Genomic DNA, 57,269 nt, shown 5'->3' with positions numbered 1-57,269 from the left:
CTGGACGTCGGCCATGGCAATGCTCGGGATGGTGCCCATCAGCAGCGCCGTCGGCACAGCGGCTATCGCCACCGCCCTGCCCCGCAGGCGGCTGCGCACCTTGACCCGAGGCGCAGCGTGCCGGGGCCCGGCCACCCGGGCAACCGCCCCTTCGTCCCGGTCGCTCACCGCTGCTCCCCGGGATCGGCCTTCTCCACGGACACCGCAGGCTGACCGGGCTCGGCAGCGCCGTTCTCCGCCGCACCTGCCAACTCGTCCGTCAGGACGGCCGGTTGCTTCAGCGGGGCCCAGGAGCACAGCAGCCCTCCGGCGACCAGCCCGAGCAGCAGGCCCACGCCGAAGCCGCCAAGGTTGGAGACCGGAACGGAGACCAGGGACAGAATGGTGACGGCCACACCGCAGAAGATCCGCACCAGCGGCTGGAACCAGGCCGTCACGCCCAGGGTCATCATCAGCAGCCCGATGAGCAGCGAACCGGCACCGGCAGTGGTGGCCATCGTGACGGTCAGCTGCCCCAACTGCAGGTTGGCATAGGGGAGGTAGAGGATCGGGACGCCGGCGATCACGGCCAGCAGCCCGCCCCAGAACGGGCGGGAACGGCGCCAGGCCCGAAATCGCAGTCGGAGCCGACCGAAGCCGCTAGCCCCTTCGGGCCACTCGATGGCAGTTGCGCTGGACACGATGCGAGCTCCTCGATTGCGGTAACGAGGGACGAACAGTTGGTACGACAGGGACGGCGGCACCGCCACCGCCCCTGCCACAGTGGCCTGTTGGCCGACGGCGGAGCACCGTCGGCCGTCAGTGGCCTAGAAGCACTCGACGCTCGGGCCGTCGCCCTGGGCCAGGCCCAGCTTCAGGCCGTTGAGCGAGAAGCTGCTGGCCGAGGTCGACCAGGCGGTCTGCTTCACGTTGGTCAGGTGGGCGTGCGTCGCGGCCTGGCCGAACAGTCCGGGCATGCCCTTGGCCGGGCTCGGCAGGGTCGAGGCGTCCTGACCGATGTTGATGTTGTCGAACTGGGCGTCCGCCTCAAGACTGTTGAGGCCGATCACCAGGTTGTCGGCCTGGACCCACTGGTCCTTGTTGTCCCCACCGGCGTGCAGCTGGAGGGTCCACTTGCCGAGCCCGAAGGGGAGGTCGGTGGACACCGACTGGCACAGGTGCTTGATGGTCGCGTGGCTGAAGGTCGAGACGGCAACGGCCTCGTGAGCCTTCGGGTTCTGGTCCTGGGCGTTGGTGTGGTGGAGGACATCGCCGTACTGGGCGAAGTTGTCGCCCTGGAGATCGTCCGCCTGGACCTTGAACTTCTGGCCGGAGATGCTGAACGACGCGGCCAGCGCGTTGTTCGCCAGGCCCACGCCGATCGCCGCGGTGGCCGCGATACTGGGGACCATCACGAGTGCAAAGCGCTTCCAGCGGGTCTTGCCGAATGTCTGGGACATGCGTGTCCTCCTTCTAGGACGTACATCTCCGACCGCGCCCGGTGCGCCCCGCACCGACCTGGGCCTGGGATGGGAGAGAGCTACGTCCTCGGTAGCGGAGAGCGCCGTGGGCATCGGCGGACCCGGGCTCGGCCGCAACCACGGCACTCCCGTTCCCGGCACCCACTGTCTTCGCGACAGCGGGTACGACCGATGACACCGGCGACCACCCCCGAGCGACAACCAGCGACCGCGCGGGGATGCGCGGCCGTGCGAAGGACAGGAACCGCATGTGGGATCTGCGGATACCCCCCTGCCCTCAAGCCTCAGGACCGAGCCGTCGGCTGCCCGGTGGGGATCCCCTCGTAGGGGACCGGGCGTGGCTGATCGTGCTTGAATCCCGGCCCGAACACAAGGGGTTCATTACTGACGGGTAATCCAACAGCGACTGTCGCCGATCATGAAATCGGACGAAACGGCACGCAGAGTGACAATCGAGCAGATGTACGTCACCGAAATTCGGCGGAAACACGGACGAAACAGCTCCGGCGGTCACCAGAGGTGACCGCCGGAGGGCATTGTCAAGATTTGATAAAGGTCGGAATTTTTGACCGCTTTGTCGTCAAATCCCCAGCGACACCGCAGGTCACCCGCCGTGCCACCAGGGCCCGGCAGGTCGCACGCGGACCGGCCGCCCGCGTCAGAACAGCACCCGGGCCAGCGCGGTGCGGGCCTTCGCCACCCGGGGGTCCTCCGCACCGATCACCTCGAAGAGCTCCAGCAGCCGGAGCCGGGCGGTATCCCGGTCCTCGCCGAAGGTCCTGCCGACCGTGTCGACCAGTCGGCCGAAGGCATCCTCGACGTGGCCGCCGACCAAGTCCAGGTCTGCGGCCTCCAGCTGGGCGGCGACGTTCTTCGGATCGGCGGCGGCCGCCGCACGGACGGCCTGCGGGTCCAGCGCCTCGACCCGGCGCAGCAGCTGCGCCTGGGCCAGGCCCAGCTTGGCCTCGGTGTTGCCGGGCTGGTCGACCAGCACGTTCTGGTACGCCTGGATGGCACCGCCCAGGTCACCGCGGTCGAGCGCGTCGTGCGCGGCGGACAGCGCCGGGTCCTCCGGTACGCGGGGGGCTGCCGGACTCTCGCCCTCCGGGGCGACACCGCCACCGACGATGCCGAAGCGCTGCTCGGCGACCGCGATCAACTGATCCAGGATCTTGCGGACGTTGGCCTCGTTCTCGGCGCCCTGGAAGAGCGGGACGAGCTGACCGGCGACCACGGCCATCACGGCCGGGATGCCCTGGATGCCGAACTGCTGGGCGATCAGCTGATTGGCGTCCACATCAATCTTGGCGAGCACGATCCGCCCGTCGTACTCCTCGGCGAGCCGCTCGAGGATCGGGCTGAGCTGCTTGCACGGGCCGCACCACTCGGCCCAGAAGTCGACGACCACCGGCACCTCGGCCGAGCGCTGCACGACCTCGGTCTCGAAGGTTTCCTCGGTGACATCGATGACGAGCTCGTACGGCGCCCCCGGCGGGGCCACCCCGGCCGCCTCAGCGGCGGCGTTCTGACGAGCTCGTTCCACCCTGGCCTGCTCGGCCTTCTGGGCGGCGTCACCGGCCGCCTTCACTGCGGCGAGGTCCACCGCACCACGCAGGGCGGCACTGTTCAGACGCGAATTCCGTGGCTGCATGGCTCTATCCTCCCCCGTCCGCACGGGTGACGTGCGCCAACCGCCGGAATGGGTCGCACCGAACCGACTTCTCCGCCCCCGTCGGGAGCCCTGCTCCCATGGTTCAAGCGTTGCAGAGCCGACGCGGATCCCCACCCGCGCCGCGCGCCCGCCCGATCCCTTGGGCCGGAACGCGAGGTTGCCGCTCTTTCGCTACGAGTCGTAGCGTAACTGCACCCGGGGTCGGTCCCGCAAGACCCCCCGGGCATTGCGGGACGTGACCTGTCCCACTTTCCCGCACGCCCGGCTGCCGCCGGGGGGACAAATCGTTACGGTTACCAGACCCACCCACGTTACTCACCGGTAGATCGCACGCAAGTGCATCGCACCGGCCCAAGCAAGGAGGCTCGGTGGCCCCCACCACCCAGCAGCCCGCTGCCCACGACCAAGCCGTGTCGCCGCCGCGCGGCAAGGGCCGCCCCCGCAGCGCAGCCGCCGACCGGGCGATCCTCGACGCCACCCGCGAGGCCCTCGCCGAACTCGGCTGGGGCGGGCTGACCATGGGCCACGTCGCCGCCCGGGCCGGCGTCGCCAAGACAACTCTTTACCGACGCTGGCCGTCCAAGAACGAACTGGTGGTCGATGCCGTCGCCAGCCTCTTCGACGAGCTGGAGATGGCCGACCTGGGCAGCCTGCGGGCCGACATCGAAGCCGTGGTCGCCCAGTTCGCCGTGCTGCTGGCCCGCCCGGAGAGCCAGGCCGCGCTGCTCGCCCTCTTCGCCGAGGGCTCCCGCGACCCGCAGCTGCGCCGACGCGTCCGCGAACGGATCGTCGAACCCCAGAAGTGCCTCGTCCAACAGGGCCGCGCCCAGGCCCAACTGCGCGGCGAACTGAGCCCCGACCGCGACGAGGCCACCGCCTCCGAGGAGATCGACATCATCTTCGACACCATCGCGGGCACCGTCGAACACCGCCTGCTGGTCAGCGGCCGACCCATCACCCCCGACTGGATCAGCCGCTTCACCACCCTGCTGCTCAACCCCCTCCCCGGCCTGACCTCCACGAGGGCCGACCAGGACCAGGGCTGACACCGCCGTCGAGCCCTGCCGAGGCGGCGTGGCGTCAGCCGGCCGTCGGGGCACCGCCGAGGGCGGCGGTGGCGATGCGCTGGACGTAGCGGGACTCGGTGCCGTTGAGGTTGGTGGGGTTGAGGGAGTAGACGATGCGGCGGCTCAGGTCGCGGGTGGCGAAGACACCGCTGATGTAGCCGGGGCGGGAGCCGGTCTTGCCCCAGACGACGATGCCGTTGGCGGACTTGACGCGCATCAGCCCCATGCTCAGGCAGGCCCTTCCGGGTCCTGCCGGGGTCTGGCAGTGGCTGTTGTCGAAGTTGGGGACGTCGGGGACGGTGAAGAGCTCGGCCTCCTGGGCGGGGGGCAGCAGACGGCCGCGGAAGAGCGCACCTATGAAGTGGTCGAGATCCCCGGCGGTGGAGATCATGCCGCCCTCGGCCCAGGGCCAGGGGCTCTGCTGCGAGACGTCGACCGGGTGCGTGCTGCCGTCAGGGGCCTTGACGGTCAGATAGCCGTGGGAGTGCGGTCCCGGCAGACGCGGGTCCTTGGCGTCCGGGACGTAGGTGTCCTTCAGGCCGAGGGGGCGAGCGATCCGGGACTGGACCTCCTGGGCGAAGCTGCGCCCGGTGATCTTCTCGACGAGCAGCCCGGCGACGAAGGTGTTCATGCCGTTGTACTGCTGCGCGGTGCCGGGCGCGAACTGCATCGGCTGGCCGGCCAGCGCGGCGACCACCTGCCGCGGCGTCCAGCTGTCGAGGCGGTGGGCGGCGAACCACTCGGGGCTGCCGTCGCCGAAGCCGGAGCTGTCGCCGCGCGGCAGACCGCTGGTGTGGTCGAGCAGTTGGCCGACCTTGATCGGCGGGAGGTCGGCGGGAAGGACGCCCGGCAGGTACTGCTGGACGGTGCCGTCGAGGTCGATGCGCCTTTCGGCGGCGAGCTGGAGCACCACCGTGGCGGTGAAGACCTTGGAGATGCTGCCGATCCGGAAGTGGCCGTCCTGTGGCACGGGCTGGCGCGTCGTCAGATCTCCCACGCCCGACGTACCGGACCAGTCGCCCGCGCTGCCGGTGACGCGCACCAGCGCGCCGGTGACGTCCGCGTTCGGCAGCCCGTCGATGGCCTGGCGGAGGGCTGCCGGATCGAGCGGGGGAAGCGGCGCGGCGACGGCGCCGGCTCCCGGCGCGGCGACGGGGGCCGCCGAGGCGGGCGCGGCCGCACCGGTGACCAGGGCGACCAGCAGGGCACCTGCGGCGGCCACGGTCGTCCAACGGGTACGGCTCGCGCGGGTGCGGCTCGCGATGGGGTTCACGGTAGGGCTCCGGAATGGTCGTGGTCGGACCGGCGGTCCACCGGCCCGACCACGAGTGTGTTCCGCGCGAGTACGGCCGATCATCAGGGACTGTCCCTGAGCACACCCTGAGCGCACCCCGAGGACGACGTCCGAGCTGACCCGGAGTCAGGACGGGGAGTCAGACCTGGTAACGGCCCGGGGCGAAGGCACCCAGGTTGGCGGCGACCCAATCGGAGGTCAGGCGCAGCCCCTCGTCGAGGGAGATCCGCGGCTGCCAGCCGGTCAGGGTACGGGCCTTGGTGTTGTCCGAGAGCAGGCGTTCGACCTCGCTGCCGCTCGGGCGCAGCCGGCCCGGGTCGACCACGACCTCGGCGTCCTTGCCGGAGGCGGCGATCAGCGAGCGGGCGAGGTCACCGATGGAGATCTCGGTGCCGGTGCCGAGATTGAGGACCTCGCCGAGCGCGCGGTCGGCGGTGGCAGCGGCCAGGAAGCCCTCGGCGGTGTCGGTGGCGTAGGTGAAGTCCCGGGTCGGGGTGAGCGAGCCGAGCCTGATCTCCTGCGCACCGGAGTGGAGTTGGGCCAGGATGGTCGGGATGACGGCGCGCGCGGACTGCCGCGGCCCGTAGGTGTTGAACGGCCGGACCACCGTGACCGGCAGCTCGAAGGAGTGCCAGTACGAGAGCGCCGCCATGTCGGCGCCGATCTTCGAGGCGGAGTACGGCGACTGCGGCTGGAGCGGGTGCTCCTCGCTGATCGGCGCGGTGATGGCGGTGCCGTACACCTCGCTGGTGGAGGTGTGGACCAGCCGTGCGCCGTGCCGCAGACAGGCGGCGGCGACGTTCTGGGTGCCGACCACATTGGTCTGCACATACGCCTCCGGCGACTGGTAGCTGTACGGGATGCCGATCAGTGCGGCCAGGTGGAAGACCGTCTCGCAGCCGTCCACGGCGTCCAGCACCCGCCCGGCGTCACGGACGTCCCCGGCCGACATCTCCACCTCGCCACTCGCCAAGTACGGTGCGAGGTAGCCGCGTTCGGCGTACGGCTTGTAGTGCACCAGCGCCCGCACCCGGGCACCGCGCTGCACCAGCAGGTCCACCAGCGTGCTGCCGATGAAGCCTTCGGCGCCGGTGACGAGCACGCGCTTGCCGTTCCAGTCGTTCATGCATAGCTCCTGATGAGAGGGGAGGTCCGTCCGATGGTGCGGAGCACCTTGGCGGCGAGGAGGTCGGCGGCGCGGGCGTGGGTGCCGGGGTCGGCGGCGCGGCCCATCGCGGCCAGGCGCAGCGGGTCGGCCAGCAGCGGTTCGGTGATCGCGGCCAGCCGGTCGGCGGTGCACTCGCCGTCGGGCAGCAGGACGCCCGCACCCGCGTCCGAGAGCACCCGCGCGTTGTGGGTCTGGTGGTCGTGCGGCGCGTGCGGGTACGGGACCAGGACGGCGGGCAGGCCGATGCTGGCCAGTTCGGCGACGGTCGACGAGCCGGCCCGGCAGACCACCAGGTCGGTGGCGGCGTACGCGAGGTCCATCCGGTCCAGGTAGGGCACCGCCCGGGCGGTCGGGGAGGATCCGAGCCTCGCCCGCACCTCGTCCAGCGCGGCGGGCCCGGTCTTGATCAGCAGCCGGACGTCCGACCGCCCGCGCCAGCGTTCGGCGAGGCCGACCGCCGCTTCGGTGAGCCGGGCCGCGCCGAGGCTGCCGCCGTTGAACAGCACCAGCCGTGCGCCCGGTGGCACACCGAGCCGCGCCCTTGCCTCGGCCCGCAGCGCTGCCCGGTCGAGCCCGGCGACCGCGCCGACCAGCGGCATCCCGACCGTCTCGGCCCGGGCGCCGGGCGGCAGGTGCTCCCTGGTCCGGTCGAAGGCCAGCGCGAGGTGCGGGGTGAGCCGGGCCGCGAAGCGGTTGGCCCGGCCGGGTACGGCGTTGGACTCGTGCACCACGCTGGGCAGCCCGGCCATCCGGGCCCCGACGATGACCGGCGCGCTCGGGTAACCGCCCATCCCGACCGCGACCTGCGCGCCCTGCTCCCGCAGGATCTCCCGGCACTGAGCGCCGGACTTCAGCAGCGCGGCGGGCAGCAGATAGCGCTTCAGGCCGAGCGAGGCGTCGAAGGGGATCATGTCCACGGTGTGCAGCCGGTAGCCGGCTTCCGGGATGAGTCTGGTCTCCAGGCCGCGTTCGGTGCCGACGAAGGAGATCTCCGCGCCCGGGTCGGCCCGGCGCAGCGCCTCGGCGAGGGCGAGGCCCGGGTAGATATGGCCGCCGGTACCGCCTGCGCCGATGACGACCGACAAGTGTGATGTCCGCATGACACCGACGGTCGCGAGTCGGCCTAAGAGAGTTCTAATAGCCTGGTTTGAGAGGCTTGTCTCCATGAGCAGCGCCCCCATGAGCAGCGTGCCCGCGAGCAGCAACCCACCCAAGGTCCTGGTGGTGGACGACGACCCCGAGGTGCGCGCCGCCGTCGAGGACGGTCTGGCCGTCGCCGGCTATGCCGTCCGAGGGGCCGCCGACGGCCTCGCCGGGCTGACCGAGCTGTCGGCCTGGCAGCCGGACGCCCTGGTACTGGACCTGATGATGCCCGTCCTGGACGGCCTCGCGGTCTGCCGTCGCCTGCGGGCGCTCGGCGACCGCACCCCGATCCTGGTGCTCACCGCCCGGGACTCGGTCAGCGACCGGGTGGACGGCCTGGACGCGGGCGCCGACGACTACCTGGTGAAGCCCTTCGCGCTGGACGAGCTGACCGCCCGGCTGCGCGCCCTGCTGCGCCGGGCCGCACCCGTCGAGTCGGACCACCGGTACGTCCTGGGCGATCTGACGGTGGACCCGGTCACCAGAACCGGCAGCCGGGCGGGCCGGGCGCTGGAGTTCTCCCGCACCGAGTTCGCACTGCTCGAACTGCTGCTGCAGAACCCGGGGCAGGTACTGCCGCGCGAGCTGATCATGGCGCGGGTCTGGGGCGCGGACTTCGGCCCCGACTCCAACTCCCTTGCCGTGTACATCGGTTACCTGCGCCGCAAGCTGGAGGCCGCCGGCGAGCCACGACTGGTGCACACCGTACACGGCGTCGGCTACCGGCTGGACGCGCCATGAGGGCCCAGCACGCCCGCTGGCGCCGCCGCAGACCGCTGCGCACCCGGCTGGCGCTGGCCACCTCGGCTGCGGTCGCACTGGTCACGCTGGGGGTCTGCACGGCCGGATTCACCATCATGCGCTACGAGTTGGTGCACCAGCTGGATCTCCAGCTCACCCAGCACGCCACCCTGGTCCAGCAGCAGAACCGGGGCGAGGGCCCGCAGGTGCTCTACGCGGAGTGCGGATACCTGGCGGCGCCCGCCTGCACCCAGATCGTGTCGGCCGACCCGGCCAGGGATCCGGCCACGCCGTACCTGCTGCCCGTCGCCCCGGCCACCCGGGCGGTCGCGGCGGGGCAGCGCGGCGGCTACTACAGCGGCATCACGGTGAGCGGGCACCCCGCCCGGATGCTGACCGCCCACTTCGCCCCCGGCAAGGCGGTGCAGGTGGCACTGCGCTCGGACGCCGTACAGCAAGGGGTACGCCAGGCCGGGGAGTTGATGGCGGCGGTCGCCGGGGCCGGGGTACTGCTCGCCGGGGTGCTCGGCTACGCGGTCGCCCGCACCGGCCTGGCGCCGGTCGCCCGGCTGACGGCGACGGCCGAGCGGATCGCGGCCACCCGGGACGCGACGGTCCGGATCGACCTCCCCGAGGGCCGCAGCGAGGACGAAGTCACCCGGCTGGCAGGGGCGTTCAACGCGATGCTGGGCGAGCTGGAGCAGTCGGTGGCCGCCCAGCGCCGACTGGTCGCGGACGCCTCGCACGAGCTGCGCACCCCGCTCACCGCACTGCGCACCAACGCCGAACTGCTCGCCAAGGCCGAACAGTTGACACCCGAGCAGCGCGGCAGGGCGACGGCCGGGCTGCAGCGGCAGCTGCGCGAGGTGACCGGTCTGGTGAACGACCTGATCGAACTGGCCAGGGACGAGGAGCCGCAGGCACTGGTGGAGCTGGTCCGGCTCGGCCCCCTGGTGGCCCACTGCGTGGAGACCGCCCGGGGCCACTGGCCCGCCATCGCCTTCGAGTACGCGTCGCAGGGTGACCCGACACTGCCCGGGGTGCCGGCCCGGCTGGTGCGGCTGGTGGGCAACCTGCTGGACAACGCGGCGAAGTTCAGCCCGCCGGGCGGCCCGGTGGAGGTGACGCTCACGGCCGGTGAACTGACCGTCCGCGACCACGGCCCCGGCATCGCCCCGGAGGACCTCCCGTACGTCTTCGACCGCTTCTACCGGGCCTCGGCGGCCCGCGCCCTCCCCGGCTCGGGCCTCGGCCTGGCCATGGCCCGCCAGATCGCCCGCGCCCACGGCTCCGAGCTCACGGCACACTCGGCCCCGGGCGGCGGCGCGCTGTTCCGCCTGGCGCTGCCCCCGACTGCGTGAACCCTCACGGACAAGGGGCAACCCCTCAGCGGCAAGGGGCAACTTCCAAGGGGCGCGGGGCTCTGCCTGGTCGCCCCTCAGCGCTGAGGGGTTGGTGTCAGAACGATGCGGTCTCGCGGTAGATGCCCCACTCGGCGCGCAGTGCGTTGCAGATCTCGCCGAGAGTGGCCTCCGCGCGGACGGCGTCGAGCATCGGCGGGATCATGTTCTCGCCGGAGCGGGCGGCGGCGAGCATCGCGTCCAGGCCGGCCTTGACGGCGGCCTCGTCGCGGGCGGCCTTGCGGGCACCGAGGACCCGCACCTGCTCGCGCTCGACCTCGTGGCTGACCCGGAGAATCTCCAGTTCGGGGGTGACGCTGCGCGGATGGCAGTTGACGCCGACCACGCGCTTCTCGCCCTTCTCCAAGGCCTGCTGGTACTGGAACGCGGCCTCGGCGATCTCGCCGGTGAACCAGCCCTCCTCGATCCCGCGCAGGATGCCGGAGGTCATCGGCCCGATCGGGTGGTCGGCGCTGCCCTTGTCGAGGATGCGCTGGAAGATCTCCTCGGCCTGGGCCTCGATCCGGTCGGTGAGCGCCTCGACGTACCAGGAGCCGCCGAGCGGGTCCGCGACGTTGGCGACGCCGGTCTCCTCCATCAGCACCTGCTGGGTGCGCAGCGCGATCTCCGCGGCCTGCTCGGACGGCAGCGCGAGGGTCTCGTCCAGGGCGTTGGTGTGCAGGGAGTTGGTGCCGCCGAGGACGGCGGAGAGCGCCTCGACGGCGGTGCGCACCACGTTGTTGTACGGCTGCTGGGCGGTGAGCGAGACACCGGCGGTCTGGGTGTGGAAGCGCAGCCACTGGGCCTTGTCGGTCTTGGCGCCGTAGCGCTCTCTCATCCAGCGGGCCCAGATCCGGCGGGCGGCGCGGAACTTGGCGATCTCCTCGAAGAAGTCGAGGTGGGCGTCGAAGAAGAAGGAGAGGCCGGGGGCGAAGACGTCCACGTCCAGGCCGCGCGACAGGCCCAGCTCGACGTAGCCGAAGCCGTCCGCCAGGGTGTAGGCGAGTTCCTGCGCAGCCGTCGCCCCGGCCTCGCGGATGTGGTAGCCGGAGACCGAGAGCGGCTTGTACGCCGGGATGTTGGCGGCGCAGTGCTCCATCAGGTCGCCGATCAGGCGCAGGTGCGGCTCGGGGGCGAAGAGCCACTCCTTCTGCGCGATGTACTCCTTGAAGATGTCGGTCTGCAGGGTGCCGTTGAGCACGCCGGGATCGACGCCCTGGCGCTCGGCGGCGACCAGGTACATGCAGAAGATCGGGACGGCCGGGCCGCTGATCGTCATCGAGGTGGTGACCTCGCCGAGCGGGATGCCGTTGAAGAGCACCTCCATGTCGGCGGCGGAGTCTATGGCGACGCCGCAGTGGCCGACCTCACCGAGCGACTTGGCGTCGTCGGAGTCGTACCCCATCAGGGTGGGCATGTCGAAGGCGACGGAGAGGCCGCCACCGCCCGCCTCCAGGATCATCCGGTAGCGCTCGTTGGTCTGCTCGGCGTTTCCGAAGCCCGCGAACTGGCGGATGGTCCAGGTGCGGCCCCGGTAGCCGGTCGGGTGCAGGCCGCGGGTGTACGGGTACTCGCCCGGCCAGCCGATCCGCTCGAAGCCCTCGTACGGCTGCCCGGCGGGCGGGCCGTAGACCGGGGCGACGTCGTCACCGCTCAGGGTGGTGAAGTCCGCGTCGCGCTTGCGGGCCTTGTCGTAGCGCTGCTGCCAGCGCTGCCGGCCGGCCTCGATCTCCTCGGCGTCCATCGACTCCGAACTCCACTCCGTACGGCCGCCACCGCGAGGGGACGACACAGCTACTAGGACGTCCTACCAATTTACTCGGACGTCCTAGTATCTGTCGATGGCCGACCCGGCCGAGCAGCGGCACACAACGCCGAAGGGCGCCCTCCCCGACTGCGGGAGAGGGCGCCCTTCGGCGTTGTGTGCAGGTCAGGCGTTGACCGGCTCCGGGCCGGCGACCAGGGGCGCCACCTCGCGGGAGACCCTGCGCTCGACGAAGAAGGCGGCGGTCGGGATCGTCCCGGCCAGCAGCACCCAGGCGAGCTTGCCGAGCGGCCACTTCGCCTTGCTGCCGAGGTCGAAGGCGAGGACCAGGTAGACGACGTACAGCCAGCCGTGCGCGATACCGACGGCGGTGGTGAAGCCGGCCGCACCCGAGATGCCGAGCACGTACTTGGCGATCACACCGAGGGTCAGCAGGATCAGGAGGACACCCGTGACGTAGGCCATCGTCCGGTATCGGGTCAGCACACTCTGCTTCATGCCATCGAGAGTAACCGTCCGCTTCGGGTGCCTTTGCCCGACCCCTACTCTGCGGACGCGTCCTGCGGGGCGGAGAAGTCCCCGGCTGCCACCCGCAGCGGCCTGAGCAGCTCGAAGACCTGCTCGCACTGCTCCTCGTCGTAGCCCTCCAGGCCGAAGTCCATCGCCATCAGCGCCCTGGTGGCCTCCTCGACCACGCTCCGGCCGCGCTCGGTGATGGCCGCGAGCACGCCGCGGCCGTCCAGCGGGTTGGGGCGGCGCGAGACCAGATCGGCCCGCTCCAGGCGGTCGATGGTGTTGGTGACGCTGGTCGGATGGACCATCAGCCGCTCGCCGATCTTGGAGAGGGAGAGCTCCCCGGTCCGGCTGAAGGTGAGCAGCACCAGAGCCTCGTACCGGGCGAAGGTCAGCCCGAAGGGCTTGACCACCGCGTCCACCCGGGAGAGCAGGATCTGGTGCGCGCGCATCACCGAGGTGATCGCCGCCATGGCGGGGACATTTCCCCAGCGGCGCGTCCAGAGTTGGTCGGCGCGGGCGATCGGGTCGAAGTCGAGAGCGAGGGGCTTGGCCACCTCCCCACCGTACCGGCGCTCCCGGAAGCAGGTGCCCGGTGTCCACGATGGTGGACGGCGGCGGCACGGGCCGACCTGCCAATGCCGCAAACCAGGACATAAAGCCGGCACAAATTCGCGCCAATGTTGCGACGGGCAGTCGAAGTTAGTCGAATTTAACGGCCATAAGGTCTCGATTTGTTCAAATACCGCCCGGCAGTGGCGACGATATGCCCGATTCCTCCGCTAACCTGACGCTCTTTCAGCAGCGTGGAGCGCCAATGACGTGGCGCGATTCTGCCAAGTCCTGCTAAATATTTGTCACTCCATCAGCATGGTCGCCATGCTTCTGGCCGGCCCCGTACGGCATAGGCCGCCCCACCCTCCGGCCGCTGCCGCCCGACCGCACGGAGCAGCACACGTCAGCGCCCGTTTCGCCCCAGTCGGCACCAATCCCTGGCGCCCCGGAACGAGGCACAACCGCGCAAAAGCGGTTGAAATGGAAGGAATCCATAGTTGAAGCGAAAGCTTAGGGTTGGCGCCGTTCTCTCCGCCTCGGCGATTCTCGCCGGTGCGATCCAGGTCGGCACCGGAACCGCGCAGGCTCTGTCCGCTCCCGCCGGTGACGCAGTGGCCACCCAGCAGCCCGCCGAGCTGATCGCTCTCGCCGACACCCAGGCCTCGGCCGCCGCCAAGGCGCTCGGCCTGGGCAGCCAGGAGAAGCTGGTCGCCAAGGACGCCGTGGTCGACGCCGACGGCACCCGCCACCTGCGCTACGAGCGCACCCTCGGCGGGCTCCCGGTGATCGGCGGCGACCTGGTCGTGCACCAGGACGCCAAGGGCAACATCACCTCGGTGGACCGCGCCCTCGACGGCAAGCTCGCGCTGGCCAGCCTGACCCCGAAGCTCTCCGCCGGCCAGTCCGCCGCCAAGGCGACCGGCGCGGTGAAGGCCACCGTCGGCATAGCCGAGGACGAGGACAGTGCCGCCCTCAAGGAGATCGGCTCGACCGGCTCCCCGGCGCTGGTCGTGTGGGCCACCTCCGGCACCCCGCGCCTGGCGTACCGGACGACCGTCGAGGGCGTGCGCACCGACGGCACCCCGAGCCGCCAGCAGCTGGTGACCGACGCCACCACCGGCGAGGTGCTCTCCACCCACGAGGAGATCCAGACCGCGGGTGCGGCCGGCACCGGCCGGGGCATATCCGACGGCACCGTCCGGCTGACCACCACGCCGTACAAGACGTGGTTCCAGCTGAAGGACCCGACGCGCGGCAACCAGTACACCACCACGCTGAAGAACGGCACCTCGGGCAAGGGCACGCTGTTCATCGACACCGACAACCGCTGGGGCACCGGGCAGGTCAGCAACAGCCAGTCCGCCGCCGTGGACGCCCAGTACGGTGCGGCGGCCACCTGGGACTTCTACAAGAAGACCTTCGGCCGCAGCGGCATCCGCAACGACGGTGTCGGCGCCTTCAGCCGCGTCCACTACGGCCAGAACTACATCAACGCGTTCTGGGACGACAGCTGCTTCTGCATGACGTACGGCGACGGTGCCGGCAACACCCACCCGCTGACCGCGCTGGACGTGGCCGGCCACGAGATGACCCACGGCGTGACCTCGCACACCGCGGGCCTCAACTACTCGGGTGAGTCCGGCGGTCTGAACGAGGCCACCTCGGACATCATGGGCACCGGCGTCGAGTGGTTCGCCAACCTGCCCGCCAACCCGCCGAACTACCTCATCGGCGAGAAGATCAACATCTTCGGCAACGGCGCCCCGCTCCGTTACCTGGACAAGCCCTCCAAGGACGGCCGCTCCGCCGACTACTGGTCCCCCTCGGTCGGCAACCTGGACGTCCACTACTCCTCGGGCGTCGCCAACCACTTCTTCTACCTGCTGTCCGAGGGCAGCGGCGCCAAGACCATCAACGGGGTCAGCTACAACAGCCCCACCTACAACGGCGCCGCCGTCGCGGGCATCGGCCGCGACAAGGCCCTGAAGATCTGGTACCGCGCGCTGACCACCTACTTCACCTCGACCACCGACTACAAGGCCGCGCGCGTCGCGACCCTGAAGGCGGCCGCCGATCTGTACGGCGGCACCGGCTCCACCGAGTACAAGCAGGTAGCCGCGGTCTGGACGGCCGTCAACGTCGGCTGACGACTCGTCGTATCACCGCAGCAGCCGGGCTCCCGTCAACGGGAGCCCGGCTGCTGTGCGTTGCCGGCCAGGACACGGCTAGCAGCCAGGTCATGGGCAGGACAAGGGAACATCTTGGCGAAGTCCCGCCAACCTCTGTTTCCGGTACATACCAGGACATCAAATGTTCACAATGTTACGGCAATGCACATACCAGGGAGGCCGGTTACTCGATTTCGGCCGTCGTTCCGGCTCCGTTCGAACAGGAACCCTCTGCCCCGCCCCGGCGTTTTGCCCGATTGGTCCGCTTGTCTGACGCTCCATCACCAGCGTTGTAGGGCTGCGCGTTGGCGGGAGTTTGCCAATCGTTGCCGTAGACCTGTCATTTCATCAGCGCGATTGTCATGCTTCTGGCCAGCCCCGTACGGCACTCGGCCGCCCCACCTCTCCGGCCGATGCCACCAGACCGCACGGAGCAGCACGTCAGCGCCCGCTTCCGCCCCAGAAGGCACTAACCCTGTGCCCCGGAGCGCGGCGCGACCGCGCAGAAGCGGTAGAACCGGAAGGAACCGAAAGTGAAGCGAAAGCTGACAGTCGGAGCCGTTCTCTCCGCCTCGGTGATCCTCGCCGGAGCGATCCAGGTCAGTGCCGGCACGGCTCAGGCCAGCCCTTCTCCGATCGCCGGGACCTTCACCGGCCAGCAGCACGCCGAGCTGATCACTCTCGCCGACTCCGCGGCCCCCACCGCGGTCAAGGCGCTGGGCCTGGGCAGCCAGGAGAAGCTGGTCGCCAAGGACGTCGTCGTGGACGCCGACGGCACCAAGCACCTGCGCTACGAGCGCACCCTCGGCGGGCTCCCGGTGATCGGCGGCGACCTGGTCGTGCACCAGGACGCCAAGGGCAACATCACTTCGGTGGACCGCGCCGTCGAGGGCAAGCTCGCCGTCGCCAGCCTGACCCCGAAGCTCTCCGCCCAGCAGGCGGCTGCCAACGCGGCCGGCTCGGTGCAGGCCACCATCGGCGCCCGGGGCGACTCCGACGAGGCGTCGCTGTCCTCGGTCGGCAAGACCGGCCAGGCCACCCTGGTCGTGTGGGCCACCTCCGGCACCCCGCGCCTGGCGTACCGGACGACCGTCGAGGGCGTGCGCGCCGACGGCACCCCGAGCCGCCAGCAGCTGGTGACCGACGCCACCACCGGGGAGGTGCTCTCCACCCACGAGGAGATCCAGACCGCCAATGCGAGCGGCACCGGCAAGGGCGTCTTCGTCGGCACCGTACCGCTGACCACCAACCCCAGCGGCAGCACGTACCAGCTGAAGGACGCCACTCGCGGCGGCCAGTACACCACCAACCTGTCCGGCAGGACCTCCGGCACCGGGACGCTCTACACCAACTCGACCAACACCTGGGGCAACGGGCTGGCCTCCAACACCCAGTCCGCCGCCGTGGACGCCCAGTACGGCGCGGCCGCCACCTGGGACTTCTACAAGAACACCTTCGGCCGCAGCGGCATCCGCAACGACGGTGTCGGCGCCTACAGCCGCGTCCACTACGGCAAGAACTACGTCAACGCGTTCTGGGATGACAGCTGCTTCTGCATGACGTACGGCGACGGCGTCAGCAACACCCACCCGCTGACCGCCCTCGACGTGTCCGGCCACGAGATGAGCCACGGTGTCACCGCCGCCACCGCGGGCCTCAACTACTCGGGTGAGTCCGGCGGTCTGAACGAGGCCACCTCGGACATCATGGGCACCGGCGTCGAGTGGTACGCCAACCTGCCCGCCAACCCGCCGAACTACCTCATCGGCGAGCTGATCAACATCAACGGCGACGGCACGCCGCTCCGCTACATGGACAAGCCCTCCAAGGACGGGGCCTCGGCCGACTCCTGGTCGTCCTCGGTCGGCGGCCTGGACGTCCACTACTCCTCGGGCGTCGCCAACCACTTCTTCTACCTGCTGTCCGAGGGCAGCGGCGCCAAGACCATCAACGGCTTCAGCTACAACAGCCCGACCTCCAACGGCTCCACCGTCACCGGCATCGGCCGCGACAAGGCCCTCAAGGTCTGGTACCGCGCGCTGACCACCTACTTCACCTCCACCACCGACTACAAGGCCGCCCGCACCGGCACCCTGAAGGCGGCCGCCGACCTGTACGGCGGCACCGGCTCCACCGAGTACAAGCAGGTAGCCGCGGCCTGGTCCGCCGTGAACGTCAACTGACCCGACGCCTCCGGTGAACGCAGCGGCCGGGTGCCTCTCCACGGAGAGGCACCCGGCCGCTGGTCGCGTCGACCGTCAGGCGGTGGCAGGCACGGCCGTCTCGCCGCGCTCCTCCTTGGCCAGCATCCGCTCGGCGAAGAAGCCACCCGTCGGGAGCACCGACAGGACGAGGAGCACTGTGCCGCGCTTGGCATCCCAGCGCTGCTGCTGCCAGGCGAGCACCAGGAAGACCACGTAGAGGATGAAGAGCACGCCATGGACCATGCCCATCACGGGCACGGCGTCGAAGCTGGTGGTCCGCTTCAGCACCGAGCAGATCAGCAGCAGGATGAAGGAGAGGCCCTCGGGGCCGGAGACAAGGCGCAGGCGGTGGACGGCGCTGCTCTTCACGGTGACTACCTCATGAATCGGGGGTCGGCGAGCAGGCTTGTGAACCGACGCACAAGCCACCAGCCCATTATCACCGACCTGACATACCGCCCCGGGGCAGGGGTGCGGAAGCCTCCGGGGAAAGGGGTAGCCCGCGCCCCGGAGGGGTTCGCCTCCGCTGTGAGGTCCTATCCTGCTGCGGCACGACCTGACGGTCAGGTCGGCCATGATCACGAGGATCACGGGGGAAGTACCGTTGTTCAGCATCGACTGGAACCGCCGCACCTGCTCACGGCGCGGCCACACCACCTACGCACCCGACGAGAACGAACTGCGGACGCGCCTGCACGCACAGACCGCACTCGGCGAGGCGTGGCGCTGCCTGCGCTGCGGGGACTTCGCACTCGGCGCCCCGCACGCCTCCGGCCCGGCCGAGGACGCCCCACTGGTGCCGCGCGGCAAGGCGCTGCGCGACCTGTTCATCCTCCGCTTCCTGGCGATCGAACGGCTGCTGCGCGGTGTGCTGATCATCCTCGTCGCCTGGGCGGTGTGGAAGTTCTCCAACAGCCAGGATGCGGTCAAGGACCTGTTCAACCAGAACCTGACCGTCTTCAAGCCGGTCACCGACCACTTCCACTGGGACCTTGAGCACTCCCCCATCGTGGACACCATCCGCAAGACCTTCGACTACAGGCGCAGCACCCTGCTGACCGTCGCGGGGGCGCTGCTGGCGTACGCGCTGATCGAGATCGTCGAGGCGTTCGGGCTCTGGCTGGGCCGCCGCTGGGCCGAGTACCTCACCGTGGTGGCCACCGCGGCGTTCCTGCCGCTGGAGGGGTACGAACTGTCGCACCACGTCACCGTGTTCAAGGTCTGCACGCTGCTGCTGAACATCGCTGCGGTGGTGTGGATCCTGCTCTCCAAGCGGCTGTTCGGGCTGCGCGGCGGAGTGGTGGCCTTCGAGGCGGAGCGGCACTCGGCCTCGCTGCTGGAGGTGGAGCACTCGGCCGGGGCCGTGCCCGCCGCGGTCTGAACCGGCGCCGCACCGCGCCCGCATTGTCCCAGCTGCGTACCAGTTCACGGCCGGTGGATGCCCCGGGGCCGCCACGACCGCTACATTCGGCCGGTGGCACAGTTTCGACTCCAGGGCTCCAGGGTGCTCGCCGTAGACATGGCGGGCGACTCGGTGAAGGCCCGCAACGGCTCGATGGTCGCGTACACCGGCCAGATGAACTTCAAGAAGCTCACCGGCGGCGGTGACGGCCTGCGCGGCATGGTCGCCCGCCGCCTGACGGGCGAGCAGATGACGGTCATGGAGGCGAAGGGGCAGGGCACCTGCTACTTCGCCGACCAGGCCACCGAGGTCAATCTGGTGCGCCTGAACGGCGAGGCGCTGTACGTCGAGGCGGACAACCTGCTCTGCACCGAGGCCACCCTGCACACCGGGACCAGCTTCACCGGTCTCAACGGGATGGCCTCGGGCAACGGCCTGTTCACCACCAAGGTCGAGGGCACCGGCTGGGCGGCCCTCACCTCCAACGGCCCGGCGATCATCCTGCGGGTCACCCAGGGCACCCCGCTGCGGGTGGACCCGGGCGCGTACGTCGCGCACACCGGGAACCTCAGCCGGCACCTGAAGTCGGGCGCGGGCTGGACCACACTGATCGGCGAGGGCGGCGGCGAGGCGATGCAGGTCGAGTTCACCGGCGAGGGCCTGGTCTACGTCCAGCCTTCCGAGAAGGCGACCTTCGGAGGGGACGTCTGATGCCCTTCACCAGGATCAACGGCAAGATGGTCGAGGCCGCCGTCTTCCCCGGCCAGCAGCTCTTCAGCCAGCGCGGCGCGATGATCGCCTACACCGGGGACGTCACCTTCAAGCCCAACCTGATGGGCGGCCAGGGCGGAGTGATGTCGATGATCGGACGCCGGGTGGCCAACGAGGACACCCCGCTGATGACCGTCGAGGGCCGGGGCAGCGTGCTGTTCGGCCACGGCGGCCACCACGTCCACCTGATCGACCTGGCCGGCGACACCCTCTATGTGGAGGCCGACCGGCTGCTCGCCTTCGAGGGCTCGCTCCAGCAGTCCACCATGTTCATGGGTGCGCAGGGCGGTGTGATGGGCATCGTGCGCGGCCAGGTCACCGGCCAGGGCCTGTTCACCACCAAGCTGACCGGTCACGGCTCGGTCGCGGTGATGGCCCACGGCGGCGTCATCGAACTGCCGATCGCCCAGGGCCAGCCGGTGCATGTGGACCCGCAGGCGTACGTCGCACATCGGGGTGACGTACGCAACAAGCTGTCCACCGCGCTGGGTTGGCGCGACATGATCGGGCGCGGCTCCGGTGAGGCGTTCCAGCTGGAGCTGTCCGGCCAGGGCACGGTGTACGTGCAGGCGAGCGAGGAGAAGCTCTGATGTCCTACCCTCCCCAGCAGCCTTATGGTCAGTCGCCGTACGGACAGCAGCCTCCCCACCCTCAGCAGCCGTACTCGGCGCAGCAGTACCAGCAGTCCTACCAGCCCACCCAGCCCGGCATTCCGATGCCGCCGATGCCGCCCGCGCCGCCGACCGCTCCGACGCCGCAGCCCGGCGGCAACGGCCCGGTGGTGTACGACGCGCACAGCCTGCCCGTCAACGACAACGTCAATCCGTACGCCTTCTCGGTGGACCTCAACGGCCCGTACTACCTGCAGAAGGGCAAGATGATCGCCTACTACGGCGACATCCGGTTCTCGGGCATCGGCCGGGGTGCGATCGACCGGCTGCTGGAGCAGAACTTCAACTCCCCGCTGCACGCCGCCGACTGGGTGGTGGCCGAGGGCCGGGGCAGGCTGCTGCTGGCCGACCGGGCCTTCGATCTGAACTCCTACGACCTGGAGAACGGCAACCTGACGGTCCGCTCGGGCAATCTGCTGGCCTTCGAGCCCACGCTGGCACTCAAGCAGTCGATCATCCCGGGCTTTCTCACCCTGATCGGCACCGGCAAGTTCGTGGCCGCCTCCAACGGTCCGGTGCACTTCGTGGAGCCGCCGATCCGGGTGGACCCGCAGGCACTGGTGGGGTGGGCGGACTGCCCGGCGCCCTGCCACCACTACGACCACAGCTACCTGCACGGTGTGATCGGCGGGATCCGGCACCTGACCGGACTCGGCGGGGCCTCCGGCGAGGAGCACCAGTTCGAGTTCATCGGGGCCGGGCAGGTGCTGCTGCAGTCCAGCGAGAAGCTGATGGCGGAGCGCTCGGTGGGCCAGGTGGACGCCGAGGAGGGCGTGCCGGGCGGCGGCGTACCGCAGCAGCCGGGGCACGGCGGGCAGCAGCTGCCCAACATCCCCGGTCTGGGCAACCTCGGTGACCTGGGCCGACGATTCGGGCTCTGATTTACCGCACTCATCATATTGTACAACATTTAACAACCTCGGTTATGCTGTTCCCATGGACATGCACAGCACCGAAACGGCGGTCTCCTCCTCCCACCCGCGCGGGGAGGAGGAGACCCCCTGGCTCTCCGCCAGGGAGCAGCAGTTCTGGCGTGCCCACCTGGAGGTCAGCCGACTCCTCGACTACCAGTTGGGCCGTGAACTCCAGCCGCACAACCTGGCGAGCAACGACTACGAAATCCTGGTCGTCCTCTCCGAGTCACCCGACCGCCGGATGCGGATGACCGACCTCGCCACCGCCACGCTCCAGTCCAAGAGCCGGCTCTCGCACCAGATCACCCGGATGGAGAACGCCGGTCTGGTCCTGCGCCAGGACTGTCCCGGCGACCGGCGCGGCCTCTACGCGCACCTGACCGAACAGGGCTGGGAGACCATGCAGAAGGTCGCCCCCGACCACGTCCGCAGCGTGCGCCACCACTTCATCGACCGCTTCACCCCCGAGCAGATCGACGCGATGTACGCAGCACTCGCCCCCGTCGCCGAGCACCTGCGCGCACTGCGCGGCCGGGCCTGACCAAAAGCCCTTCAGGGCAAGGGTGAGGTTTTCAGGGGCGCGGGGCTCTGCTTGATCAACTGCGTGCGCGAACCGGAAGACCCGTGCCGCACCGACCTCCGGTGGTTAACCTGCACCGCCCCACCGGAAGGTCACGAGGTGCAACTGGCCCAGCGGGCCCGGCTGAACGCAGTCACCTTCCGATTTCGCGCAGTTCCTCGCGCCCCTGTTGGTTCATCCGCGCCCCTGAAAGGCTTCCCTGCGCCCCGCCGGGGTGGGGCCTATGTGGTGGTCAGGCCGGAGACCAGTTCGTCGGCCGCGCCGTACGGGTCCAGGGTGCCTGCGGCGACGCGTTCGGCGAGGGCGTCCAGGTGGCGGTCGCCGTGGAGGGAGCCGATGCGGGCGCGGAGGCCTGCCAGGGCGATCGCCTCGATCTCGTCCGCGGCCCTGCGGCGGCGGCGGACGGCGAGTTCACCGGTCTCGGCCAGCCAGGCGCGGTGCTTCTCCAGGGCCTCGACCAGCTCGTCCAGGCCCTCGCCGCGGGCCGCGACGGTCTTGACGATGGGCGGCCGCCAGTCGCCCGGCTCGCGGGCCTCACCGAGGCCGAGCATGTGGTTGAGCTCGCGGGCGGTGGCGTCCGCACCGTCCCGGTCGGCCTTGTTGACCACGAAGACGTCGCCGATCTCCAGGATTCCGGCCTTGGCCGCCTGGATGCCGTCGCCCATGCCGGGGGCCAGCAGGACGACCGAGGTGTCCGCCTGTGCGGCGATCTCCACCTCGGACTGGCCGACCCCGACGGTCTCCACCAGGATGACCTCGCAGCCGGCCCCGTCCAGCACCCGCAGCGCCTGCGGAGCGGCCCAGGAGAGCCCGCCGAGGTGGCCCCGGGTGGCCATCGAGCGGATGAACACGTCCGGGTCGGTGGCGTGCTCCTGCATCCGGACCCGGTCGCCGAGCAGTGCCCCGCCGGAGAACGGCGAGGAGGGGTCGACGGCCAGTACCCCGACCCGCTTCCCGAGCCGCCGGTAGGCCGAGACCAGCGCGGAGGTGGAGGTGGACTTGCCGACCCCGGGCGAGCCGGTCAGGCCGACGGTGTACGCCTGCCCGGTGTACGGGGCGAGCGCGGCCATCGCCTCGCGCAACTGGGGAGCGGCGTTCTCCACCAGCGTGATCAGCCGGGCGACCGCCCGCGGCCTGCCCTGGCGGGCCTGCTCGACCAGCGTCGGCACATCGACCATCAGAGTTGCTCCTCGATCACGACCTCGACCACGACCACGAGTCCGCCACAGGCGGATGGGGCTGCCGGCCGCTACCGGCCGCCGACAGCCCCGACGCTATGTCAGACGATCAGCTCTGCGGAACCCTCACGATCAGGGCATCGCCCTGGCCGCCACCGCCGCACAGCGCCGCCGCACCCACGCCGCCGCCACGGCGCTGCAGTTCGAGCGCCAGGTGCAGGACGACCCGGGCACCGGACATGCCGATCGGGTGGCCGAGCGCGATCGCACCGCCGTTGACGTTGACCTTCTCCTCGGTGACGCCCAGGTCCTTCATCGACTGGTGGGCGACGGCCGCGAACGCCTCGTTGATCTCGATCAGGTCGAGGTCCTCGACCGTGATGCCCTCCTTGGCGACCGCGTGCTTGATCGCGTTGGACGGCTGCGACTGGAGCGAGTTGTCCGGGCCGGCCACGTTGCCGTGCGCGCCGATCTCGGCCAGCCAGGTCAGGCCCAGCTCCTCGGCCTTGGCCTTGCTCATCACGACCACGGCGGCGGCGCCGTCGGAGATCTGGGAGGAGGTGCCGGCGGTGATCGTCCCGTCCTTGCTGAAGGCCGGGCGAAGCTTGGCCAGGCCCTCCGCCGTGGTCTCGGCGCGAATGCCCTCGTCCTGGCTGAAGAGGACCGGCTCGCCCTTGCGCTGCGGGATCTCGACGGGGACGATCTCCGCCTCGAAGAGGCCGTTCTTCTGCGCGGCGGCGGCCCGCTGGTGGGAGAGCGCGGCGATCTTGTCCTGCACCTCGCGGCCGATGCCGAGGCGGGTGTTGTGCTTCTCGGTGGACTCGCCCATCGGGATGTTCTCGTACGCGTCGGTGAGGCCGTCGTAGGCCATCGCGTCGAGCAGCTCGATCGAGCCGTACTTGTAGCCCTCGCGGGACTTGGGCAGCAGGTGCGGGGCGTTGGTCATGGACTCCTGGCCGCCGGCCACCACGATGTCGAACTCGCCCGCGCGGATCAGCTGGTCGGCGAGGGCGATCGCGTCCAGTCCGGAGAGGCACACCTTGTTGATGGTGAGGGCCGGCACGTTCATCGGAATGCCGGCCTTGACAGCGGCCTGCCGGGCCGGGATCTGGCCGGCGCCGGCCTGCAGCACCTGACCCATGATCACGTACTGGACCTGCTCGGCGGCGATGCCCGCCCGCTCCACGGCGGCCTTGATGGCGAATCCGCCCAGATCAGCGCCGGAGAAGCCCTTGAGCGAGCCGAGCAGCCGGCCCATCGGGGTACGGGCACCAGCGACGATCACTGAAGTAGTCATAGGACGAGCCCCTTCGCGCGTCAAGGCCAGGAGGGTGTGGGGACGCCGCTCAATGTACTGACCCGTAACCCGTGCGTCACCGCAGCGAAGGTGTGATCAGGAGCACTGGCACTCTCCAGTCAACACCGTGTCAGTGCGGCCTGGGTGAATATTGTGAGCAGGCTCGCACGGTGTGCTCTGGCGCGGCTTCGGCGCGATGCGCTGCACTGTTGGCACCCTTACCGCGACTGCCCTCGGAGGCCCCGCCGTGCTGACCCGCATCGACCACATCGGCATCGCCTGCTTCGATCTGGACAAGACCGTCGAGTTCTACCGCAACACCTACGGCTTCGAGGTGTTCCACAGCGAGGTCAACGAGGAGCAGGGGGTGCGCGAGGCGATGCTGAAGATCAACGACACCGGCGACGGCGGCGCCTCCTACCTCCAGCTGCTGGAGCCCACCCGCGAGGACTCCACCGTCGCCAAGTGGCTGGCCAAGAACGGCGAGGGCGTGCACCACATCGCCTTCGGCACCGCGGACGTCGACGGTGACGCCGCGGACATCAGGTCCAAGGGCGTCCGGGTGCTCTACCAGGAGCCGCGCCGGGGCTCGATGGACTCGCGGATCACCTTTCTGCACCCCAAGGACTGCGGCGGTGTACTGACCGAACTGGTCACCTCGGCAAGCGCGTCGGAGCACGCGGAGCACTGAACGACTCGTCAGTAACCTTGGAAAGGACCCACGCCCCCGTTCCCCCCGGAGCCGCGCACACTACAATGCCCAGGTGCACTAAGGCTCCGGGGAGGACCGGTCCGGTGGGCACGGCCAAGGGCGGGAAAAGCCGAGTATCCGACGGCTGGTCCTGTTGTAGGGGAATCCCTTACACGGGCACGGGCTGAACAGTCGCAGTTCGGATCTGTCACCATTCTCCACTAGGCAAGAGTTCGCTCAGGAGTCCACCCGGACGGCGGAGCGCGGAAATCCGCGTACCCACCTGCCGAGTGCTCCGACCGCGGCACCCGCCGCGGCTGCAAGGACCAGTCGGTCCGGCCCCCAGCAGTACGGGGTCCGGGCAGGCCGGGTCGAGGACGCGACCAGGGGATGGATGGGACCGCGGAGTGCGGGGCAACGACCGCTACGAGGGTGACGATCACCTCTCCCAGTTCGAGGCCGAGATGGAGCGGACTCGCAAGGAGCGGGACAAGTCCATCGAGCATGCCGAGGACCTCGCCTACCAGGTGGAGGTGCTCCGGGCCAAGCTGCACGAATGCCGACGGCAGCTCGCCCAGCCACGCGCCTTCGACGCCGTTTCCGGGCAGGCCGAGCAGATACTGCGCACCGCGGAGATGCAGGCGCAGGCGCTGCGCGCCGACGCCGAGCGGCAGCTGCGCGAGTCGCAGGCGGCCACCCAGCGCCTGATGGCCGAGGCCGCCGACCGCACGGCCCGTCTTGAGGCCGAGCTCGCCGCCCGCCGCCGCCAGCTCGACGAGGAACTCGCCGATCTCCGCCGCAGCGCCGAACGGCACGTCAACGAGAACGTCAGCTGGGCCGAACAGACCCGGGCCGGCACCGAGCAGGAGGCCAAGCGCCTCCTGCAGGACGCCCGGGCCGAGTCCGAGCGCATGGTCGCCGCCGCCCGCGCCGAGGCCGCCGCCCTCGCCGACCAGGCCCGCGCCCAGACCGCGGCCGACGTGGACGCCGCCCGCGGCGAGGCCCAGGCCGCCGCCGAGGCCGCCCTGCTGCGCGCCCAGACCGACGCCGAACGACTGCTGCGCGCCGCCTCCGAGCAGGCGCAGCAGGCCAGCGCCCAGGCCGAGGAGCTCCGCGACAGCGCCGCCAGCGAGGCCGGCCAGCAGCTGGCCGTCGCCCGCGCCGAGATCGAGCAGCTCAAGCGGCAGGCCGTCGCCGACCAGGAGCGTGCCGAGGCCGCCCTGACCCAGGCCCAGGCCGAGATAGAGCGGCTGCGCGCCGAGGCCCTGGCCGAGGCCGAACGGGCCCGCCAGGAAGCCGCCGAACTGCACGCCCAGGCCGAGGCCGCCGCGACACGCCTGCACGCGGAGGCCGTCGCCGCCGTCGAGCAGAAGGTCGCCGACGGCGAGGCCGCCAACGAGCAGCGCTCCCAGACCGCCAGGGCCGAGATCGCCCGCATGGTGGCCGCCGCCACCCGCGAAGCCGAGCTGATCAAGGCCGACGCCGCCAATGCCAAGGCCGAGGCCGACGCCGCCAAGGCGGCCGCCGCCGAGGAGAGTGAGCGCCTGCGCGGCGCCGCCGGGTCCGTCGCCACCCAGCTCCGCTCCGAGGCCGAGGCCGCCATCGCCGAGCTGCGCGCCGAGGCCGAACGCGAACTCGCCGCGCTGCGGGCCGAGGCCCAGGCCGCCGCCGAGGCACTGCGCACCGAGGCGCAGGAACAGGGCCGCGCCGAGGCCGCCAAGGACGCCACCATCCAGCTGTCCAAGGCCGCCAAGCAGGCCGAGGAGGTGCTCTCCCGCGCCTCCCAGGACGCCGAGACCACCGTCGCCGCCGCAGCCGCCGAGGCCGAGCGGATCCGCACCGAGGCGGCCACCGAGGTCGACCTGCTCCGCGAGCAGGCCCAGGCCGCCGTCGAGCAGGCCCAGAACGCCGCCCTGGACGACGCCGCCGGCATCCGCGAGCAGATGGAGCGGATGCACGACGAGGCCGCCCGGCTGCGCGCCGAGGCCGAGGAGCTCCGCGCCCACGCCGCCGCCGAGGCCGAACGCGTCCGCAGCGAAGCCCGCCGTCAGGCCGTCGTCCAGATCGAGGAGTCCGCCAAGCAGGCCGAGGAACTCCTCACCAAGGCCAAGTCCGACGCGGACGAGCTGCGCGGCACAGCCGCCAGCGAGGTCGAGAAGATCCGCGACCAGGCCAAGGCCCAGGCCGTGGAGATGCAGGGCCGCGCCGAGCAGACCCTCGCCCGTGCCCGCTCCGAGGCCGAGAAGCTCGCCGCCACCGCCGAACAGCAGCGCCAGGAGGCCCTTGCCGCGGCGAAGGCCGCCGCCGCCGAGAACCGCGCCGCCGCCGAGCGGGAGACCGCCGAACTGCGCCGCGAGGCCGCCGAGTACGACCAGCGGGTGCGCGCCGAGGCCGCGAGCGCGGCAGAGGCCGTACGGGCGGAGGCCGCGAGCGCGGCCGAGTCCCTGCGGGCCGAGGCGGCCGACTGGGCGCAGGCCCAGCGCTCCGAAGCCGAGAACTGGGCCCAGGACCGGCGCTCCGAGGCCGCGAACGCGGCCGAGCTCGTCCGGACCGACGCCGCCGACTGGGCCCAGGCCCAGCGCTCCGAGGCCGAGGACTGGGCCCAGGGTCACCGCACGGAGGCCGAGAGTTGGGCCCTGCGGGAGCGTGGCGAGGCCGAGGCCGCCGCCAACGCGCTGCGGGAGGAGAGCCGCCGCGCCTACGACGAGGCGGCCGCCGGACTCCAGCGCGAGCGCGAGGAGACCGCCGAGCAGCTCGCCGCCGCGGAGGCTGCCCGGGAGGGCGCCGAAGCCCAGGCGGCCGAACTGACGGAGCGTACGACCGCCGAGACCACCGCGCTGCGGGAGGCCGCCGAGCAGGCCGCCGCCGAACTGCGCGCCGAGGCCGAGCAGACCCTGGAGGCCGCCCGGACGGACGCCGCCGAGCAGCTGGCCGAGGCCGAGAGCGCCGCGCAGACCCTGCGCGAGAAGGCCGGGAAGGCGGCCGAGTCCCTGCGCGAGGAGGGTGCCCAGGAGCTGGCCGACGCCCAGGAGCACGCCGCCGAACTGCGCCGCGAGGCCGAGGAGTTGCACGAGCGGACCACGGCCGAGGCAGCCGGGCTGCGCGAGCGGACCGCCGCCGAGGTGGCGGAGCTGCGGACCCGTGCCCTTACCGAGGCGGAGGAGGTGGCCGCCGCGGCCGCCGCCGAGGCCGAGCAGGTGACCACCGCCGCCGAGCGCCGCGCCGCCGAACTGGTCGGCGCCGCCGAGGACGAGGCCGCCGAGACCCGTCAGTCCGTCGCGGGTCTCCACGAGGCCGCATCCCAGCAGATCGCCGAACTGCGGGCCCAGGCCGAGCAGGAGACGGCGGAACTCCGTGCCCTGGCCGACCGCGAGACCGCCGAACAGCGCGAACAGGCCGAGGCGTACGACCGCGAACTCCGCGCCCAGGCCGAGCAGGAGACCACCGAGCTGCGGGAGCGGACGGCACAGGAGCTGGACGCCGACCGGGAGCTCGCCGCTGCGGAGATCGCGCAGCAGCGGGCCGAGGCGCAGGCGTACGACGAGCAGTTGCGCGCCGATGCGGAGGCCGAGCGGCAGAACGCCCACGACTACGCCGAGCAGCACCGCGCGGAGGCGGAGGCCCAGGGCCGGCAGACCGTCGCCGAGGCGGAGGACCGGGCGGCGGCCGTCATCGCGGAGAGCGAGGAGTTCGCGGCCGCCCTGCGTACCGAGGCCGAGGAGTACGCCCTGGCCACCCGTACCCTCGCCGAGGAGTACGAGGCGGCGACCCGGGGCCGGGCCGACGCGTACGACGCGGAGACCCGCGAAGCCGCCGAGCAGTACGACAAGGCGACCCGCGATCAGGCCAGCTCGGTGCTGGAGAAGGCGTTCGCGGATGCCGAGGCGCTGGCCGAGGACGCCCAGACGGCTGCCCTCGCCACCACCGCCGCCGCCGAGGAACAGGCGGACGCCATGGTCGCAGCCGCCCGCAAGGAGGCCGAGCGGCTGGTCGCGGCGGGCGAGACCGCGGGTCAGGCCGAGGTGGAGAAGGCGCGTTCGGACGCCGATGCGCTGCTCTCCGAGGCCCGCCGGGACTCCACCGCGATCCGCGAGCGCGCCGAGGAGCTGCGCGAGCGTACGGACGCCGAGATCGAAGCGCTGCACGAGCGGGCCCGCAAGGAGAACGCACAGGCCATGAAGTCGGCCGGCGAGCGGGTGGATGCGCTGGTGACGGCGGCGCAGGAGCAGCTGACCGAGGCCGAGGACCAGGCGGTCGCGACCGTGGCCGAGGCCGAGGACCGGGCCACCGCCCTGGTCGCGGCGGCGGAGGATCGGGCGTCCGAGCTCACCTCGGAGGCTTCGGCGGAGGCCAGCAAGGTCCGGATCGCCGCCGTGCGCAAGGCCGAGGGCCTGCTCAAGGAGGCGGAGCAGAAGCTCGCCGACTCGACGTCCAAGGCCGAGCAGCTGCGCGGCGAGGCCGAGGACCGGCTCAAGGCCGCGCAGGACGAGGCGGAGGAGCAGATCGAGGCGGCGTCCGCGGAAGCGGAGAAGCGGCTTCGCCGGGCGGACGAGAGCGCCGACGAACAACTGCGTCTGGCCAAGGAGGAGGCGGAGCGGCTGCTCGACGAGGCCAAGACCGAGGCTCAGCGCGTGACCGATCAGGGTCGCCGGGAGTTGGAGGAACTGGTCCGCCGGCGTAAGGACATCAACACCGAGATCTCCAGGGTTCAGGACGTCCTGTCAGCTCTGGAAGCGTTTGAGGCACCGTCACCTGCTGCTCAGGAGACGGCCAACGGGGGATCGAACAGTAAGAAGCCCGGGTCGGGCGGCCGCGACGGCGGTTCGAAGACACGGGCCGGAGTGGGCGCCCCTCGATCGGGTGGCAATCGCTCCGGAAGCGCACCACCCGATTGAGCGGACATTGTCCGCGAAGCATCGGCATTTCGCTGATGACACTCCGGTAACGTGTCAGGATTCCCTCAACTCCCTCAGCGGTCCGACGACAGGAAGACCAAAGTCCCATGAGCGACAGTCACTCCCCTCACGGCTTCGACCTGGTACGCCGTGGGTACGAGCGCGCCCAGGTCGACGAGCGGATCACCAAGCTGGTGGCCGACCGTGACAGTGCATTGGCCCGGATCAACGCCCTCGAGAAGCGCATCGAGGAGCTGCACCTGGAGACGCAGACCGCCCAGGCGGCGGTGACCGATGCCGAGCCCTCGTACGCCGGTCTCGGTGCCCGGGTGGAGAAGATCCTCCGTCTTGCCGAGGAGGAGGCCAAGGACCTGCGCGACGAGGCGCACCGCGCCGCCGAGCAGCACCGCGAGCTCGCCGAGGCGGCCGCCCAGCAGGTGCGCGCCGAGGCGGAGAACTACGCCAAGGACCGCAAGGCCAAGGCTGAGGACGAGGGCCTGCGGATCGTCGACAAGGCCAAGGGCGACTCGGCCCAGCTGCGCGCCGAGGCCAACAAGGACGCACAGAACAAGCGCGAGGAGGCGGACGCCCTCTTCGAGGAGACCCGCACCAAGGCCGCCCAGGCCGCGCTGGAGTTCGAGACCAACCTGGCCAAGCGCCGCGAGCAGTCCGAGCGCGACCTGGCGGCCCGTCAGGCCAAGGCCGAGAAGCGCCTCGCCGAGATCGAGCACCGCGCGGAGCAGCTCCGCCTGGAGGCCGAGAAGCTGCGGACGGACGCCGAGCGCCGCGCCCGCCAGACGGTGGAGACGGCCCAGCGTCAGTCCGAGGACATCGTGGCCGACGCCAATGCCAAGGCCGACCGGATCCGCAGCGAATCCGAGCGCGAGCTGGCGGCGCTCACCAACCGTCGCGACTCCATCAACGCTCAGCTGACCAACGTGCGCGAGATGCTCGCGACGCTGACCGGCGCGGCCGTCGCAGCCGCCTCCCTGCCGACCGACGACACCCTGGGCGTCCCCGCTCAGCAGTCACGCTGACCCAACCCCCAGTGGCCCCCGTCCTCCACCCCGGACGGGGGCCACTGCCATACCCAGCCCTGCGGCACGCGAAGCCGCACGCATTTCTTTGGGGGCGCGAGGAACTGCGCGGGCGCGCCGAGGGGCGCGAGGCCGTGCGGGCTTTTTTGGGGGCGCGAGGAACTGCGGGTTGCCCCTTGCGTCTAGCGAATCCGTCCGATCCTGCGGAGCAGGCCCCGTACGGCCGCATTGAAGGTCTCGGGGGCCTCCAGTGAGCTGAAGTGGCCCACGCTCGGGATGACCGTCAGCTGTGCGTCCGGGAGGGCCTCGGCCATCAGCCGGGCCTCGGCGAGCGGGGTGAGGGCGTCCTGTTCGCCGACGATCACCGCGGCGGGGACGGTCACCCCGGCAAGGACGTCCAGCGAGTCCTGGCGGCCGGCCATCGCGCGCTGCGCCCACGCGACGGCCTGCGGGGACGCCTCGGCGATCATCTCCCGTACCCGCGCGGTCAGTTCGGGTGCGGTCGCGGGGCCGAGCACACTCTCCTCGAACCTGTCGTCCACGAGCAGCTGCACGCTGTTGCGGGCCAGCACGGCCTGCGCCATCCGCTCCCGGTTGGCGCGGGCCTGGGCGGTGTCGGCGGTGGCCTTGGTGTCGGCGAGCAGCAGCCCGGCGAGGCGTCCGGGGTGGCGGCGGGCGAAGGCCATCGCGGTGTAACCGCCCATCGAGAGACCGCCGATCACCGCCCGGTCGATTCCGGCGACGTCCAGCAGGCGGGCGACGTCGTCGGCGACCAGGTCCAGCGAGGGGGCGTCCTGGCCCAACTCGACTGCTCCGAAGCCACGCTGGTCGGGAGCGAGCACCCGGGCCTGCTCCCCGGTCGGGCCGGGGAGCAGCTCCAGTTGGGCCTCCCACATCCGGGCGGAGAGCGGGAAGGCGTGCAGGAGGACGAGCGGGATACCGGTGCCGTTCTCACGGACTGCCGGAGTGCTGGGGAGCGTCATGCAGCCACCGTAAAGCGGCGCGCCGAGCGGCCACAGCCAACGCACCCTTATGTCCGATTTGTCATATCCTGCACGGAGAGTGAGGGAGCACACCATGATCGAGTTGCACGAGCTGAGCAAGCGCTACGGCGACACCCTGGCCGTGGACGGGCTGAGCTTCCAGGTACCCCGGGGCGTGGTCACCGGTTTCCTGGGGCCGAACGGTGCGGGCAAGTCCACCACGATGCGGATGATCCTCGATCTCGACCGGCCGACCAGCGGCCGGGTGACCATCGACGGCAAGCGCTACGGCCAACTCAGCGAGCCGCTCAAGTACATCGGCGCACTGCTGGAGGCCAAGGCCGTCCACCCCGGCCGCACTGCCTACGACCACCTTCTCTGGCTCGCCCAGAGCAACCGCATCCCCGCCCGCCGGGTGAACGAGGTGCTCGACCTCGTCGGCCTTGGCTCGGTGGCCCGGAAGCGTTCACGAGGCTTCTCGCTCGGCATGGGCCAGCGCCTGGGCATCGCCTCCGCACTGCTCGGCGACCCGGAGATCGTGATGTTCGACGAGCCGGTCAACGGTCTCGACCCCGAGGGCATCCTGTGGATCCGCAATCTGATGAAGGGCCTGGCCTCCGAAGGCCGTACCGTCTTCGTCTCCTCGCATCTGATGAGCGAGATGGCGCTGACCGCCGACCACCTGGTGGTGATCGGCCGGGGCCGGCTGCTGGCCGACCTGCCGATGCCCGAGTTCATCAGGCAGAACTCCCGCTCGGCCGTACGGATCCGCACCCCGCACGTGGAGCAGCTGCACACCGCCCTGGCCGGCGCCGGGCTGCGCGCCGAGACCGGCCCCGAGGGCAGCTACGAGGTCGTGGACGGCAGCCTGGCCGGGATCGGCGAACTGGCCGCCGCCCACGGCGTCGTCCTGCACGAGCTGAGCCCGCAACAGGCGTCACTGGAGGAGGCGTTCATGCAGATGACGGCGGACTCGGTGGAATACCACGCCGGTGACGGCGAGGGCCGCGACGCGGCAGGCGCCTGGGGTGCCGCGTGGCACCCCAGGAACGGCCGGCAGGCGGCGAATTGAGATGACGCCCTTCCCCGCGATCCTGCAGTCCGAGTGGACGAAGATCCGCAGTGTCCGCTCCACGGTCTGGACCCTGGCGCTGACCTTCGTGGTCACCATCGGCCTCGGCGCGCTGCTGTCCTTCCTCACCGGCAGCAACTTCCAGCAGTTCGGCGAGAACGGCCGCTCCCCCTTCGACCCCACCGGCACCGCCTTCTCCGGGATCATGCTGGGCGAGCTGGCCATCATCGTCTTCGGCGTGCTGGCGGTCGGCAACGAGTACAGCACCGGCATGATCCGCCTCACCCTGGCCGCCGTCCCGCAGCGCGGCACACTGCTCACCGGGAAGGCGGTGGTGCTGGGCGCACTCGCCCTGGCGGTCTCGCTGGTGACGGCCTTCCTGACCTTCTTCGTCGGCCAGTCGCTGCTGGGCGACCACTCCACCGCCCTGGGCGCACCGAACGTGCTGCGCGCGGTCCTCGGGGCGGCGTTCTACCTGACCATGCTCTGCCTGTTCGCGGCCGGCGTCACCGCGATGCTGCACAACCAGACGATGGCGCTGGGCGTCCTGGTGCCGTTCTTCTTCCTGCTCTCGCCGATCCTCTCGGCCGTGCCGAAGGTCAAGACCCTGGCCCACTACTTCCCCGACTACGCGGGCCAGCGGATGCTGCTGGTGTACGAGCAGCACGGCCAGCCCTACGGGCCGTGGACGGGCTTCTTCATCTGCCTGGCCTGGACGCTGGCGGCCCTGGTCGGCGGCGCGCTGGTGCTCAGGAAGCGCGACGCCTGACCGGCCTTCAGTAGCGAGGGGCGCCGCGTCCGCGCTGGATGTCGGCGCCCCGCCGCTCGCGGGCGCTCCAGCAGGCGCGGTGCCAGTGCCGCCGGTCGTCCACCCCCGCGCCGTGGCCGGGCCAGGCCACCACATGACCGATCCCCGGCGGGATCTCCTGGTCGCAGCCGGGACAGCGGTAGTAGCGGCCCGGCGTACCGGGCACCGTCTGCACCACCCACTCCTCGCCCGCGTAGCTCTCGGTGCGCCGCAGCGAACTGCCGAACGGCCCGGACTGGGACGGCACCTCGGCGGCGCTGTTGCTCCGGCTGCTGCTGATCCGGTTACGGCGGGGCGACACGTCAACTACCTCTCGGCGGTCTCACACGGTCTTCCAGGGTACGGGGCGGCAACGGGGCGGCGGCAACCCCCGGGAGCCGCAACTGCGGCCTCTATCACGCCTCGACCGGGCGCTCCCGGGTTTCCCCCGAGATCCACCCGATCTTCGGGGTTTTTCGCGAACCCGCGTGCCATTGGCACATGACATCGGTTACTCACAAGGGGACACAGCGGGGCTCGCAGACCCTGCGGCACCCGAGGAGGCCACCCGATGACCAAGACCAGCCCGCGACCCGACACCCACCCGTCGGCCGGGGCGGCCCGCAGGCCCCTCCCCGAGCCCTCCGACGGGCGGTCGGCCGCCACCGACTCGATCCGGGTCGGTGCCTTCCTGCTCTCGGCGCAGTTCCCCGGCCAGAGCCATGCCGAGGCGCTGGAGCGCACCGTACGCACGGCGGTCGCCGCCGAGCGGGCGGGTCTGGACAGCGTCTGGCTGGCGGAGCACCACTTCGTGCCGTACGGCGTCTGCCCCAACGCCGCCACGCTGGCGGGGATGCTGCTCGGCCGTACCCGCCGGATCGGGATCGGCACGGCCGTCAGCGTGCTCTCCACCGTGCACCCGGTGGCCCTCGGCGAGCAGGCCGCGATGCTGCACCTGATCTCGGGCGGCCGGTTCACCCTGGGTGTCGGGCGCGGCGGCCCGTGGATCGACCTGGACGTCTTCGGCAGCGGAGTGGCCGCCTACGAACAGGGGTTCCCCGAGCGGCTCGACCTGCTGCTGCGCTGGCTGCGCGGCTCCCGGGTCGGCGCGAACGGGCCGCAGTTCAGCTTCCCCGAGGTGGCCGTGGTGCCCAGAGCCGCCGAGGCCGCCCCCGCCCCGGGTCCGGCCCGGGTGCCCGATCTCGCCGAGTGGCTGGGCCTGGACGCGGCGACGGGCGCGCTGGTGCGCTTCCCCCGCCAGCGGCGGGACGGCAAGGCCGGTGACTCCCCGCTCTGCGGCCGGCCGCAGAGCGGCCCGCCGGTGATCGTCGCCTGCACCTCGCCCGACAGCGTTCGGCAGGCCGCCGAGCGCGGTCTGCCGATGCTGCTCGGTATGCACTCCGGGGACGAGGACAAGCAGCAGATGCTGGCCGCCTACCGGACCGCCTGGCGGGCCTGCGGGCGCGGCGAGGAGCAGCTCACCAGGATCGAGCGGGAGCATGTCGCGGCCGGGGTGGTGCAGATCGAGGACCGCACCTCGACGGCCCGGGCCAGCCTGCTGCGGGCGATGCCCGGCTGGTTCGAGTACGGGCTGGGCGCTCACCGCACGGTGGACGGACGGGAGCGGCGGATGCGCGACCCGCACGAGTACACCGAACTGCTCTGCGACCTGCACGCGGTGGGCACTCCGAAGCACTGCGCGGACCGGCTGCTGGCCACCGCCGAGCGCACCGGCCTCCGCCGCTTCGCCCTGCTCGCCGAGGGCTCGGGCAACCGCGCGGCCACCCTGCACAACATCTCCAGGCTCGGCGCCGAGGTACTGCCGCAGCTGAGCTGAGCGACCGCCGCGGAACGCGGGCGGGCCACCCCGGGTCTGCTGTCCCGAGGCGGCCCGTCGAGGCACCTGGAGAGGTACCGGATGCCGTGCCGTCGGCCGTGCCGGACCGTACGGGCGCGTCGGCCCGGCTGGTCAACAGTCGCGCATCTCCGGCGACTGGTTGAGCAACTGGGCCCGGACGGAGGTGAATCGCCGATAGCGCTCCTCACTGTCCCCGGACGACGTGAAGACCGCGACCCGGTGGCAGTTCTGGAACGCCAGCTTCACTCCGAAGTGACGCTGCAGGGCGCCCCGGATCGCGTCGCTGGCCATCGCCCGCAGCAGCTGGCCCCGGGCCTGCTCGCTGGGCGGCGGTACCTGGTTGTCGGCGAAGTCGGTACCGTCGACCTGGACCTGAGCGACCAGCGAACTGATCAGCTCCCAGGCGTACGGGAGGGAGACGCGGACGCAGTCCACGAACTCCCGCTCGTCGACCTCTCCTCTCTCGGCCTTCTCCAACAGGGCCGGTGAGACGTCGAGCGACATGGGTTCTCCTCTCGCGGTCCACCACGGCGCGGCCGCCGCGGTGGTCGTGCGGTTGGTGCGGATGGTGCCGTGCCGTGCTCAGCCGTTGCCCGGTTGTGCGGGGTGGCGCACGGCGACTGTGGCCCGGCCTGGTCGGTTCCAGGACGGGCTGACGCATGAATGACGCTGCAGTGACGCTTGAGTGACACAGGAGCTGACCAAAGGACTGACACATGGTCAGGCCGACGACGGTGCACGTCGCGCTCCGACGGACCGGGCGGCCCCGGGGTGCGGCGGATGCCCGGCGGCCACCGGGTTGTGCGACGACCGCCCACCACAGAGTGACAGGCGATTGTCAGCGCGGCTGGAGAATCTGTCGCATTGCACCGGAATAACCGTCCGAACGGCCAGATTGGCCGGATCCCGTCGGATCGTTCATCTCACATCTCCATCCCCGTTGGGTGGACCCCGGTGGCCGTACCGGCAACTGCCGTGGGACGGGCGCGCCAAGGTGCCGGACTCCATGGTTCGCCGAGACCGGGGTTTCTTCACCCGACTATCGCGGAATCGCTTCAACTGGCCTCGGTGGGCTAGCGTGGTCGACCGTGCGTCTCGTAATTGCCCGTTGCTCAGTCGACTATGCCGGTCGGCTCTCCGCCCACCTCCCGTCCGCGACCCGGCTGATCCTGGTCAAGGCCGACGGCAGCGTCAGCATCCACGCCGACGACCGTGCCTACAAGCCGCTCAACTGGATGTCGCCGCCGTGCAGCCTCAAGGAGGCCGACGGCACCTGGACGGTCGTCAACAAGGCCGGTGAGAAGCTGATCATCACCCTGGAAGAGGTGCTGCACGACTCCTCGCACGAGCTCGGGGTCGACCCCGGACTGGTGAAGGATGGCGTCGAAGCCCACCTCCAGGAGCTGCTCGCCGACCGGATGGAGGTCCTCGGCTCCGGCTGGTCGCTGATCCGCCGCGAGTATCCGACCGCGATCGGTCCGGTCGACATCCTGTGCCGCGACGCCGACGGGGCCACCGTCGCCGTCGAGATCAAGCGGCGCGGCGAGATCGACGGCGTCGAGCAGCTGACCCGCTACCTGGAGCTGCTCAACCGCGACCCGCTGCTCGCCCCCGTCAAGGGCATCTTCGCCGCCCAGGAGATCAAGCCGCAGGCCCGGGTGCTCGCCACCGACCGGGGCATCGGCTGCGTCGTCCTGGACTACGACGAGCTGCGCGGTATCGACGACGACAAGCTCAAGCTCTTCTAGGCCCTGCGGATCGCTCCGAGGCGGGGGGGGCCCCCCCCCCCCCCCCCGGGGGGGGGGGGGGGGGGGGGGGGCGGGGGGGGGGCGCCCCCCCCCCCCCCCGCCCCCCCCCCGGTTTGTCCCGGCCCCCCCCGCCCCCGAGGCCGGCGGCGGGCTCCCGCTCCACCCCCCCGGGGGCCGCTTTACCCCCCCCCCCCGGACCAGCCTCCCCCCCCGGGGGGGGGGCGGGGGGGGGCCCCCCCCCCCCCCCCCCGGGCCGGGGGGGGGGGGGCCCCCCCGCCTCGGCTACGGGGTACTCGGCGAGGACTCCCCGACGGTCTGCGGCGTGGTCGGGGTGGAGGCCGAGGGTGCCGGCGAGTGCGACGGCGGATCGCTCGGCGGGGCCGAGGACGACGGCGGCGCGGAGCTCTTCGAGCCGGTCGAGGACTGGCTGGCGGAGGGAGACGGCGTGCCACCCGGCCGGCTGTGGCTCGGCGCGGGCGCCGAGGTCTGCGGGGCCGGCGGGTCGGTGACCGGGTACCAGGTCCGGTCCGAGGTCGGCTCCCCGCTGCTGCGGCCCTTCTGGCCGCCCGTACTGCCGCCTGTCGGCACGGAGTTGCCGTCCCCGGGAGCGGAGGCGGCCGGGCTGCCCGCCGAGCGCGGCACGCTCGCCGAAGGGGACGGGCCGGTGCTCCCCGTCATGGGCATGTGCTGGGTGAGCGAGCCGTCGTCCGCCGGACCGTCCGGCTGCACCGTCCTGCTGCCGCCCGCAGGGTGCGGCCCGGCCAGACTCAGGCCGACCGCCGTCCCGAGCACGCCGAGCACCAGCACGGCCGCACCTGCGGTCAGTACCGTCCGCCGGGTGGGCTCCGGAACCCGCGTGGCCCGGAAGCGCCAGGGCACCTGGGCCGTGATCGCCCGGATCGAGGGACGGCGTCCCGCCGCCGAGGGCACGCTCTCGACCACCGGGAGTTGCAGGGTCTCGGTCCGCAACAGGTCGAGCATCCGCCTGGCCGCCGCGCTGCCGCGCGTCTCGCCGACCGCGGCCCGCAGGGCCACGGCCGCCTCCAGCGCGGTCCTGGCCCGCTCCGGCTGCCCCTCGCACAGGGCCAGCACCCCGAGCTCGTGGTGGAACCACGCCTCGTCGGCCGTCGAGCCGAGCGATCTGGCGGCCTCGAGACCCAGTTGCAGGGCCCGCTCCCACGCGCCCCAGCGCAGCGACAGCGCGAAGGCCGGTGCCGCCGCCCTGGCCAGCTGAAGCATCTCCTGCGGCCGTCCCGCCGCCCGGTCGGCCAGCATCGCGCCGATCACCACCTCGGCCTCGGCGGCGATCTGCCCGGTACTCACCGAGGCGTTCCCGACCCACCAGGAGAAGTGCCGGGCCGCGCCGGACGCGATCGTCCTGGGCTCCCAGTGCGGCTCCAGCAGGTCCAGCACACCGGAGGCGAGCCGATGGTGCCCGCCGATCGAGACGGCGAGCCCGCAGTCGGTCAGCTCCCGCAGGGCGCGCTCCCCCAGGCCGACGTCGATCAGCGCCGGCAGATGCGGTGCCGTAGGCAGCTCACCGCCCAGCGCGACCGCCAGCCGCAGCACCGACTGCGCGGGCTCGCTCAGCCCCTCCGCCAGCCGTACCGCGGGCGAGGCGCTCTCCACCACCGAGGGCAGCGGGACGGTACGGCGCAGCTCGCTCTCCAGCTCGGCCGGGTCCTGGGGCTCGGCCATCTCCTTCACCAGGCCGAAGAGGCTGTGGCGCTCCTGCCGGGCCGCGACCAGCCCGTCCACCTCGGCATCGCGCCGGCGCAGCAGCGCGGCCGCCTGGACGAAGCGCAGCGGCAGACCCTCCGACTCGAACCAGAGGTCCACCAGCCAGGCCCGCTCGGGCTCCTCCAGCGGCCGCCCCGCGAGCCGGGCCACCAGGCCCAGGCAGGCAGGCCTGGAGATCCCGGCCACCAGGTGGTCCTCCAGTCGCGAACCGGGCGCCGACAGCGGGCTGCCGGGGGCGACGGTGATCAGGAAGGCGCAGTCGGGCGCGGTGGCGAGCAGTTCCTCCAGCTCCTCGGCGGGGAACTCCACGTCGTCGATCACCACGATCGCGCCGACGTCGCCGAGCAGGACGGGCAGCTGGTGCCGGTCGGGGCGGTAGCCGGGGTTCTGGAACGTGGCGGCGAAGAGGTCCTGGAGCAGGTCCTGGGCAGTCCTGCGGTAGCCGTTGAGCCGGACCACACCGTCCGGGGCGATGCCCCCGGCAGCCTCGGCGACGGCCGCCAGCAGCGCGCTGCGGCCCGAACCCGCCTGGCCGGCCAGCCGGACCGACCGCCCCTGGGAGAGCAGGTCGAGCAACTCGGCCACCTCGGACTCGCGGTCCAGCAGTGGCGTGTCCGTCCTGGCACCGCCGGGTGCCGACGGATCGACGGACGGGCTCGGGCCCGGTGCGGGCCTGGCGTTCGGGCGGTGGTCGGCCCGGCGCAGGACGGGGCGCCACTCGTCCGGGCAGGGGCGGGCCTCGGAGCCGTCCGGGGTGCCGACGGTGAGCAGCAGATCGCCGGAGACCACCTCACCGGTCCTGGGCCGCAGTCCGTCCTGCCGGAGGTCTCCGGTTGGCTGTCCCACGTTCCGCTCCGCCCATGCTCGGCCGTCCGGCCCGCCGAGGCCGCGACGCAGTTCCCTGACCGCTCACCGGACCACTGCAGGCCCCGGCGGCCGTACTCCTGAGCGCAGACTCTCGCACACTCGAACGCCGGAGCCCATACCGGTCCCTCCTCCGTCGCGATGACAGTCCGCCACCTGAGCGCGCATCACCCCGCCGAGAGCCTGCGCTCCCGAGGACCCCGGCCGGCCGGGCGGCGCCCCGCCCCTCAGAGGTACGGCGCGACCAGCGGGTTCGGCGGCGTCACACCGAGCGCGGGTAGGGAGGTGCCGTACGGGTCGGGGACGGTGCCCTCGACGGCGAGGATGCGGTGCAGGCGGGTGGCCACCAGGAGCCGCTGGAGCTGCGCCGGAACGGCCCGCAGGACGAGGCGCCGCCCGAGCCGCCCGGCCCGCCGGTGGGTGCCCATGATCACGCCGAGTCCGGTCGCGTCCCAGGACTCCAGACCCGACAGATCGAGCACCAGGTCCCCCTGGCCACCGTCGACCGCCTGGTGCAGCCGGACCCGGGCGTCGGCGGCGCTGCGGACGTCGAGGCGGCCCTGGATGGCCAAGCCGCCGTGGTCGCCGGTGATGCGCACGCTCTCCTCCTCCGCTCTGCCGGTAGGGGCTGCCGGGGCTCCGTTCCGGGCGGACACCTGGTCGCGTCGCGCACCGGGGGCCACGCCGGCACTCCCCCTCATCTGACGGTGAAGCGGCTGTGCAGGTTGCTGGTCACTGTCAGATCTGAAGCAACTTCACTCGTCCGAGGGAATATACGCAGTCGAACCCCATACCCACGCTCGATTACCGCCCAAATCACCCGTCTGCGGCAGAGGCGTGAGCAAACTCACCCACTGCCCCCGCCGCAGAGGGCCGCTCGGCCTACTTCTCGTACGGGTAGAAGCCCCGGCCGCTCTTACGGCCGAGGTCCCCTGCGGTGACCATGCGAGCCATGATCTCGGGGGCGGCGAACTTCTCGTCCTGGGTCTCGTCGTAGATGTTCCGCGCGGCGTGCAACAGGATGTCGACGCCGGTCAGGTCGGCGGTCTGCAGCGGGCCCATCGGGTGGCCGAAACCGAGGCGGCAGGCGGTGTCGATGTCCTCGGCGGTGGCGACGCCCGACTCGTAGAGCTTCGCGGCCTCGACCACCAGGGCGGTGATCAGGCGGGTGGTGACGAAGCCGGCCACGTCGCGGTTGACCACCACCACCTCCTTGCCGACGCCCTCGGCGAAGGCCCGGGCGGTGGCCAGCGTCTCGTCGCTGGTCTTGTAGCCGCGCACCAGCTCGACCAGCTTCATCAGCGGCACCGGCGAGAAGAAGTGCACCCCGACCACGCTCTCCGGGCGGTCGGTCGCGGCGGCGATCCGGGTGATCGGGATGGCGGAGGTGTTGGAGGCCAGCACCGCACCTTCCTTGGCCAGCTTGTCGAGCTCACGGAAGACGCCTTCCTTGACGTCCAGCTGCTCGAACACCGCCTCGACCACGATGTCGGCCTCGGCAACCGCGCCCAGGTCGGTGGTGGTGGTGATCCGTCCGAGCGCCGCCTCGGCCTCCTCGGCCGTCAGCCTGCCCTTGGAGACGAACTTCTCGTACGAGGCACGGATGCCGTCCAGACCGCGCTGCAACGCGGCGTCCGTCACATCCCGCAGCACCACCGGGTGACCGGCCTGGGCGGAGACCTGGGCGATACCCGCGCCCATGAGTCCGGCGCCGATCACGGCGATCTGCTGGGTGGATGCGTTGCTCATGGCTGTCTCCCGAGTACCGATTGCCGCCCTGAGTCGAAGCGTGCGGCCCAGGGCGGTGCCTGAAGGCGGCTCAGGGCAAGGATCACCCCCCAAAGCCGCGCCGCTCACGCGCCGGACTCTAATGCCCCGGGGCTCTCCGTGGTGAGATTGTGCAGTGTGATCTGCGCCCGACCTCCGAGAGGTGAACCGTGCGCACCCTGGCGTTGATGCTGATCTCCTTCGCGGTGATGGGTGTCCTGGTCCTGCTGCTGCGCTGGACCTACGGCACCGGTACGTCCCTGGTGGCCCGGCCACCGCGCACCGGGGCACCCGAGGAGTACGGACTGATGGTCCCGGTGGCCACCCCCGCCGACGAGGCCGAAGCCCGGCGGCTCGCCGCCCTGCTGCGCTCCGCCGGCCTGAAGTACAACCTCGTACACACCAGCGACGGCCTCCGCCTGATGGTCTGGCCCGCCGACGAGCACCCCGCCCTCCGCGCCCTCCACCTCAACTGACCAGACCCCTCGGGAGCGCCACGACGCCGCACACATCCCCCGGAGCAAGGGCCGACCAATCAGGGGCGCGGGGCCCCTGAAGGTCTGCCCGACAGCCCTCTGAAGAGCCCAGGGCTCAGTACTGGTCTGCGGTCAGGCCCAAGTCCTGGGCCAGGATGGCCGCTTGGACCCGGCTGCGCAGTTCGAGCTTGGCCAGGATCCGGCTGACGTGGGTCTTGGTGGTCGCCTCGGCCATCTCCAGGCGGGTGGCGATCTCGCCGTTGGAGAGTCCGGCGCCAAGGCAGGCCAGCACCTCGCGCTCCCGGGGCGTCAGCCCCTCCACCGCGGCCCTGGTCCAGGGCTGGCCGGGCCGGTCGGGGCGGGCGAAGGTCCCGATCAGCCGCCGGGTGACGGAGGGCGCGAGCATGCCGTCCCCGCGCGCGACCGTACGGATGCCCTCGATCAGGGTGTCCGCCTCCAGGTCCTTGAGCAGGAATCCGGCCGCCCCCGCCCGCAGCGCGCCGTAGACGTACTGGTCGAGGTCGAAGGTGGTGAGCATCAGCACCTGAGCCGCCCCGGCCTCAACCACCTGCCGGGTCGCGGACACCCCGTCGAGCCGTGGCATCTGAACGTCCATCAGTACCACGTCCGGCTTGAGCTCCAGTGCCAGGCGTACCGCCTGCTCGCCGTCGGCAGCCTCACCGACCACCTCCAGGTCGGGCTCGGCCCGCAGGATCATCACCAGCGCGGCCCGCACCGCCGCCTGGTCCTCGGCCACCAGTACCCGGATCGTCACGGCTCCTCCTCGCCTTTCGGCTCCCTGGGCAGCACAGCGCGTACCCGCCATCGCCCGCTCTCGGGGCCGGCCTCCAGACTGCCGCCGAGCAGCCCGGCCCGCTCCCCCATACCGACCAGGCCCGCCCGCGCCCCGGGCGCGGCCGGCACCTCCCCGGCACGGTACGGACTCTCGGTGACGATCTCCACGTGCTCCGGACGGTACGTCAGGCTGAGCCGGACGACGCCCGGGACGGCGTGCTTGAGCGCGTTGGTGAGCGACTCCTGGACGATCCGGTAGGCCGCCAGTTCGAGCGGGGCCGACAGTTCGCCGCGCTCGCCGTCCTCGGCCAGCTCGAAGTCGAGACCGCCCTCCTGGCCCGCCGCCCTGGCCTGGGTCAGCAGGGTGTCCAGGGCGTCCAGCCTGGGCGCCTCGTAGGTTCCCTCGTCACCGGAGCGCAGCAGGCCGATCATCCGGCGCATCTCGGCCAGGCCCTGGACGCTGCTCTCCCGGATCACGGCCATCGCCGCCAGCAGCGGATCGTCCACCGCCCGTTCCTGGCGGCGGGCCAGCGACTGGGCGCCGGTCGCGTGGATGGCGATCGCCGAGAGGTGGTTGGCCACCACGTCGTGCAACTCGCGGGCCATCCTGGCCCGTTCGGCCACCACGGCCTCCCGGCGGTCCAACTCGGCCAGCAGGGCGGTCTGCTCGGCCCGCAGCCGCTCGGTGTCGGCGCGTTCGCGGTGCTCGCGCAGCAGGTCGGCGGTCCACACGGGTGCGATGAAGATCAGCCCGGCGAACCCGGCCACCAGCAGGGCCTGCGCCACCGTGGCGTACATCAGCACCAGGGTGGACAGGAGGACGGTGGTCCCGCCGCCGGTGAGGTGCAGGATGGTGGACATCCGACGGCTGCCGTAGAGCGTGGCGGCATACAGCAGATCGGTGTACATGATCACCGCGGCCATGTTCGACCCGGCGAAGAGGTTCAGGGCGAAGAGCATCCCGCCGAGGCTCACCGTCCACACCGTGCGGGTGCGCCGCACCAGTTCGAGACCGGCTATCGCCACCAGCGGCAGCAGGCTCACCGCTACCGGGGCACGGGTCCGGTCGTACGCGCCGAACGCCGTCAGCACCAGGCCGCCGAGCAGGCCGGCGCCGGCGATGAGCAGGTCCTCCTGACGCGGCCCCAGACTGATCTTTCGCACCCCACCATCTCATCACCCCCCGACCTGCCGGGCGAGGACCGGCCGGAGGAGGGCCCGTACATCGAAGGGTGCAGCCGCAGATCGCCGTCGGCGACGAGGCGGTTGCCCGCACGGACCGGCCAGGCTTGACGGCGTACCCCGCCGAGAGGAGCCAGCCGTGGCCGTGTCCGTCGTCATCGCCGGCGAGGCCGGCTTCTGGGTGGTGCTGGTCCTCGCCCTGGCAACCCGCTATCTGCTCGGGTGGCGGCGGGTCGGCACGGCCCTGCTGCTGGCCGTGCCGCTGATCGACCTGATCGTGCTCGGCGCCACCGTGCTCGACCTTCGGCACGGTGCGCCCGCAGAGTGGGCGCACGGCCTGGGCGCGGCGTACGTCGGTTTCTCGGTCGCCTACGGGCACTACCTCGTCCGGTGGGCCGACGCCCACGCCGCCCACCGCCTCGCCGGCGGTCCGGCCCCCGTGAAGCCTCCGAAGTACGGGGCCGCCCGGGCCGCGCACGAGTGGAGGATCTTCGCCCGTACCCTGGTCGGCGCGGCGATCACCGCCGCCCTGATCGCCGGCATGATCGCCCTGGTCGACGACACCGCCCGGACCGCCGCCCTCACCCGCTGGTACGGCACCATGGCCTGGGTCACCGGCATCAGCCTGGTCGTCGCCGCCAGCTACACCGTCTTCCCCAAGCGCCGCTGACGGCCTACCGGTTCTCCCCCGGCACCCACAGCACGTCGCCCCGCTCCTTGTTGGCCACCCTCGCCAGGATGAACAGCAGGTCCGACAGCCGGTTCAGGTACTTCGCCGTGAGCGGGTTCACCGTCTCCCCGTGCGCCTCGATCGCCGCCCAGGTCGACCGCTCGGCCCGGCGCACCACCGTGCACGCCAGGTGCAGGTGGGCCGCCCCCGGCGTGCCCCCGGGCAGGATGAAGCTGCGCAGCTTCTCCACCTGCTCCAGATAGTGGTCGCAGTCGCCCTCCAGCCGGTCGACATAGCTCTGCAGCACCCGCAGCGGAGGGTACTTGGGGTTCTCGACCACCGGCGTCGAGAGGTCCGCCCCCACATCGAAGAGATCGTTCTGCACCCGCGTCAGCACCGCCACCACGTCCTCGGGCAGTGCCCCGGCCGCGATGGCCACTCCGAGCGCCGCGTTGGCCTCGTTGGCATCGGCGTACGCGATCAGCCGGGGGTCGGTCTTGGTCGTACGGCTCATGTCACCGAGCGCGGTGGTGCCGTCGTCGCCGGTACGGGTGTAGATACGCGTGAGATTGACCATGCGCCGCAGCCTACTCAGCCCTCGCGCGGCTCACCCGCGATCACGCAAGGAGGGAAACCGAACAAAACCACCCGAAAGGGTGATCCAGGATCACGCGACGTTGAAGCACCCCTGACCCGGGGGTGCGTCGCTACGCGACGTTGACCCGCCCTCACCCTCCGGGCGGGGGGACCCCCGACCGAGGGTCCGTCGCTACGCGACGTTGACCCGCCCCCACCCTCCGGGCGGGGGGACCCCCGACCGAGGGTCCGTCGCTACGCGACGTTGACCCTCTGCCCGGGCGGGGCCGCCTCCAGCCAGGCGAGGAAGCCGGTGAGGGCATCCTCGCTCATGGCGAGTTCGAGGGGGGCGCCGTTGTGGAGACATCGCAGGACCACGGAGCCGGAGAGGAGGGCGAGTTCCTCCTGGCCCTCGGGGTAGCGGCGGCCGAGGACCTCGATCTCGCGGCGCGGGAGGATCTTGCGGGGGCGCGGGGCGTAGGAGAAGACCCGGAACCACTCGATCGAGTCACCGCTGTAGCGGCCGATACCAAAAACCCACCCTTTGCCGTCTGCCCCGGACTTCTGCGGGGTGGAGGCTGGGGTGGGTCTGCCGTTCTCGTCGAGGTCGGGCTGTGTGGAGGCGTCGGCCGGCATTTTGAGGCGGTAGCTGCAGTCGAACGTTCCGCCGACGTGCTGGATCACTCGGCGTCGAACCGCGAAGGCGACGAGTCCGATCACCCCCAGGGCCACGACCGCTGCACACACCACAAGGGCGAGGACCATGCTCACCGACCTCCTCGCTGACCTGCGTTCCCCGTATCGGTCGTATCAAGCGACCGCACTTACCTACCAACTGATACGACAGTCCCGGGGTCACGCTCTCGCGTCCCCGGGACCGTCGGTCGACCCGACAATTCGGGTCAATTCTCGCTTCAGACGAGCTTGTGCCCGCCGAGTGCACCGGCCGCAACGAGGCGGACCTCGGCGCGGCGCTCGGCGTGGGCGTCGAGCTCGCTCTTCGCGTTCTCCAGTGCCCGCTCGGCACGGGCGACATCAATCTCGTCCGCCAGCTCGGCAATCTCCGCGAGCAGAGACAGCTTGTTGTCGGCGAAGGAGATGAAGCCACCGTGCACAGCGGCGACGACGGTGCCGCCATCGGTGGTGCGGATGGTGACCGGACCGGACTCCAGCACGCTCAGTACCGGGGTGTGGCCCGGCATGATGCCGGTGTCACCGGAGGCCGTACGGGCGACAACGATGGTGGCCGCACCGGACCACACCTTGCGGTCGGCTGCGACCAGCTCGACGTGCAGCTCAGCCAACGTGGGCTCCTAGGCTCTTGCCGGGAAATCGGGGCGGGCCCGATTACTCGGCAGTTTCGGTAAGAATAACGGGCCCGTGCCCCCGAAAAGAAACAAAGGACACGGAGATGACCGGGATCACAGCCGTTTGCGCCGTGAGGGGTGGTCCCCAGGATGCGGGGACCACCCCTCACGGTCAGTCAGCCATCAGTCGGCCGGGAGATTACTTCTTCGCCAGCTCGGCGGCGTTCTTCTCGAGGTCCTCGATGCCACCGCACATGAAGAAGGCCTGCTCCGGGACGGCGTCGTACTTGCCGTCCGCGATCGCGTTGAACGCCTCGATGGTCTCCGACAGCGGAACGGTCGAGCCGTCGACGCCGGTGAACTGCTTCGCCACGTAGGTGTTCTGCGAGAGGAAGCGCTCGATACGGCGGGCGCGGTGGACGGTGATCTTGTCCTCCTCGCTCAGCTCGTCGATACCGAGGATCGCGATGATGTCCTGCAGGTCCTTGTACTTCTGCAGGATCCCCTTGATACGGAGGGCCGTGTCGTAGTGGCTCTGCGCGATGTACCGGGGGTCCAGGATGCGGGACGAGGAGTCCAGCGGGTCCACGGCCGGGTAGATGCCCTTCTCCGAGATCGGACGGGAGAGAACCGTCGTCGCGTCGAGGTGGGCGAAGGTGGTGGCCGGGGCCGGGTCGGTCAGGTCGTCCGCGGGGACGTAGATCGCCTGCATGGAGGTGATCGAGTGACCGCGGGTCGAGGTGATGCGCTCCTGGAGGAGACCCATCTCGTCGGCCAGGTTCGGCTGGTAACCCACCGCGGAGGGCATACGGCCGAGCAGGGTCGACACCTCGGAACCGGCCTGGGTGAACCGGAAGATGTTGTCGATGAAGAGGAGCACGTCCTGCTTCTCGACGTCACGGAAGTACTCCGCCATGGTCAGCGCGGAGAGCGCGACACGCAGACGGGTGCCCGGCGGCTCGTCCATCTGGCCGAAGACCAGCGCGGTCTTGTCCAGAACGCCCGAGTCGACCATCTCGTGGATGAGGTCGTTACCCTCACGGGTGCGCTCACCGACACCGGCGAAGACCGACACACCACCGAAGTTCTCGGCGACGCGGTAGATCATCTCCTGGATGAGGACGGTCTTGCCGACGCCGGCGCCACCGAACAGGCCGATCTTGCCACCCACGACGTACGGGGTGAGCAGGTCGATGACCTTGATGCCGGTCTCGAACATCTCGGTCTTGGACTCGAGGTCCTTGAAGTCCGGCGCCTTGCGGTGGATCGGCCAGCGGGTCGTCACCTGGGCGTTGAACTCGTCCTGGTCGGCGTTCAGCACGTCGCCGAGGGCGTTGAAGACCTTGCCCTTGGTGATCTGGCCGACCGGGACGGAGATCGCCGCACCGGTGTCGGTCACGGTGGCACCGCGGACCAGGCCGTCGGTCGGCTGCATCGAGATGCCGCGGACGACGCCGTCACCGAGGTGCTGGGCGACCTCGAGGGTCAGGATCTTCTTGCCCGAGCCGTCGGGGTTGTCCACCTCGACGTGCAGGGCGTTGAACATGTTCGGAATCGCGTCGACGGGGAACTCCACGTCGACGACCGGGCCGATGACCCGCGCGACGCGGCCCGTCGCCGTGGTCGGCTCAACAGTGGTGGTCATTCTCATTCGCTCCCCGCGCTAGCGTCGGCCAGCGCATTGGCGCCACCGACGATCTCGCTGATTTCCTGGGTGATCTCGGCCTGGCGGGCCGAGTTGGCAAGCCGCGTCAGCGACTTGATGAGCTCGCCCGCGTTGTCGGTCGCGGACTTCATCGCGCGCCGACGGGCGGCGTGCTCCGAGGCGGCCGACTGCAGCAGCGCGTTGTAGATCCGGCTCTCGACGTAGCGCGGCAGCAGGGCGTCCAGGACGCCCTCGGCCGACGGCTCGAAGTCGTAGAGCGGGAAGATCTCGTGCTTGGCCTTCGACTCGTCGCTGAGCTGGACCTCGTCCAGCTTCAGCGGCAGCAGCCGAGCCGTCACCGCGGTCTGAGTCAGCATGGACTCGAACTTGGTGGAGACCAGGTGCAGTTCGTCCACGCCGCCGGTCTCGGCCACGAACGCCTCGATGAGATCGCTCGCCACGGCCTTCGCGTCACCGTACGTCGGCTTGTCGGAGAAGCCCGTCCACGACCCCGTGACCTCAAGCTCACGGAAGTTGTAGTACGAGACACCCTTGCGCCCGACGATGTACGTCACCACGTCCTTGCCCTCTTCGCGGAGCTGCGCGGAGAGCGCGGCCGCCTGCTTGATGGCGTTGGTCGAGTAACCGCCCGCCAGACCACGGTCGGCCGTGATCAGCAGGACCGCGGCGCGCGAGGCACCCGGCTTCTCGGTGGTGAGCGGGTGCTTGGCGTTGGACCGGGTGGCCACCGCCGTCACCGCCCTGGTGAGCTCATCGGCGTACGGAGTGGAGGCGGCCACCGCGCGCTGCGCCTTGACGATGCGCGACGCGGAGATCATCTCCATCGCCTTGGTGATCTTCTTCGTCGCGGTGACAGAGCGGATCCGGCGCTTGTAGACCCGAAGCTGTGCTCCCATGGGTCGCTACGTCCTTTCCCTCGCTACCGGACTCAGGCCTGCTCGCCGAGCAGCTTGCCGTCGGCGGTGGTGAAGCCCAGCTTGAAGGACTTGATCGCCTCGGTCAGCGCGTCGATGGTGCCGTCCTCCAGCTTGGAGGTCTCGACGATCGCGGCCAGCAGGTCCTTCTTCTCGATGCGCAGGTGGTCCAGGAACTCGCGCTCGAAACGACGGATGTCGGCGACCGGGACGTCGTCCAGCTTGCCGGTGGTGCCGGCCCAGATGGAGACGACCTGCTCCTCGATCGGGAACGGCTGGTACTGGCCCTGCTTCAGCAGCTCGACCATGCGGGCACCGCGCTCCAGCTGGGCCTTGGAGGCCGCGTCCAGGTCGGAACCGAAGGCGGCGAACGCCTCCAGCTCACGGTACTGGGCGAGGTCCAGGCGCAGGCGGCCGGCGACCGACTTCATGGCCTTGATCTGGGCGGAGCCACCGACACGGGAGACCGAGATACCGACGTTCACGGCCGGGCGGATGCCGGCGTTGAACAGGTCGGACTCCAGGAAGCACTGGCCGTCGGTGATGGAGATGACGTTGGTCGGGATGTACGCCGAGACGTCGTTGGCCTTGGTCTCGATGATCGGCAGACCGGTCATCGAGCCGGCGCCCAGCTCGTCGGAGAGCTTGGCGCAGCGCTCCAGCAGGCGGGAGTGCAGGTAGAAGACGTCACCCGGGTAGGCCTCGCGGCCCGGCGGGCGGCGCAGCAGCAGGGAGACGGAGCGGTAGGCCTCGGCCTGCTTCGACAGGTCGTCGAAGATGATCAGGACGTGCTTGCCGTCGTACATCCACTCCTGGCCGATGGCCGAACCGGTGTACGGGGCGAGGTACTTGAAGCCGGCCGGGTCGGAGGCGGGAGCAGCCACGATGGTGGTGTACTCCAGCGCGCCGGCCTCCTCCAGGGCGCCGCGGACGGACGCGATGGTGGAGCCCTTCTGGCCGATGGCGACGTAGATGCAGCGGACCTGCTTCTTCGGGTCGCCGGAGCGCCAGTTGTCCTTCTGGTTGATGATCGTGTCGATCGCCACCGCGGTCTTGCCGGTCTGGCGGTCGCCGATGATCAGCTGACGCTGGCCGCGGCCGATCGGGGTCATGGCGTCGATGGCCTTGATGCCGGTCTGCATCGGCTCGTGGACCGACTTGCGGACCATGACGCCGGGGGCCTGCAGCTCCAGGGCGCGGCGGCCGGAGGAGGCGATCTCGCCCAGGCCGTCGATCGGGTTGCCCAGCGGGTCCACGACGCGGCCGAGGTAGCCCTCGCCGACCGGGACGGAGAGGACCTCGCCGGTGCGACGCACCGTCTGGCCCTCCTCGATGCCGCCGAACTCACCGAGGATGACGACACCGATCTCGCGGCTGTCGAGGTTCAGCGCGAGGCCGAGGGTGCCGTCCTCGAACTTCAGCAGCTCGTTGGCCATGACCGAGGGCAGGCCCTCGACATGGGCGATACCGTCTGCCGCGTCAGTGACCGTGCCGACCTCTTCACGCGAGGCGGCGTCCGGCTGGTACGACTGGACAAAGTCGGCCAGCGCGTCCCGGATTTCCTCCGGACGGATCGTAAGCTCCGCCATCAGGCTTCCCTGCTCTCCTAGTTTGCGATCCTCGGCCCGCCATTGAGGGCCGCAAGTACTCGACTCTCGGCCGGGTCGTATGAACCGGCCGTACGATTTACCGACTCTTCTGAGTCGGCGCCCGACCGAGGGTCGGATGTGCTGGTGCTCAGCCTTCGAGGGCCTGGCGAGCGCCTTCGAGGCGGCTCGACACGGTGCCGTCGATGATCTCGTCACCGATCTGCACCCGGACACCGCCAAGGACCTCGGGGTCGATGTCGATGTTCAGGTGCACCTGGCGGCCGTACAGTCCGGCGAGGGCAGCGGCAAGCCGCTCCTTCTGACCGTCCGACAGCGGAACGGCGGTGGTGACCAGGGCCACCACACGGCCACGCCGGGCGGCAGCGAGCTTGGAGTAGGACTCCAGGCCCTGCTCCAGGCTACGGCCGCGCGGGTTGGTGACCAGGGACGTGACCAGGCGGACGGTCCCCGGGTTGGCGCGGCCGCCGAGCAGCTTCTTGATCAGCGCCGCCTTCTCGGCAGCACCGGCCTTCGGCTCGGTGAGCGCGGCCCGCAGCTCGTGCGAACCGGCGACCACACGACCGAAGCGGAACAGCTCGTCCTCGACGTCGTCCAGCGAGCCGGCCTTCTCCGCCGCGATGATCTCGGCGTAGGCGGCAAGCTCCTCGGTCGCGTCCACCAGGTCACGGGAACCGGACCAACGGGACCGGACCAGGCCGGAGACCAGGTCGACCGTCTCGCCGGAGACCTGGCCGGACAGCAGCGAGGCGACCAGCTGGGCCTTGTCCTGGCCCGACCGCGAGGGGTCGGTCAGCACTCGGCGCAGCGAGACCTCACGGTCCAGCAGGGCGGTGACAGCGGCGAGTTCCTCGGCGAGCTTGGCCGAGTCCACCGAAGTGTTGTCGGTCAGGCTCTCCAGGTTCTCGCGACCGGCGGCCAGGGCCTCGCGGCTGGCGCCGATCACTTGGCAGCACCCTGGGCAACGGCGGCCTTGGCCTCCAGGTCGTCCAGGAAGCGGTCGATCACACCGCTCTGCCGGGCGACGTCCTCAAGGGACTCACCCACGATGCGGGACGCCAGCTGAGAGGCGAGCGAACCCACGTCCTGGCGCAGGGCGGCAGTCGCCTGCTTCTTGTCGGCCTCGATCTGGGCGTGACCGGCGGCGACGATCGCGTCGCGCTGGCGCTGGCCCTCCTCGCGCATCTCGGCGATCAGGACAGCGCCCTGCTCGCGAGAGTGCTCGGTGATGCGAGCGGCCTCGTGACGTGCCTCGGCGAGCTCGGCGCGGTACTGCTCGAGCAGTGCCTGGGCCTCGGCCTGGGCGGTCTGCGCACGCTCCATGCCGCCCTCGATGGCATCCCGGCGCTCCGACAGCACCTTCTCGATGCTGGGGAGGAGCTTCTTGCCGAGGAGACCGAAGACGATGAAGAAGCAGAGCAGGCCGATGATGATCTCGGGCGTCGCGGGGAGGAGAGGGTTCATCTTCTCCTCCGCCGCGATCTGAGCCACGATGCTCATATCTGGACCTTCCTCGAAAGGGTCTACGGCTTCAGGATTACTTGTTGCCGAAGACGAACGGCATGACGATGCCGATGAGGGCGAGCGCCTCGGTCAGCGCGAAGCCGATGAACATGTTGGAGCGGATGAGGCCGGCAGCCTCGGGCTGACGGGCCATGGCCTGGACGCCGTTGCCGAAGATGAGACCGACACCGATGCCGGGGCCGATCGCAGCAAGGCCGTAGCCGATGGAGGCGACGGAACCGTAGACGTTGCCGTCAGCGAGGATGCTCATTCCAGTTGTCCTTTGCAGGGTGGTGAACCGGCGGTGATTGGCCACCGGGCGTTCGGGGGTGGTTCGGGTGGGCCGAGGCCCTGGCTCAGTGCGCTTCTTCCAGAGCACCGGCGATGTAGCTGCTGGCCAGCATCACGAAGATGTAGGCCTGCAGGAACTGGACCAGCAGCTCGAAGGCGGTGAGGGCGACGGCCACCACGAAGGAGGCGCTGCCGTAGAGCGCGCCGAGGCTCGGGCTGAGCAGGTACCAGGAGGCGATGGAGAACATCACGATCAGCAGGTGGCCGGCGAACATGTTCGCGAAGGCTCGGACCGCGAGCGTGAAGGGGCGCACGAAGATGTTCGAGAAGAACTCGATCGGCACCAGGATGAACATGACCCAGCCGGGGATGCCCGAGGGCCAGCAAAGGTTCTTCAGACCGCCGACGAAGCCGTGCTTCTTGAAGGTCAGCGTCATGTAGGTGATCCAGACGACGGCCGCGAGGCCCGCCGGGAACGCGATCGCCGCCGTCACAGGGAACTGTGCGAACGGGATGATCGACATGATGTTCATGATCCAGATGAAGAAGAACATCGAGACCAGCATCGGGACGTACTTCTCGCCCTTTTTGCCGATCGTCTCCAGCACGATGCTGCGCTTGACGAAGTCGTAGCCGATCTCGCCGACGAGCTGCAGCTTGCCGGGGAGGAGCTTCGGCTTGGCGAAGGCCGCCCAGAAGAAGCCCACCACCAGCAGAGCTGCGAGGATCGAGAGCAACATCGGCTTGTTGAAGTCGACGCCGCCGACCGAGAAGATCGGCTTGAAGTCGAACTCGTTCAGGCCGGGGGCCGGGAAGCCGCAACCGGAGAACAGGTGGCACCCGGCCTCAGAGGCGAGCTGCGTCTTTACGTCAGCACCCACCACAGACTCCTTCGTCATGACGCATGGTTACGGCAACCTCGGTGTGTCGGCGTGGCCTTGGGCCACGGAGCGGCACTGGAACTAGTTGGGTTTCTCGCCGGCCCGGCGCTGCGTCCGACGACGCTGCGGAGCCTTCGAAGACTTCACGAGTCCGGGGGGCGATCCGTCCGAGAATCGGAGGGACCTGGCCGCATCCCGCACTCCGGTGTTGCGACGGACGATAGCAGTCCGTCAGTACCGCATAAACACCGCCCCCCTCGGCAGGGGGACAGCCGGCGCCTGTCACGGTTGACGACCCGACTGCGACTCCTTCTTGTCACCGGAGTCGGTCTGGACGTAGTAGATCTTCGCCTTCATCGCGGCACGCACCTGGAAGCCCGTCCAGATCAGGGCGCAGCCGAGCAGCGTGAAACCGAAGGTCGGATGGTCGAAGAAGGAGAGCCGCTTGCCGATCGCCAGCACGATGCCCACCAGCAGGATCTGCGTCGTGTAGACGAGCAGCCCGCCGGCCATCAGCATCTGCGGGTTGTTCCTGGTCAGCCGGTCGAGAGCGACCTGCCCCGAGGCGAAGAACAGCATCACGAGGACAGTGGCGAGAAGTGCGCCGACCAGCCCCTTCGATCCCACCAGCGCAGTGGAGATCGCAAGGGCGACAACTCCGGCGGCCGCAGTGGGGATTGCGGCGCCACGGAGGGAGATCCGGGCGTCGTGGGACGGCATGTCGGCAGCTCCGGCGGCATGTCGGTGAAAAAACGGGGACGGGCACAGGTTACGCGGTGGTGACACCACACCGAGAACGTCCGCCGGAGTCCGGCCGCTCGACAGCGAGACCGTCGAGGAAGACCGACCAGGGACGGAAGTCCTACACCTGTCAGGTCTTTCGGCGTGCTCTCGGTACTCGTGAACGGTATCACAAACTATTTGATTAGAGCTTTACCATGCAGGTGTGGCGCCTGTCACACCGATGGCCCAGCGGTGCCACCTTACGGGTGACGGGAGTTGACGGAGTATCAGATCCCGCCGGGTCAGCTCCGGCGCTCGCCGTGGCTGCCGACCGCGGTGGCGCCGCTGCCGATCCGGCCGAGCAGCTCCTTGTCGTCGGCGGAGAGCTCCGCCATCGCCGGCAGCTCCACCTCGGCCTCGGCGGCCGGCGCCTTGCGGTAGCGCGGCGGGACGAACGCCTGTACCGCGCGCGGCGCGTGCGGACGGAAGCGCGGCATCAGCAGCACCACGATGCCGACCAAACAGAGCCCCGCGATGCTCAGCACCACCGCCCGGCCCGTGGCCGGGATCGAGAAGGCGACGGTGCCGAAGGCGATCACCATGGCCCAGAAGTACATGATCAGCACGGCCCGGCTGTGCGAGTGGCCGACCTCCAGCAGACGGTGGTGCAGGTGCTGCTTGTCGGCGGCGAACGGCGACTTGCCTGCCCAGGTGCGGCGCACCACGGCCAGCAGCAGGTCGGCCAGCGGCAGCGCGATCACCGTCAGCGGCAGCAGCAGCGGGATGTAGATCGGCACCAGTGCGTGCACGGTGCTGGTCTGCGAACCCGTCCGGTCGGTGATCAGGTCGGGGTCGACACGACCCGTGATGGAGATGGCGGCCACGGCGAGCATCAGGCCGAGCATCATCGAGCCCGAGTCGCCCATGAAGATCCGCGCCGGGTGCAGGTTGTGCGGCAGGAAGCCCAGGCACATACCGATCAGCACCGCGCTGAACAGCACGGCGGGGGCGGCGTCGTTGATGCCGTAGCCGTACCAGAGCCGGTACGAGTAGAGGAAGAAGGCCGTCGCCGCGATGCAGACCATGCCGGCCGCCAGGCCGTCCAGGCCGTCGATGAAGTTCACCGCGTTCACCATGACGACGACCAGGGTGACCGAGATGATCATGCCCAGGGTCGGGCTGACCGAGACGGTGCCGACACCGGGGACGGGGAACGAGATCACCGTCACGCCCTGCCAGACCATCACACCGCCGGCGATCATCTGACCGCCGAGCTTCACCAGGGCGTCCACGCCCCACTTGTCGTCCAGCACACCGAGGATCCACATGATCCCGGCGCCCGAGAGCAGCGCCCTGACATCGGCGGTCTGGATGAACAGATGGCCCAGGTTGGTCAGTTGCGAGGCCACCAGCAACCCGGCCAGGAGTCCGCCGAACATCGCGAGCCCGCCGAGCCGGGGCGTCGGCTCGCGGTGCACATCGCGCTCACGGACGGCCGGCATCGCGCCCGCGACAATGGCGAACTTCCGCACGGGGCCGGTCAACAGGTAGGTGACGGCCGCCGTGACGAACAGCACCAGCAGATACTCACGCACCACTGGCCTCCAGCGCGACGGTCCGACGGTCGAGTACCGAGGGTACTGCCGTGATTGTCAGGGGTTCGAGGTGCGTCGCCACGGTGCACACCTTATTGAGTTGGACGAGCCCCGTGTGCATCGCGGTTCGCCTTACGGGGGATTTGGTCGTCGCTCATCGGGTGAGCGGCGCTCTCAGCGCCTCCCGAAGGCGGCCGCGAGCTCCCGTACCCGCTCACCGATCCGGGGGTCGGGGCCGCTGGTCAACAGGCGCCCGATCAAGGCGCCGACCTCGCTGAGTTCGCTCCTGCCCATGCCCTGGGCCGCCACCGCCCCGGTACCGAGGCGGATGCCGGAAGCCTCGGTGACGGGAGCCTGGTCGTACGGGAGCGCGCACTTGCCGAGCATCAGCTGGGCGGCCGCACAGCGGAGCTCGGCCTCGCGGCCGGTCAGACCGAGCGGGCTGACGTCGGCGGTCACCAGGTGGGTGTCGGTGCCGCCGGTCAGCGGCGGTGCTCCGGCCTCGGCCAGCGCCCCGGCCAGGACGCGCGCGCCGTCCACCGCCCGTTGCAGGTACTCCCCGAAGGCCGGGGTACCCGCCTCGGCGAAGGCCACCGCCTTGGCCGCGACCTCGTTCATCGCGGCCCCGCCCTGGCTGAACGGGAACACCGCGCGGTCCACCCGCTCTGCCAGCTCCGCCGAGCAGAGCAGCAGACCGCCGCGCGGACCGCGCAGCAGCTTGTGGGTGGCGGCGACGGTCACATCCGCGTACGGCACCGGCGAGGGCGCCACTCCCCCGGCGATCAGTCCGGTGACCTGCGCGACGGAGGCGATCAGATAGGCGTCCACCTCGTCCGCGATCTTCCGGAACTCGGCCCAGTCGATGTGTCTCGGGTAGGAGATGCCACCCGCGACGATCGCCTTCGGGCGGTGCAGCCTGGCCAGCTCGCGCACCTGGCCGAGATCAATCAGCTGGTCGTCCTCGCGCACGCCGTAGCCGATGAAGTCGAACCAGCGGCCGGAGAAGTTGGCCCGAGAACCGCAGCTGAGGTGGCCGCCGTGCTGCAACGACATCGCGAGCACCACGTCACCGGGCTTCAGCAGCGCCGCATACGCCGCGAGCATCGCCGAAGTCCCGGACCGGGGCTGGACATTGGCGTGCTCGGCGGCGAACAGCTGCTTGGCCCGGTCGATCGCCAGCAGCTCGGCGGCGTCCGCGAGGGCGCAGCCCGAGTGGTGGCGGTGGCCGGGGTAGCCCTCGGCGTACTTGTCGATCAGCGGCCCGGTCAGGGCCGAGAGCACCGCCGGACTGGTCAGGTTCTCCCCTGCCAGCAGTTGCAGGCTCTCGGCCCGGCGGGCGGCCTCGGCGGCCAGCAGATCGGCCAACTGGGGATCGGCCTGCCTCAGGGCCTCGGCGGCCTCCCAGTGCACCTCGGTGGCATCGGTGACGGTCATGGCAGCGCTCCCGGGCAGCGGCGGGCGGATTCCCTCCAGCGTAGGACCGCCCCCGTCTCCAGGCCCGTCGACGCGATCGCCGATACCCCGTCAGAGGCACCATCGGGATTCCCAGGGCCAACGGCGAGCTTTCCCAGGGGCAACGGTGAGCCTTACAGGGGCCCGGGGAACCACAGCGGCCCCAGCGGCAGAGGCCGGCCTTACAGGGGCCCGGGGAACCACAGCGGCCCCAGCGGCAGAGGCC

53 protein-coding genes (1 of these 53 running past the window's edge) are annotated in these 57,269 nt (G+C 70.7%); 19 read left to right on the top strand and 34 right to left on the bottom strand.

Translation table 11 applies throughout. The features are described from left to right. From P3T39_RS24760 to trxA, 4 genes are all read right to left on the bottom strand, one after another. On the bottom strand, positions 1-168 hold the 5' end (the start) of the coding sequence (locus P3T39_RS24760; protein ID WP_280701126.1) for a hypothetical protein. 1,128 nt of this gene lie to the left of the window's left edge; only the first 168 of its 1,296 coding nucleotides appear in the window; its start codon is at positions 166-168; its stop codon lies beyond the left edge, outside the window. Next, complete coding sequence (locus P3T39_RS24755; RefSeq protein ID WP_280701125.1) at positions 165-680, bottom strand: DUF6114 domain-containing protein; 516 nt, start codon at positions 678-680, stop codon at positions 165-167. The genes P3T39_RS24760 and P3T39_RS24755 overlap by 4 nt, the downstream gene beginning before the upstream one ends. Positions 681-806: 126 nt before the next feature. Then, the gene (locus tag P3T39_RS24750) at positions 807-1,439 is read right to left on the bottom strand and encodes a DUF6230 family protein (RefSeq protein ID WP_280701124.1); all 633 of its coding nucleotides are present in this window, start codon (positions 1,437-1,439) and stop codon (positions 807-809) included. Between the two features lie 679 nt (positions 1,440-2,118). Next, entirely contained in the window at positions 2,119-3,111 is a 993-nt protein-coding gene (gene trxA, locus P3T39_RS24745) for a thioredoxin (protein WP_280701123.1), read from the bottom strand. A gap of 431 nt (positions 3,112-3,542) precedes the next feature. Between trxA and P3T39_RS24740 the strand changes: the two genes are divergently transcribed. Beyond that, on the top strand, positions 3,543-4,178 hold the full coding sequence (locus P3T39_RS24740) for a TetR/AcrR family transcriptional regulator (protein WP_280701155.1): 636 nt from the start codon (positions 3,543-3,545) through the stop codon (positions 4,176-4,178). A 34-nt stretch (positions 4,179-4,212) separates the two neighbouring features. Here the strand turns inward: P3T39_RS24740 and P3T39_RS24735 are convergent, their stop codons facing one another. From P3T39_RS24735 to P3T39_RS24725, 3 genes are all read right to left on the bottom strand, one after another. Next, entirely contained in the window at positions 4,213-5,472 is a 1,260-nt protein-coding gene (locus tag P3T39_RS24735; protein WP_280701122.1) for a serine hydrolase domain-containing protein, read from the bottom strand. A 160-nt stretch (positions 5,473-5,632) separates the two neighbouring features. After that, the gene (locus P3T39_RS24730) at positions 5,633-6,619 is read right to left on the bottom strand and encodes an SDR family NAD(P)-dependent oxidoreductase (RefSeq protein WP_280701121.1); all 987 of its coding nucleotides are present in this window, start codon (positions 6,617-6,619) and stop codon (positions 5,633-5,635) included. Next, on the bottom strand, positions 6,616-7,761 hold the full coding sequence (locus P3T39_RS24725) for a UDP-N-acetylglucosamine--N-acetylmuramyl-(pentapeptide) pyrophosphoryl-undecaprenol N-acetylglucosamine transferase (RefSeq protein WP_280701120.1): 1,146 nt from the start codon (positions 7,759-7,761) through the stop codon (positions 6,616-6,618). Before P3T39_RS24725 ends, P3T39_RS24730 begins: the two co-directional genes overlap by 4 nt. 64 nt (positions 7,762-7,825) lie before the next feature. Here P3T39_RS24725 and P3T39_RS24720 point away from each other — a divergent pair, with 64 nt between their 5' ends. Both P3T39_RS24720 and P3T39_RS24715 read left to right on the top strand, forming a co-directional pair. Further along, a complete protein-coding gene (locus P3T39_RS24720; RefSeq protein WP_280701119.1) occupies positions 7,826-8,545 on the top strand; it encodes a response regulator transcription factor in 720 nt (239 codons plus the stop codon). After that, on the top strand, positions 8,542-9,906 hold the full coding sequence (locus tag P3T39_RS24715; RefSeq protein WP_280701118.1) for a HAMP domain-containing sensor histidine kinase: 1,365 nt from the start codon (positions 8,542-8,544) through the stop codon (positions 9,904-9,906). The genes P3T39_RS24720 and P3T39_RS24715 overlap by 4 nt, the downstream gene beginning before the upstream one ends. A gap of 97 nt (positions 9,907-10,003) precedes the next feature. Here the strand turns inward: P3T39_RS24715 and P3T39_RS24710 are convergent, their stop codons facing one another. From P3T39_RS24710 to P3T39_RS24700, 3 genes are all read right to left on the bottom strand, one after another. Continuing rightward, positions 10,004-11,689, bottom strand: coding sequence for a methylmalonyl-CoA mutase family protein (locus tag P3T39_RS24710; RefSeq protein ID WP_280701154.1), 1,686 nt, complete (start codon positions 11,687-11,689; stop codon positions 10,004-10,006). Between the two features lie 186 nt (positions 11,690-11,875). Beyond that, positions 11,876-12,208 carry a DUF3817 domain-containing protein gene (locus P3T39_RS24705; protein ID WP_280701117.1) on the bottom strand — a complete coding sequence of 111 codons (333 nt, stop codon included), beginning with the start codon at positions 12,206-12,208 and terminating at the stop codon, positions 11,876-11,878. Positions 12,209-12,252: 44 nt separating this feature from the next. Next, the gene (locus P3T39_RS24700; protein ID WP_280701116.1) at positions 12,253-12,780 is read right to left on the bottom strand and encodes a MarR family transcriptional regulator; all 528 of its coding nucleotides are present in this window, start codon (positions 12,778-12,780) and stop codon (positions 12,253-12,255) included. 495 nt (positions 12,781-13,275) lie between these two features. Here P3T39_RS24700 and P3T39_RS24695 point away from each other — a divergent pair, with 495 nt between their 5' ends. Both P3T39_RS24695 and P3T39_RS24690 read left to right on the top strand, forming a co-directional pair. Continuing rightward, positions 13,276-14,925 (top strand): M4 family metallopeptidase, encoded by a 1,650-nt coding sequence (locus tag P3T39_RS24695; RefSeq protein WP_280701115.1) that lies wholly within the window; start codon positions 13,276-13,278, stop codon positions 14,923-14,925. A 554-nt stretch (positions 14,926-15,479) separates the two neighbouring features. Continuing rightward, positions 15,480-17,129, top strand: a complete 1,650-nt coding sequence (locus P3T39_RS24690) for a M4 family metallopeptidase (protein WP_280701114.1) — start codon at positions 15,480-15,482, stop codon at positions 17,127-17,129. Positions 17,130-17,204: 75 nt separating this feature from the next. Here P3T39_RS24690 and P3T39_RS24685 read toward each other — a convergent pair whose 3' ends face one another. Beyond that, entirely contained in the window at positions 17,205-17,519 is a 315-nt protein-coding gene (locus P3T39_RS24685) for a DUF3817 domain-containing protein (protein ID WP_280701113.1), read from the bottom strand. 235 nt (positions 17,520-17,754) lie between these two features. Here P3T39_RS24685 and P3T39_RS24680 point away from each other — a divergent pair, with 235 nt between their 5' ends. From P3T39_RS24680 to P3T39_RS24660, 5 genes are all read left to right on the top strand, one after another. Then, the gene (locus tag P3T39_RS24680; RefSeq protein ID WP_280701112.1) at positions 17,755-18,531 is read left to right on the top strand and encodes a DUF2127 domain-containing protein; all 777 of its coding nucleotides are present in this window, start codon (positions 17,755-17,757) and stop codon (positions 18,529-18,531) included. Between the two features lie 93 nt (positions 18,532-18,624). Further along, a complete protein-coding gene (locus P3T39_RS24675) occupies positions 18,625-19,263 on the top strand; it encodes an AIM24 family protein (protein WP_280701111.1) in 639 nt (212 codons plus the stop codon). Next, entirely contained in the window at positions 19,263-19,913 is a 651-nt protein-coding gene (locus P3T39_RS24670; RefSeq protein WP_280701110.1) for an AIM24 family protein, read from the top strand. The genes P3T39_RS24675 and P3T39_RS24670 overlap by 1 nt, the downstream gene beginning before the upstream one ends. A 134-nt stretch (positions 19,914-20,047) precedes the next feature. Next, entirely contained in the window at positions 20,048-20,875 is an 828-nt protein-coding gene (locus P3T39_RS24665) for an AIM24 family protein (RefSeq protein WP_280701153.1), read from the top strand. 61 nt (positions 20,876-20,936) lie between these two features. Then, positions 20,937-21,449, top strand: a complete 513-nt coding sequence (locus P3T39_RS24660) for a MarR family transcriptional regulator (RefSeq protein WP_280701152.1) — start codon at positions 20,937-20,939, stop codon at positions 21,447-21,449. Between the two features lie 260 nt (positions 21,450-21,709). On the opposite strand, the gene meaB is transcribed toward P3T39_RS24660, so the two are convergent. Then, complete coding sequence (gene meaB / locus P3T39_RS24655) at positions 21,710-22,666, bottom strand: methylmalonyl Co-A mutase-associated GTPase MeaB (RefSeq protein ID WP_280701109.1); 957 nt, start codon at positions 22,664-22,666, stop codon at positions 21,710-21,712. A gap of 109 nt (positions 22,667-22,775) precedes the next feature. Next, positions 22,776-23,963, bottom strand: coding sequence for an acetyl-CoA C-acetyltransferase (locus P3T39_RS24650; protein WP_280701108.1), 1,188 nt, complete (start codon positions 23,961-23,963; stop codon positions 22,776-22,778). Positions 23,964-24,210: 247 nt separating this feature from the next. Between P3T39_RS24650 and mce the strand changes: the two genes are divergently transcribed. The 3 genes from mce (at position 24,211) to P3T39_RS24635 (ending at position 30,586) form a co-directional block, all read left to right on the top strand. After that, positions 24,211-24,654: a methylmalonyl-CoA epimerase gene (mce, locus tag P3T39_RS24645; protein ID WP_280701107.1), complete on the top strand. Its 444-nt coding sequence runs from the start codon at positions 24,211-24,213 to the stop codon at positions 24,652-24,654. A 407-nt stretch (positions 24,655-25,061) separates the two neighbouring features. Next, on the top strand, positions 25,062-29,549 hold the full coding sequence (locus P3T39_RS24640; protein WP_280701106.1) for a hypothetical protein: 4,488 nt from the start codon (positions 25,062-25,064) through the stop codon (positions 29,547-29,549). A 107-nt stretch (positions 29,550-29,656) separates the two neighbouring features. Then, positions 29,657-30,586 carry a cellulose-binding protein gene (locus P3T39_RS24635; protein WP_280701105.1) on the top strand — a complete coding sequence of 310 codons (930 nt, stop codon included), beginning with the start codon at positions 29,657-29,659 and terminating at the stop codon, positions 30,584-30,586. A 182-nt stretch (positions 30,587-30,768) separates the two neighbouring features. On the opposite strand, the gene P3T39_RS24630 is transcribed toward P3T39_RS24635, so the two are convergent. Beyond that, positions 30,769-31,569, bottom strand: coding sequence for an alpha/beta hydrolase (locus P3T39_RS24630; protein WP_280701104.1), 801 nt, complete (start codon positions 31,567-31,569; stop codon positions 30,769-30,771). Between the two features lie 94 nt (positions 31,570-31,663). Between P3T39_RS24630 and P3T39_RS24625 the strand changes: the two genes are divergently transcribed. Beyond that, entirely contained in the window at positions 31,664-32,641 is a 978-nt protein-coding gene (locus tag P3T39_RS24625) for an ATP-binding cassette domain-containing protein (RefSeq protein ID WP_280701103.1), read from the top strand. A 1-nt stretch (position 32,642) separates the two neighbouring features. Beyond that, positions 32,643-33,410, top strand: coding sequence for an ABC transporter permease subunit (locus P3T39_RS24620; RefSeq protein ID WP_280701102.1), 768 nt, complete (start codon positions 32,643-32,645; stop codon positions 33,408-33,410). A gap of 7 nt (positions 33,411-33,417) precedes the next feature. On the opposite strand, the gene P3T39_RS24615 is transcribed toward P3T39_RS24620, so the two are convergent. Next, the gene (locus P3T39_RS24615) at positions 33,418-33,696 is read right to left on the bottom strand and encodes an ATP/GTP-binding protein (protein ID WP_280701151.1); all 279 of its coding nucleotides are present in this window, start codon (positions 33,694-33,696) and stop codon (positions 33,418-33,420) included. Positions 33,697-34,101: 405 nt separating this feature from the next. Here P3T39_RS24615 and P3T39_RS24610 point away from each other — a divergent pair, with 405 nt between their 5' ends. Beyond that, the gene (locus P3T39_RS24610) at positions 34,102-35,265 is read left to right on the top strand and encodes an LLM class flavin-dependent oxidoreductase (RefSeq protein WP_280701150.1); all 1,164 of its coding nucleotides are present in this window, start codon (positions 34,102-34,104) and stop codon (positions 35,263-35,265) included. A gap of 132 nt (positions 35,266-35,397) precedes the next feature. Here the strand turns inward: P3T39_RS24610 and P3T39_RS24605 are convergent, their stop codons facing one another. Further along, positions 35,398-35,790 carry an SCO5389 family protein gene (locus tag P3T39_RS24605; protein WP_280701101.1) on the bottom strand — a complete coding sequence of 131 codons (393 nt, stop codon included), beginning with the start codon at positions 35,788-35,790 and terminating at the stop codon, positions 35,398-35,400. Between the two features lie 584 nt (positions 35,791-36,374). Here P3T39_RS24605 and nucS point away from each other — a divergent pair. Further along, positions 36,375-37,034, top strand: a complete 660-nt coding sequence (nucS, locus tag P3T39_RS24600) for an endonuclease NucS (protein ID WP_280701100.1) — start codon at positions 36,375-36,377, stop codon at positions 37,032-37,034. A gap of 282 nt (positions 37,035-37,316) precedes the next feature. On the opposite strand, the gene P3T39_RS24595 is transcribed toward nucS, so the two are convergent. From P3T39_RS24595 to P3T39_RS24585, 3 genes are all read right to left on the bottom strand, one after another. Further along, positions 37,317-39,620, bottom strand: a complete 2,304-nt coding sequence (locus P3T39_RS24595; RefSeq protein ID WP_280701099.1) for an ATP-binding protein — start codon at positions 39,618-39,620, stop codon at positions 37,317-37,319. A gap of 245 nt (positions 39,621-39,865) precedes the next feature. After that, complete coding sequence (locus P3T39_RS24590; protein ID WP_280701098.1) at positions 39,866-40,237, bottom strand: STAS domain-containing protein; 372 nt, start codon at positions 40,235-40,237, stop codon at positions 39,866-39,868. 283 nt (positions 40,238-40,520) lie between these two features. Beyond that, positions 40,521-41,387: a 3-hydroxyacyl-CoA dehydrogenase family protein gene (locus P3T39_RS24585; protein ID WP_280701097.1), complete on the bottom strand. Its 867-nt coding sequence runs from the start codon at positions 41,385-41,387 to the stop codon at positions 40,521-40,523. A gap of 188 nt (positions 41,388-41,575) precedes the next feature. Here P3T39_RS24585 and P3T39_RS24580 point away from each other — a divergent pair, with 188 nt between their 5' ends. Then, positions 41,576-41,881, top strand: coding sequence for a hypothetical protein (locus P3T39_RS24580; RefSeq protein ID WP_280701096.1), 306 nt, complete (start codon positions 41,576-41,578; stop codon positions 41,879-41,881). Between the two features lie 115 nt (positions 41,882-41,996). Here the strand turns inward: P3T39_RS24580 and P3T39_RS24575 are convergent, their stop codons facing one another. Further along, entirely contained in the window at positions 41,997-42,656 is a 660-nt protein-coding gene (locus P3T39_RS24575; protein WP_280701095.1) for a response regulator transcription factor, read from the bottom strand. Beyond that, positions 42,653-43,840: a histidine kinase gene (locus P3T39_RS24570; protein ID WP_280701094.1), complete on the bottom strand. Its 1,188-nt coding sequence runs from the start codon at positions 43,838-43,840 to the stop codon at positions 42,653-42,655. The genes P3T39_RS24575 and P3T39_RS24570 overlap by 4 nt, the downstream gene beginning before the upstream one ends. Positions 43,841-43,997: 157 nt before the next feature. Between P3T39_RS24570 and P3T39_RS24565 the strand changes: the two genes are divergently transcribed. Beyond that, entirely contained in the window at positions 43,998-44,528 is a 531-nt protein-coding gene (locus P3T39_RS24565) for a hypothetical protein (RefSeq protein WP_280701093.1), read from the top strand. Positions 44,529-44,532: 4 nt separating this feature from the next. Here the strand turns inward: P3T39_RS24565 and P3T39_RS24560 are convergent, their stop codons facing one another. The 13 genes from P3T39_RS24560 to P3T39_RS24500 form a co-directional block, all read right to left on the bottom strand. Further along, on the bottom strand, positions 44,533-45,105 hold the full coding sequence (locus P3T39_RS24560; RefSeq protein WP_280701092.1) for a cob(I)yrinic acid a,c-diamide adenosyltransferase: 573 nt from the start codon (positions 45,103-45,105) through the stop codon (positions 44,533-44,535). Between the two features lie 254 nt (positions 45,106-45,359). Then, a complete protein-coding gene (locus P3T39_RS24555) occupies positions 45,360-45,869 on the bottom strand; it encodes a DUF2550 domain-containing protein (protein WP_280701091.1) in 510 nt (169 codons plus the stop codon). Positions 45,870-46,018: 149 nt separating this feature from the next. Beyond that, positions 46,019-46,408, bottom strand: coding sequence for a F0F1 ATP synthase subunit epsilon (locus P3T39_RS24550; RefSeq protein WP_280701090.1), 390 nt, complete (start codon positions 46,406-46,408; stop codon positions 46,019-46,021). Between the two features lie 202 nt (positions 46,409-46,610). Beyond that, positions 46,611-48,056 (bottom strand): F0F1 ATP synthase subunit beta, encoded by a 1,446-nt coding sequence (gene atpD, locus P3T39_RS24545; RefSeq protein ID WP_280701089.1) that lies wholly within the window; start codon positions 48,054-48,056, stop codon positions 46,611-46,613. A 2-nt stretch (positions 48,057-48,058) separates the two neighbouring features. Then, positions 48,059-48,973 carry a F0F1 ATP synthase subunit gamma gene (locus tag P3T39_RS24540; protein ID WP_280701088.1) on the bottom strand — a complete coding sequence of 305 codons (915 nt, stop codon included), beginning with the start codon at positions 48,971-48,973 and terminating at the stop codon, positions 48,059-48,061. Positions 48,974-49,005: 32 nt separating this feature from the next. Continuing rightward, positions 49,006-50,580: a F0F1 ATP synthase subunit alpha gene (gene atpA, locus P3T39_RS24535; protein ID WP_280701087.1), complete on the bottom strand. Its 1,575-nt coding sequence runs from the start codon at positions 50,578-50,580 to the stop codon at positions 49,006-49,008. A gap of 148 nt (positions 50,581-50,728) precedes the next feature. Further along, on the bottom strand, positions 50,729-51,544 hold the full coding sequence (locus P3T39_RS24530; protein WP_280701086.1) for a F0F1 ATP synthase subunit delta: 816 nt from the start codon (positions 51,542-51,544) through the stop codon (positions 50,729-50,731). Continuing rightward, on the bottom strand, positions 51,541-52,098 hold the full coding sequence (locus P3T39_RS24525) for a F0F1 ATP synthase subunit B (protein WP_280701085.1): 558 nt from the start codon (positions 52,096-52,098) through the stop codon (positions 51,541-51,543). The genes P3T39_RS24530 and P3T39_RS24525 overlap by 4 nt, the downstream gene beginning before the upstream one ends. Before the next feature lie 37 nt (positions 52,099-52,135). After that, positions 52,136-52,372, bottom strand: a complete 237-nt coding sequence (atpE, locus tag P3T39_RS24520) for an ATP synthase F0 subunit C (protein WP_280701084.1) — start codon at positions 52,370-52,372, stop codon at positions 52,136-52,138. Between the two features lie 85 nt (positions 52,373-52,457). Beyond that, on the bottom strand, positions 52,458-53,291 hold the full coding sequence (gene atpB, locus P3T39_RS24515; protein WP_280701083.1) for a F0F1 ATP synthase subunit A: 834 nt from the start codon (positions 53,289-53,291) through the stop codon (positions 52,458-52,460). Between the two features lie 264 nt (positions 53,292-53,555). Beyond that, a complete protein-coding gene (locus P3T39_RS24510; RefSeq protein ID WP_280701082.1) occupies positions 53,556-53,993 on the bottom strand; it encodes a hypothetical protein in 438 nt (145 codons plus the stop codon). A 305-nt stretch (positions 53,994-54,298) separates the two neighbouring features. Next, positions 54,299-55,591 (bottom strand): MraY family glycosyltransferase, encoded by a 1,293-nt coding sequence (locus P3T39_RS24505; RefSeq protein WP_280701081.1) that lies wholly within the window; start codon positions 55,589-55,591, stop codon positions 54,299-54,301. A 174-nt stretch (positions 55,592-55,765) separates the two neighbouring features. Continuing rightward, positions 55,766-57,025 (bottom strand): serine hydroxymethyltransferase, encoded by a 1,260-nt coding sequence (locus tag P3T39_RS24500; RefSeq protein ID WP_280701080.1) that lies wholly within the window; start codon positions 57,023-57,025, stop codon positions 55,766-55,768. Positions 57,026-57,269 lie beyond the last annotated feature (244 nt).

The sequence above is a fragment of the Kitasatospora sp. GP82 genome (assembly GCF_029892105.1).
GTDB lineage: Bacteria > Actinomycetota > Actinomycetes > Streptomycetales > Streptomycetaceae > Kitasatospora.
This window is presented reverse-complemented; position numbering and strand designations above follow the sequence as displayed.

Bases quoted from the DNA above. Each gene is read 5' to 3' on its own strand.
- P3T39_RS24560 (WP_280701092.1), bottom strand. From the start codon at position 45,105: ATGGTCAATCTCACGCGTATCTACACCCGTACCGGCGACGACGGCACC.
- P3T39_RS24665 (WP_280701153.1), top strand. From the start codon at position 20,048: ATGCCGCCCGCGCCGCCGACCGCTCCGACGCCGCAGCCCGGCGGCAAC.
- atpA (WP_280701087.1), bottom strand. From the start codon at position 50,580: ATGGCGGAGCTTACGATCCGTCCGGAGGAAATCCGGGACGCGCTGGCC.
- P3T39_RS24730 (WP_280701121.1), bottom strand. From the start codon at position 6,619: ATGAACGACTGGAACGGCAAGCGCGTGCTCGTCACCGGCGCCGAAGGC.
- atpE (WP_280701084.1), bottom strand. From the start codon at position 52,372: ATGAGCATCCTCGCTGACGGCAACGTCTACGGTTCCGTCGCCTCCATC.
- P3T39_RS24710 (WP_280701154.1), bottom strand. From the start codon at position 11,689: ATGGACGCCGAGGAGATCGAGGCCGGCCGGCAGCGCTGGCAGCAGCGC.
- atpB (WP_280701083.1), bottom strand. From the start codon at position 53,291: ATGACGAAGGAGTCTGTGGTGGGTGCTGACGTAAAGACGCAGCTCGCC.
- P3T39_RS24670 (WP_280701110.1), top strand. From the start codon at position 19,263: ATGCCCTTCACCAGGATCAACGGCAAGATGGTCGAGGCCGCCGTCTTC.
- P3T39_RS24750 (WP_280701124.1), bottom strand. From the start codon at position 1,439: ATGTCCCAGACATTCGGCAAGACCCGCTGGAAGCGCTTTGCACTCGTG.
- P3T39_RS24635 (WP_280701105.1), top strand. From the start codon at position 29,657: ATGAGCGACAGTCACTCCCCTCACGGCTTCGACCTGGTACGCCGTGGG.
- P3T39_RS24585 (WP_280701097.1), bottom strand. From the start codon at position 41,387: ATGAGCAACGCATCCACCCAGCAGATCGCCGTGATCGGCGCCGGACTC.
- P3T39_RS24660 (WP_280701152.1), top strand. From the start codon at position 20,937: ATGCACAGCACCGAAACGGCGGTCTCCTCCTCCCACCCGCGCGGGGAG.
- P3T39_RS24555 (WP_280701091.1), bottom strand. From the start codon at position 45,869: ATGGTCCTCGCCCTTGTGGTGTGTGCAGCGGTCGTGGCCCTGGGGGTG.
- P3T39_RS24715 (WP_280701118.1), top strand. From the start codon at position 8,542: ATGAGGGCCCAGCACGCCCGCTGGCGCCGCCGCAGACCGCTGCGCACC.
- P3T39_RS24540 (WP_280701088.1), bottom strand. From the start codon at position 48,973: ATGGGAGCACAGCTTCGGGTCTACAAGCGCCGGATCCGCTCTGTCACC.
- P3T39_RS24500 (WP_280701080.1), bottom strand. From the start codon at position 57,025: ATGACCGTCACCGATGCCACCGAGGTGCACTGGGAGGCCGCCGAGGCC.
- P3T39_RS24620 (WP_280701102.1), top strand. From the start codon at position 32,643: ATGACGCCCTTCCCCGCGATCCTGCAGTCCGAGTGGACGAAGATCCGC.
- P3T39_RS24630 (WP_280701104.1), bottom strand. From the start codon at position 31,569: ATGACGCTCCCCAGCACTCCGGCAGTCCGTGAGAACGGCACCGGTATC.
- P3T39_RS24510 (WP_280701082.1), bottom strand. From the start codon at position 53,993: ATGCCGTCCCACGACGCCCGGATCTCCCTCCGTGGCGCCGCAATCCCC.
- meaB (WP_280701109.1), bottom strand. From the start codon at position 22,666: ATGGTCGATGTGCCGACGCTGGTCGAGCAGGCCCGCCAGGGCAGGCCG.
- trxA (WP_280701123.1), bottom strand. From the start codon at position 3,111: ATGCAGCCACGGAATTCGCGTCTGAACAGTGCCGCCCTGCGTGGTGCG.
- atpD (WP_280701089.1), bottom strand. From the start codon at position 48,056: ATGACCACCACTGTTGAGCCGACCACGGCGACGGGCCGCGTCGCGCGG.
- P3T39_RS24625 (WP_280701103.1), top strand. From the start codon at position 31,664: ATGATCGAGTTGCACGAGCTGAGCAAGCGCTACGGCGACACCCTGGCC.
- P3T39_RS24725 (WP_280701120.1), bottom strand. From the start codon at position 7,761: ATGCGGACATCACACTTGTCGGTCGTCATCGGCGCAGGCGGTACCGGC.
- P3T39_RS24525 (WP_280701085.1), bottom strand. From the start codon at position 52,098: ATGAGCATCGTGGCTCAGATCGCGGCGGAGGAGAAGATGAACCCTCTC.
- P3T39_RS24605 (WP_280701101.1), bottom strand. From the start codon at position 35,790: ATGTCGCTCGACGTCTCACCGGCCCTGTTGGAGAAGGCCGAGAGAGGA.
- P3T39_RS24705 (WP_280701117.1), bottom strand. From the start codon at position 12,208: ATGAAGCAGAGTGTGCTGACCCGATACCGGACGATGGCCTACGTCACG.
- P3T39_RS24650 (WP_280701108.1), bottom strand. From the start codon at position 23,963: ATGACTACTTCAGTGATCGTCGCTGGTGCCCGTACCCCGATGGGCCGG.
- P3T39_RS24720 (WP_280701119.1), top strand. From the start codon at position 7,826: ATGAGCAGCGCCCCCATGAGCAGCGTGCCCGCGAGCAGCAACCCACCC.